The organism is Bifidobacterium primatium, from assembly GCF_002802875.1.
Classification (GTDB): Bacteria; Actinomycetota; Actinomycetes; order Actinomycetales; family Bifidobacteriaceae; genus Galliscardovia; species Galliscardovia primatium.
This window is the reverse complement of the sequence record NZ_PEBI01000002.1, coordinates 71,024-128,694: the sequence shown is the minus strand read 5'-3', so window position 1 is coordinate 128,694 and position 57,671 is coordinate 71,024. Positions and strand designations below refer to the sequence as shown.

44 protein-coding genes and 2 tRNA genes (2 of these 46 running past the window's edge) are annotated in these 57,671 nt (G+C 63.8%); 4 read left to right on the top strand and 42 right to left on the bottom strand.

The genetic code is table 11. The features are described from left to right. From CS006_RS04385 to CS006_RS04285, 21 genes are all read right to left on the bottom strand, one after another. Nucleotides 1-1,941 carry the 5' portion of an Rne/Rng family ribonuclease gene (locus CS006_RS04385; protein WP_423734828.1) on the bottom strand. Its footprint begins 1,080 nt before the window's first position, so only the first 1,941 of its 3,021 coding nucleotides appear in the window; the start codon lies at nucleotides 1,939-1,941; its stop codon lies off the left edge, out of view. Between the two features lie 431 nt (nucleotides 1,942-2,372). Beyond that, a complete protein-coding gene (gene dapE / locus CS006_RS04380; RefSeq protein WP_100510891.1) occupies nucleotides 2,373-3,578 on the bottom strand; it encodes a succinyl-diaminopimelate desuccinylase in 1,206 nt (401 codons plus the stop codon). Between the two features lie 157 nt (nucleotides 3,579-3,735). Further along, nucleotides 3,736-4,536 carry a ribonuclease HII gene (locus tag CS006_RS04375; RefSeq protein WP_100510583.1) on the bottom strand — a complete coding sequence of 267 codons (801 nt, stop codon included), beginning with the start codon at nucleotides 4,534-4,536 and terminating at the stop codon, nucleotides 3,736-3,738. Nucleotides 4,537-4,666: 130 nt separating this feature from the next. Continuing rightward, entirely contained in the window at nucleotides 4,667-5,365 is a 699-nt protein-coding gene (lepB, locus tag CS006_RS04370; RefSeq protein WP_100510582.1) for a signal peptidase I, read from the bottom strand. Between the two features lie 127 nt (nucleotides 5,366-5,492). Continuing rightward, complete coding sequence (gene rplS, locus CS006_RS04365) at nucleotides 5,493-5,864, bottom strand: 50S ribosomal protein L19 (RefSeq protein ID WP_100510581.1); 372 nt, start codon at nucleotides 5,862-5,864, stop codon at nucleotides 5,493-5,495. A gap of 717 nt (nucleotides 5,865-6,581) precedes the next feature. Continuing rightward, a complete protein-coding gene (locus CS006_RS04360) occupies nucleotides 6,582-8,171 on the bottom strand; it encodes an NAD(P)/FAD-dependent oxidoreductase (protein WP_100510580.1) in 1,590 nt (529 codons plus the stop codon). A gap of 322 nt (nucleotides 8,172-8,493) precedes the next feature. Then, nucleotides 8,494-8,805 carry a DUF2469 domain-containing protein gene (locus CS006_RS04355; RefSeq protein ID WP_100510579.1) on the bottom strand — a complete coding sequence of 104 codons (312 nt, stop codon included), beginning with the start codon at nucleotides 8,803-8,805 and terminating at the stop codon, nucleotides 8,494-8,496. Further along, nucleotides 8,802-9,809 carry a GNAT family N-acetyltransferase gene (locus CS006_RS04350; RefSeq protein WP_100510578.1) on the bottom strand — a complete coding sequence of 336 codons (1,008 nt, stop codon included), beginning with the start codon at nucleotides 9,807-9,809 and terminating at the stop codon, nucleotides 8,802-8,804. Before CS006_RS04350 ends, CS006_RS04355 begins: the two co-directional genes overlap by 4 nt. Before the next feature lie 144 nt (nucleotides 9,810-9,953). Continuing rightward, the gene (gene gatB / locus CS006_RS04345; protein WP_100510577.1) at nucleotides 9,954-11,453 is read right to left on the bottom strand and encodes an Asp-tRNA(Asn)/Glu-tRNA(Gln) amidotransferase subunit GatB; all 1,500 of its coding nucleotides are present in this window, start codon (nucleotides 11,451-11,453) and stop codon (nucleotides 9,954-9,956) included. Nucleotides 11,454-11,482: 29 nt separating this feature from the next. Continuing rightward, the gene (gene gatA / locus CS006_RS04340) at nucleotides 11,483-13,018 is read right to left on the bottom strand and encodes an Asp-tRNA(Asn)/Glu-tRNA(Gln) amidotransferase subunit GatA (protein WP_100510576.1); all 1,536 of its coding nucleotides are present in this window, start codon (nucleotides 13,016-13,018) and stop codon (nucleotides 11,483-11,485) included. A 19-nt stretch (nucleotides 13,019-13,037) separates the two neighbouring features. Beyond that, the gene (gene gatC / locus CS006_RS04335; protein ID WP_100510890.1) at nucleotides 13,038-13,328 is read right to left on the bottom strand and encodes an Asp-tRNA(Asn)/Glu-tRNA(Gln) amidotransferase subunit GatC; all 291 of its coding nucleotides are present in this window, start codon (nucleotides 13,326-13,328) and stop codon (nucleotides 13,038-13,040) included. 251 nt (nucleotides 13,329-13,579) lie between these two features. Beyond that, nucleotides 13,580-14,452: a hypothetical protein gene (locus CS006_RS04330; protein ID WP_100510575.1), complete on the bottom strand. Its 873-nt coding sequence runs from the start codon at nucleotides 14,450-14,452 to the stop codon at nucleotides 13,580-13,582. Between the two features lie 461 nt (nucleotides 14,453-14,913). Next, nucleotides 14,914-16,023 carry an ATP-binding cassette domain-containing protein gene (locus tag CS006_RS04325; RefSeq protein WP_100510574.1) on the bottom strand — a complete coding sequence of 370 codons (1,110 nt, stop codon included), beginning with the start codon at nucleotides 16,021-16,023 and terminating at the stop codon, nucleotides 14,914-14,916. A gap of 684 nt (nucleotides 16,024-16,707) precedes the next feature. Then, nucleotides 16,708-17,514 (bottom strand): TrmH family RNA methyltransferase, encoded by an 807-nt coding sequence (locus CS006_RS04320; protein ID WP_100510573.1) that lies wholly within the window; start codon nucleotides 17,512-17,514, stop codon nucleotides 16,708-16,710. After that, nucleotides 17,511-18,194, bottom strand: a complete 684-nt coding sequence (locus CS006_RS04315; RefSeq protein ID WP_100510572.1) for an orotate phosphoribosyltransferase — start codon at nucleotides 18,192-18,194, stop codon at nucleotides 17,511-17,513. Before CS006_RS04315 ends, CS006_RS04320 begins: the two co-directional genes overlap by 4 nt. A gap of 31 nt (nucleotides 18,195-18,225) precedes the next feature. Next, nucleotides 18,226-21,615 (bottom strand): SpaA isopeptide-forming pilin-related protein, encoded by a 3,390-nt coding sequence (locus tag CS006_RS04310; protein ID WP_133119529.1) that lies wholly within the window; start codon nucleotides 21,613-21,615, stop codon nucleotides 18,226-18,228. Between the two features lie 274 nt (nucleotides 21,616-21,889). Next, the gene (clpB, locus tag CS006_RS04305) at nucleotides 21,890-24,559 is read right to left on the bottom strand and encodes an ATP-dependent chaperone ClpB (RefSeq protein WP_100510570.1); all 2,670 of its coding nucleotides are present in this window, start codon (nucleotides 24,557-24,559) and stop codon (nucleotides 21,890-21,892) included. Nucleotides 24,560-24,672: 113 nt separating this feature from the next. Further along, a complete protein-coding gene (locus tag CS006_RS04300) occupies nucleotides 24,673-25,980 on the bottom strand; it encodes an ABC transporter permease (RefSeq protein WP_100510569.1) in 1,308 nt (435 codons plus the stop codon). Nucleotides 25,981-26,035: 55 nt separating this feature from the next. Next, the gene (locus CS006_RS04295) at nucleotides 26,036-26,950 is read right to left on the bottom strand and encodes an ATP-binding cassette domain-containing protein (RefSeq protein ID WP_100510568.1); all 915 of its coding nucleotides are present in this window, start codon (nucleotides 26,948-26,950) and stop codon (nucleotides 26,036-26,038) included. A gap of 66 nt (nucleotides 26,951-27,016) precedes the next feature. Next, entirely contained in the window at nucleotides 27,017-27,898 is an 882-nt protein-coding gene (locus CS006_RS04290; protein WP_100510567.1) for a hypothetical protein, read from the bottom strand. Further along, entirely contained in the window at nucleotides 27,870-28,499 is a 630-nt protein-coding gene (locus CS006_RS04285; RefSeq protein WP_100510566.1) for an RNA polymerase sigma factor, read from the bottom strand. Before CS006_RS04285 ends, CS006_RS04290 begins: the two co-directional genes overlap by 29 nt. Nucleotides 28,500-28,882: 383 nt before the next feature. Between CS006_RS04285 and CS006_RS04280 the strand changes: the two genes are divergently transcribed. Both CS006_RS04280 and CS006_RS04275 read left to right on the top strand, forming a co-directional pair. Continuing rightward, on the top strand, nucleotides 28,883-29,812 hold the full coding sequence (locus tag CS006_RS04280; RefSeq protein WP_100510565.1) for an AEC family transporter: 930 nt from the start codon (nucleotides 28,883-28,885) through the stop codon (nucleotides 29,810-29,812). A 101-nt stretch (nucleotides 29,813-29,913) separates the two neighbouring features. Beyond that, complete coding sequence (locus tag CS006_RS04275; protein ID WP_100510564.1) at nucleotides 29,914-30,780, top strand: hypothetical protein; 867 nt, start codon at nucleotides 29,914-29,916, stop codon at nucleotides 30,778-30,780. A gap of 282 nt (nucleotides 30,781-31,062) precedes the next feature. Here the strand turns inward: CS006_RS04275 and CS006_RS04270 are convergent, their stop codons facing one another. The 16 genes from CS006_RS04270 to leuC all read right to left on the bottom strand — a co-directional run bounded on the left by CS006_RS04270 (nucleotide 31,063) and on the right by leuC (nucleotide 50,819). Then, nucleotides 31,063-32,151 (bottom strand): ABC transporter substrate-binding protein, encoded by a 1,089-nt coding sequence (locus tag CS006_RS04270; RefSeq protein WP_165777242.1) that lies wholly within the window; start codon nucleotides 32,149-32,151, stop codon nucleotides 31,063-31,065. Between the two features lie 579 nt (nucleotides 32,152-32,730). Further along, nucleotides 32,731-33,546, bottom strand: a complete 816-nt coding sequence (locus CS006_RS04265; protein ID WP_100510563.1) for a fumarylacetoacetate hydrolase family protein — start codon at nucleotides 33,544-33,546, stop codon at nucleotides 32,731-32,733. 220 nt (nucleotides 33,547-33,766) lie between these two features. Next, a complete protein-coding gene (locus tag CS006_RS04260; protein ID WP_133119528.1) occupies nucleotides 33,767-34,384 on the bottom strand; it encodes a hypothetical protein in 618 nt (205 codons plus the stop codon). Between the two features lie 922 nt (nucleotides 34,385-35,306). After that, on the bottom strand, nucleotides 35,307-36,134 hold the full coding sequence (locus CS006_RS04255; RefSeq protein WP_100510561.1) for a YggS family pyridoxal phosphate-dependent enzyme: 828 nt from the start codon (nucleotides 36,132-36,134) through the stop codon (nucleotides 35,307-35,309). 87 nt (nucleotides 36,135-36,221) lie between these two features. After that, nucleotides 36,222-37,223, bottom strand: a complete 1,002-nt coding sequence (locus tag CS006_RS04250; RefSeq protein WP_243386734.1) for a class C sortase — start codon at nucleotides 37,221-37,223, stop codon at nucleotides 36,222-36,224. A 259-nt stretch (nucleotides 37,224-37,482) separates the two neighbouring features. Beyond that, nucleotides 37,483-38,586: a glutamyl-Q tRNA(Asp) synthetase gene (locus CS006_RS04245; protein WP_279324820.1), complete on the bottom strand. Its 1,104-nt coding sequence runs from the start codon at nucleotides 38,584-38,586 to the stop codon at nucleotides 37,483-37,485. A 70-nt stretch (nucleotides 38,587-38,656) separates the two neighbouring features. Beyond that, nucleotides 38,657-39,391 (bottom strand): MIP/aquaporin family protein, encoded by a 735-nt coding sequence (locus CS006_RS04240; protein WP_100510558.1) that lies wholly within the window; start codon nucleotides 39,389-39,391, stop codon nucleotides 38,657-38,659. A 219-nt stretch (nucleotides 39,392-39,610) separates the two neighbouring features. Beyond that, nucleotides 39,611-40,501, bottom strand: a complete 891-nt coding sequence (locus tag CS006_RS04235; protein WP_100510557.1) for a lysophospholipid acyltransferase family protein — start codon at nucleotides 40,499-40,501, stop codon at nucleotides 39,611-39,613. 143 nt (nucleotides 40,502-40,644) lie between these two features. Further along, complete coding sequence (murA, locus tag CS006_RS04230) at nucleotides 40,645-41,994, bottom strand: UDP-N-acetylglucosamine 1-carboxyvinyltransferase (protein WP_100510556.1); 1,350 nt, start codon at nucleotides 41,992-41,994, stop codon at nucleotides 40,645-40,647. 148 nt (nucleotides 41,995-42,142) lie between these two features. Continuing rightward, nucleotides 42,143-43,309, bottom strand: coding sequence for a beta/alpha barrel domain-containing protein (locus CS006_RS04225; RefSeq protein WP_100510555.1), 1,167 nt, complete (start codon nucleotides 43,307-43,309; stop codon nucleotides 42,143-42,145). Between the two features lie 186 nt (nucleotides 43,310-43,495). Further along, nucleotides 43,496-43,681: a hypothetical protein gene (locus CS006_RS04220; RefSeq protein WP_100510554.1), complete on the bottom strand. Its 186-nt coding sequence runs from the start codon at nucleotides 43,679-43,681 to the stop codon at nucleotides 43,496-43,498. Further along, on the bottom strand, nucleotides 43,678-44,643 hold the full coding sequence (locus CS006_RS04215) for a hypothetical protein (RefSeq protein WP_133119527.1): 966 nt from the start codon (nucleotides 44,641-44,643) through the stop codon (nucleotides 43,678-43,680). The genes CS006_RS04220 and CS006_RS04215 overlap by 4 nt, the downstream gene beginning before the upstream one ends. Nucleotides 44,644-44,902: 259 nt before the next feature. Continuing rightward, nucleotides 44,903-45,610: an Ig-like domain-containing protein gene (locus tag CS006_RS04210; protein WP_100510552.1), complete on the bottom strand. Its 708-nt coding sequence runs from the start codon at nucleotides 45,608-45,610 to the stop codon at nucleotides 44,903-44,905. 6 nt (nucleotides 45,611-45,616) lie between these two features. Further along, nucleotides 45,617-47,914 carry an Ig-like domain-containing protein gene (locus CS006_RS04205; protein ID WP_165777241.1) on the bottom strand — a complete coding sequence of 766 codons (2,298 nt, stop codon included), beginning with the start codon at nucleotides 47,912-47,914 and terminating at the stop codon, nucleotides 45,617-45,619. 797 nt (nucleotides 47,915-48,711) lie between these two features. After that, the gene (gene leuD / locus CS006_RS04200) at nucleotides 48,712-49,395 is read right to left on the bottom strand and encodes a 3-isopropylmalate dehydratase small subunit (RefSeq protein WP_100510550.1); all 684 of its coding nucleotides are present in this window, start codon (nucleotides 49,393-49,395) and stop codon (nucleotides 48,712-48,714) included. Between the two features lie 20 nt (nucleotides 49,396-49,415). Next, a complete protein-coding gene (gene leuC, locus CS006_RS04195; RefSeq protein ID WP_100510549.1) occupies nucleotides 49,416-50,819 on the bottom strand; it encodes a 3-isopropylmalate dehydratase large subunit in 1,404 nt (467 codons plus the stop codon). Nucleotides 50,820-51,074: 255 nt separating this feature from the next. Here leuC and CS006_RS04190 point away from each other — a divergent pair, with 255 nt between their 5' ends. Then, on the top strand, nucleotides 51,075-51,875 hold the full coding sequence (locus CS006_RS04190; RefSeq protein WP_423734827.1) for an IclR family transcriptional regulator: 801 nt from the start codon (nucleotides 51,075-51,077) through the stop codon (nucleotides 51,873-51,875). 71 nt (nucleotides 51,876-51,946) lie between these two features. Here CS006_RS04190 and CS006_RS04185 read toward each other — a convergent pair whose 3' ends face one another. The 4 genes from CS006_RS04185 to gltX form a co-directional block, all read right to left on the bottom strand. Then, complete coding sequence (locus CS006_RS04185) at nucleotides 51,947-53,320, bottom strand: metallophosphoesterase family protein (RefSeq protein WP_100510888.1); 1,374 nt, start codon at nucleotides 53,318-53,320, stop codon at nucleotides 51,947-51,949. A gap of 205 nt (nucleotides 53,321-53,525) precedes the next feature. Further along, nucleotides 53,526-53,597, bottom strand: a tRNA-Gln gene (locus CS006_RS04180). A 38-nt stretch (nucleotides 53,598-53,635) separates the two neighbouring features. Next, nucleotides 53,636-53,708: transfer RNA gene (locus CS006_RS04175), tRNA-Glu, on the bottom strand. 581 nt (nucleotides 53,709-54,289) lie between these two features. Beyond that, on the bottom strand, nucleotides 54,290-55,816 hold the full coding sequence (gltX, locus tag CS006_RS04170) for a glutamate--tRNA ligase (protein ID WP_100510547.1): 1,527 nt from the start codon (nucleotides 55,814-55,816) through the stop codon (nucleotides 54,290-54,292). Nucleotides 55,817-56,204: 388 nt separating this feature from the next. Here gltX and CS006_RS04165 point away from each other — a divergent pair, with 388 nt between their 5' ends. Then, the gene (locus tag CS006_RS04165; RefSeq protein ID WP_100510546.1) at nucleotides 56,205-56,990 is read left to right on the top strand and encodes an ABC transporter permease; all 786 of its coding nucleotides are present in this window, start codon (nucleotides 56,205-56,207) and stop codon (nucleotides 56,988-56,990) included. A gap of 323 nt (nucleotides 56,991-57,313) precedes the next feature. Here CS006_RS04165 and CS006_RS04160 read toward each other — a convergent pair whose 3' ends face one another. Beyond that, nucleotides 57,314-57,671, bottom strand: the 3' end of a protein-coding gene (locus CS006_RS04160) for an isopeptide-forming domain-containing protein (RefSeq protein WP_133119526.1). It continues 458 nt past the right edge of the window; only the last 358 of its 816 coding nucleotides appear in the window; its start codon lies beyond the right edge, outside the window; the stop codon is at nucleotides 57,314-57,316.

The window sequence follows — 57,671 nt, the reverse complement described above, 5'->3', positions numbered from 1 at the left end:
GGAGGGCACGAGCACGAGGAAGCGGCCGGCGAGCGTGACCTGCGAGGTCAGTCGCGCGCCCTTGTGGCCGATCGGGTCCTTCGTCACCTGCACGAGCACCGGGTCGCCGGAACGGAACGCGAGCTCGATGCGGCGCGGCTGGCCTTCGAGACGCGTGGTGTCCCAGTTGACCTCGCCGGCGTACAGCACGCCGTTGCGCGGCTGGCCGATGTCGACGAACGCGGCCTCCATGCTCGGCAGCACGTTCTGCACGCGGCCGAGGTAGATGTTGCCGACGGTCGAGACCTCCTGGATGTCGGAGACGTAGTGCTCCACGAGGATGGAGTCCTCGATCACGGAGATCTGCGTGTGCTTCTCCTTCTCGCGCACGACCATGAGACGGTTGACGTTCTCGCGGCGGGCGAGGAAGTCCTGCTCGAGCAGCGTGGACTGACGGCTGCGGTCGCGACGGTTGTCGCGGCGACGCTGCTTCTTGGCCTCCAGACGGGTGGAGCCCTCGATGTCGGTGATCTCGTCGATGTACTGCTGCTTGCGGCTGCGCCGAATCTGCGGCTCCTGCTGCTCCGTTTCGCCCTTCGAGCCGCGGCGACGGCGACGGCGACGGGTCACGGTGCCGTCGTCCTCGTCCTCCTCGCGGTCGCGATCGCGTTCACGCTCGCGTTCGCGGCGGGAACGCGGCGTCTCCGCGTCGTCGTCGTGGCTGCGGCGGCGACGGCGACGGGAACGGGTCTCGCCGGCCGATTCGTTGTCAGTCTCGTCGTTGTCGGTATCAATCGGGGAATAGTGGATGTCGTCGTATTCGAGGTCCTGCTCGATCTGCTCGACCTCGGCGGCGGCGCGACGCTCCTGCGCGTTCAGGCGACGGGAACGACGCGAACGACGGGACTCGTCATGCTCGCCGTCGCTCTCGCGGTCGGCGTCGCGACCGGTGCGGTCGCCGTCGCGGTCGGCATGCTTGTCGTCGCGGGCGTCACGATCGTCGGAACGGGAGGTCTGCTCGGCATCGTCGATGCGGGCGTGGTCGCGATCGCCGCCACGGCGACGGCGACGGCGACGGGACATGCCCTCGCTCGGATGATCGTCGTCATCGGATTCGTCGTCGCGGACGGGAGCGGCCGGGACGGGACGGGCGACCGGCAGGACCGGCTCCTGGAACAGCAGCGACGTCATCGGACGCACGCGGCCTGCCGGCTTGCTCTCCTCGGATTCGGGAGACGAGAACTCCAGCGGCACGTCGCCGGGGCGACGGCCGTGGGCGGACTTGGCCAGGCCGCGGACGGCGGCTTTCACGGATTCACGGGCCTCGTCGCGGGTCTCACGGACGCCACGGGCATCACGGGCGGTGTTGCCATGATCGTCATCCGCATCGTCGTCATGGGCGCGCGACGGACGTGCCGGACGCTCGAAACGAATGCCCTTGTCGGTGAACAGTTCGTCGGCGAGCGCCTTGATGCGCCTGCGGCGGGAGGCGTCGCCGTTCGCATTGTCGTCATCGGCCGTGTTCCCGGCATCGACGTCGTGCTTGGCGGCGGCGGACTTGGCGGCATGCCTGGCCGCGTGCTTCGGCTCGCGGCGTTCGACGGTGCCGTCGGCCGGCTTGGCATCGTTCCTGGCGTCGTTCCTGTCTGTGGCAGTCGCAGCGGACCGGTCGGCCGGATTCGCCGCATTGTCGTCGACGTTAGCCTCGACCACAGGGGCGGATTCCACCTTGACCGGCAGCTTGGCTCCGGCGGCGCCGGCCACGCGCACCACGCGGCGGCCGCCGCGACGGCGACGGGTCGAGGGGGCGGGCGAGCTGACCACGGAGGACGAAGCCGGTACGGACGCAGCGGCGGTTCCCGAGGATTCCGGGGATGCTGCGGCCTGGGCCTCAGCGCCATTAGGCATGACGGCGTTGTTGTCTGCGGCGGCTTCCACGCCGTCGTTGTTTTCGGTTATCACAAATGCTCCTTGAGGGCATGCTGCATCACGCCCTGGTTCTCTACCCTGATACAGCTTGTCAACACCGCACTCTCACTACGGCCGCGCTACACGCAACTGTTCAGGCACTACAACAAAGTCTTTGGTGACGGCGACGGATACCGGCGCTTCCGGCGCTTCTCACATGTTCAATGCGCCACGGAAGGGGATCAACGTCACCCGCACAATCGGCGGCATGCAGAACCGCCGTCTATAAGTATGACACACCGTCGGGATGAGGGTGTGCAACAACGCAATGACGCGTGGAAACTCCCCTTAGTCGGCTTCGCCGACGGCTCCCCTCATATTGAGAGGAGCCGATTGACGGAACCGGTCTCGCACCCGTCAAGCCCGACGGCGCGCTCGATGAATCGCGCGCCCTGAGCCTACAAACAGTCCACCGGACTGTTTGCTTAACGGCTCAGCCATTCTTCGAGGATGTCGGCGAGGTCGGTGAGCTGGGATTCGGGGATCTGCTCATCGGCCTTGTGGGCGAGCAGCGCGTCGCCGGCGCCGAGATTCACGGCCGGCACGCTGAGCTGGGAGAAGCGCGCCACATCGGTCCAGCCCATCTTCGCCTGCGGGTCGCGGCCGGTGCGGTCCTTCACAAGTGCGGCCAGCGACTGCGCGAGCGGCGTGTCCATGCCGGGGCGTGCGGCCGGCGACTCGTCCTTCATCTCGATGCCGAAGCCCTCGAACACGCCGCCGGTGGCCGCATGCTCGCCGTTGCCGAGCTCGGCGCCCGCGTCGGCGCCGATCATCAGGGCCTTCGCCTCGGCAAGCGTCTTGTCGGGGGCGAAACGGTAGTTCACATGGATGCGGCATTCGTCGGGGATGACGTTCGTTCCCTTGCCGCCGGAGATGAGCGTGGCGTTGAGGCCCTCGCGGTAGTCGAGGCCTTCGACGGTGATGGTCTGCGGCTCGTAAGCGTTGAGTCGGTTCAGTACTTCGGCGGCCTTGTGAATCGCGTTCTCGCCCATCCACGCGCGGGCCGAATGCGCGGCGACGCCGTGGCAGATGACGTCGAAACGGATGGTGCCGTTGCAGCCGCCCTCGATGCCGCAGCTGGTCGGCTCGCCGATGATGGCGAAATCGCCCTTCACCCAGTCGGGATGCGTCTCAACGACCTTGCGCAGACCGTTCTTGCTGGCCTCCACCTCCTCGTGGTCGTAGAAGATGTACGTCAGGTCGTAGTTCGTGCGGGACGCGTCGTCGAGCGTGGCCGCCAGGTAGAGCATCACGGCGTCGGACGGCTTCATGTCGGTGGCGCCGCGACCCCACAGCACGCGTTCGCCGGCGTTGTTCTCGGCGATTTCGGCGCGGATCAGCGGATCGCCGGGTTCAAGCCATTTCGGGGGGAAGTTGTCGATCACCGGCACGGTGTCGATATGGCCGGCGAGCAGCACGCGCCCGGGCTTGCCGAAGTCGGTGGACGCGACCACCGTGTCGCCGTGGCGGTGCACGGTCAGATGCGCGAAACCGTTCAGGAATCGCTCGACGGCGTCGGCGAGCGGTCCTTCGCTGTCGCTGACCGAATACTCGTTCATCAGCTGCATGAGCAGTGTGTTCAAAGCGTCGTTGCGCGTGGCGGCGCGGTCGAAAGTAATCTCAGTCGTCATGATTGCCATGGTACGGCGAGGGCACGAATCGGCGAATGCATCCATAGCCCCCGATTCGTGAACCACCATACGTCGCACGAATGAGCCGACGCCTCCCAATTCATGATTCGTGAACCGAATCGGGCCTGCATTCGTGAACCGAATCGCAACGCGAGCCTCAGAACAGGTGCCAGGTCTTGCGGTGGTATTCGGTCGCTCCGTTCGCGGCGATGGCGGCGCGATGCGGCACCGAGCCGTAGCCCTTGTTGCTCGCCCACGCGTATGCCTCGAATTCGGGGTGCGCGGCGGCCAGATCGGCCATCATGCGGTCTCGCGTGACCTTCGAGATCACGGCCGCAGCCGCGACGGACGCGCACTTGCGGTCGCCCTTGACGACGGTGGTCATGGCGATCGGTTCGAGCAGCGGCGGCGCGTCGAACGAGTTGACGACCGGCGTGATGTAGTCGTTCGGCCCGTCGAGGATGCCGGCGACGCGTAGGTTCGCATGGTTGATGCGCAGGTCGGGTTCCTCGCCGCCGAGGCCGGCGATGGTGCCGTGCCAGTCCGGCGCGAAATCCGTCGGCGCCTCGCCCAGTCCGAGGTCGGTGTGCCCGCCAGTCGTGACCAGCGTCTCGATTTCGTTGAGCGCGCGCACGGCGGCGACGCCCAGCGCATACGTGATGCCCCATTCGTCGACCTCTTGGGAGCTCACCGCGCCCACGGCCCAGACGGCCGACCAGGCCTTCAACGGCTCCAGCAGCGATTCGCGTCGCACTTCGGTGAGCATCTTCGAATCGGCGACGCCGTTCGGCACCGTCCATTCGTCGGCGTCGCGGGCGAGCAGCGCACAGGCGCCCACCATGGCCGGACCGGCCAGCGAACCGCGTCCGACCTCGTCGAATCCGACGACCAGCGAATATCCCTTGTTCGCCAACGCACGCTCATGGTCGAGCGTGGGCGCCTGCCGTGGAACCACCATGTCTCGCTCCTTCGCCATCATTTCGCCGTGTATGCCGCATATGCCACGTATGCCGTCATTGCGACGTCACGTATGCCACGTATGCCGTGTTTGCCGTTGTACATGTACGCATATCGTATTATCGCCGACGTTATTTCCCGCCGGAAACGCCCGATACGCCGTCGAACACGGCGTCGGGTCTGCCGAGTCCCGACCAGTGGCCGACCGGCCAGTATATGGCCGCCGCCACGCCCTCGACGTCGGAGATCGGGACCAGACCGTTGTCGCCGTCCTCCTGGTGCACGCGGGAGTCGGCGGAGTTCGAACGGTTGTCGCCCATCACGAACACATGCCCCTCGGTCACCTTCACGCTGAACGCGAAGTCGCTGGGGTTGACGCCCGGACGAATGAACGAGGAATCGTCGATGGCCTTGCCGTTGATGGTGATCGGCTGGCCGGGGCCCTTGCATGCCACGGTGTCGCCGGGCAGGCCGATCAGACGTTTGATGAGGAACTGGCTTTTCGCGCTCGGACCGAGCCAGTTCGCCGGATCCTTGAAGACAATGATGTCGCCGCGATGCAGTTCGAAGAACCGCGGCGCCAGACGGGATGTGACGACCTTGTCGCCGACCTGCAGCGTGTCGCGCATCGATTCGGAGGGGATCTCGTATACGCCGATGACGAACATGCGCAGGAACAGCACGATGACCAGCGGAATGCCGGCCCAGACGAGCAGGTCGCGCAGGGTCATGCGGTCGGGCTGCCGCCCGTCGGGGTCTGCGGTCCCGGAGGCTCCGGCCACGACGCCGGATGCGATGCGATCGTTGCCGTCCGTCTGGTGTTCAGTCATACGATGCGCTCCCCTGCTTGCCACTGCTTGAGATGTACGCGAATACTATACGCGGAAGCCCGGAATCCACGATGCGGAATTCCGGGCTTCCATGCCACCCACGTGTTGCGTGGGATGCGTGAAGGACTCAGTCGGCCTTCTGGCTGTTGTCGCGACGCTCGACGATACGAGCGGCCTTGCCGCGCAGGTTGCGCAGGTAGTACAGCTTGGCGCGACGCACCTTGCCCTTGCGGACGAGTTCGATGGAATCGATCACCGGGGAGTGCAGCGGGAAGCGACGCTCCACGCCCACGCCGAAGCTGATCTTACGAACGACGAACGTCTCGCGCACGCCGCCGCCCTGACGGGCGATCACCACGCCGGTGAAGGCCTGGATACGGGAGTTGTTGCCTTCCTTGATGTTGACGTTCACCTTGACGGTGTCGCCGGGACGGAAGGCCGGGATCTCCTCGGCGGGCTTCAGGTGCTTGGCGTCGAACGCTTCGATTGCATTCACCATAATGCTTGTTCCTCCATTGCCGCCGCATATCAGCGCAAGTCGGGGAAGACGACGGGCGTGATGCGCGCGATGTCTTCCAAAATTCGGTATCCCCTCGGGTCTGCCTTCGGGGAGCGTGCCGATCCGATCGATGATGGTCTGGACCTGTTGAGACGCGCATCTATGCGGCAATACGCGACTCGGCACAACTCTTCAAGTATACGCGGGAGGTGGACCAGTGCCCCGGTGTGCATCGCCCCTACCGTCGGTTATAACGCATGCGTTATAACCGACTTTAACGGTCTCTTAGCGGCGGGTCTTGCGCACTCGTGCGTTATAACCGACTCTGAGGCGTCGTTGGCGGCGGGTTTGACGCATACGTGCGTTATAACCGACGCTAGGAGGGCTCCAGAGGCGGTTTTGTCGCATACATACGAAAAACCCGCCGCGAACCATGGTTCCGCAGCGGGTTTCACATCACACGCCGAGCACCGAGGTAAGGGGCTTGACGCTCTCCGTCACCTAATCTCTCGGAAAAGGGATGAACGCCGTGTGTCAACGGCCGTCCGAAGGCGAAGGCGTACAAAGGTACGTCGAGACCTGAGGAAAGGACGCTGACACTCCGTTATTTACTTTTCTGCAAGAGGAATAATCGACGTGTGCGGCAAGCCCCGTCCGAGGCCGAAGGCGTATATCAATACGTCGAGCGCCGAGGAAAGGGGCTTGACGCTCCGTCGATTATTTCTCTTCGTGGTAGGACTTTTCGGTGTTGACAGACCACACGTTCTTCTTGCTGGTCCTGCCGGTCTTGATGTTGTTGACGGCTTCGATGGCGGTGGCCATGGAGTGGTCCTGGTTGTTGTAGCGGTGCTGGCCGTTGCGTCCGACGCAGTAGAGGTTGCCGAAGCCGTCGAGGTATTCGACGAGCTCGTCGATGTGCTGCCAGGTGTCGAAGTAGGCGGGGTAGGCCTTGGGAACGCGTTCGCGGTGGGCGTCGAGGACATCCTGCGGACCGTTGATGACGCGCATGCGGGTGAGTTCCTTGATGGCGAAGTCGCGGGCCTCGTCGTCGGTCATGTTCCAGAAGGCGTCGCCTTCCTCGCAGAAGTATTCGAGGCCGATCCAGACGGTGTCGTCGACGTTCTTGACGAGGTAGGGGCTCCAGTTGTTGAAGACCTGGATGCGGCCGACCTTGTAGCCGGGGTCCTGCACGTAGATCCAGCAGTCGGGGACGATGGGCGGGTTGCCGAGGGTGGGGATGTCGGTGGTGTTGCGGATGCGCAGCTTCTTGCACAGCAGGCCGACGGTGACGAAGTCGCGGTAGGGCAGGCCGGTGGCGATGGCGGTCATGTCCTTGGGGGCGGGCTTGTCGGAGGCGTCGACGGCGGTGATGAGGTCCTTGATGGGCATGGACGAGATGAACTCGTCGGCCTTGATCTCGGTGCGGTTGCCGTGCGAGTCCTCGTACACGACGGCGGCGATGCGGCCGGCGTCCTGGCGCACCTCGACGACCTTGGCATCGGTGATGACGTTGGCGCCGTGCTCGACGCAGTTCTCCTCGACGGTCTCCCACAGCTGGCCGGGGCCGAGCTTCGGGTACCAGAACTCCTCGATGAGGGAGGTCTCGACCTCCTTGTTGGAGCGCTTCTTGGGCAGCAGCTTGGAGAACGCGTTCTTGAGGACGCCGAGGATGCTCAGGCCCTTGACGCGCTGGGCGCCCCAGTCGGCGGAGATCTCGGAGGGGTGGCGGCCCCACAGCTTCTCCGTGTAGCCTTCGAAGAACATGGAGTAGAGCTTGCGGCCGAAACGGTTGATGTAGAAGTTCTCGAGGTTGGTTTCGGGAAGCTTGTGGAAGATGGACTTGAGGTAGCTGAAGCCGGCCACCATGGTGAGCTTGAAGCCCATGGCCTTGAGGGTGTTCGGGGTCAGCGAGATCGGGTAGTCGAAGAAGCGGTGGTTCCAGAAGATGCGGGAGACGCGATGGCGCTTGAGCATCACGTGGTCGGTCTTCTCGGGGTCGGGGCCGCCGGGTTCGAGGTCGTGGTGGCGTCCGAGCTTCTTGTCGTCGTAGGAGGGGGCGCCCTGCAGTGGCAGCGTCTCCTTCCACCAGTCCATGATGCGGTCGTCCTTGGAGAAGAAGCGATGACCGCCGATGTCCATACGGTTGCCGTTGTACTTGACGGTGCGCGAGATGCCACCGAATTCGCGGGTCGCCTCGAGCACGGTGACGTCGTAGTTCTCGGCGCCGCCGTCCTTCACCAGCTCCCATGCTGCGGTCAGGCCTGCGGGGCCGCCGCCGATGATAACGACCGACTTCTTTTCTGCCACGTCGTACTCCTCACAATGCAGATTGAACGAACATGCATAACGATGCATGGATGACGCAAACTAAATCGTGACCACTCTAGTACAGACCGTGGGAGCAAAGCGCACAGAGACGATGTGCATACACATTCTTTTCGCAGAATTCAGCGTCGCGTAGGGTGAGATGCCGCCTGTCTTCCGCTCGGTGGTCCCGTCTCCGAGGAGGCTGTCATGCGACGGCATGATCGACGGCGGCAACTCCCCTCAGTCGTCCTACGGCCGACAGCTCCCCTCATACTTGAGGGGAGCCAAAACCCCCGCCGTCATTCCGCACAACCCGGCGATGTCAGATGTTGTCGGGGATGTCGATGTCGGTCTTCTGGACCTCCTCGACGTTCACGTCCTTGAACGTGACGATGCGGACGTTGGTGACGAATCGGCTGGGACGATACACATCCCACACCCATGCGTCGGTCAGCTGCACGTCGAAGTAGACGTCCTGCCCGGCGGAACGCACGTTGAAGTCGACCTTGTTCGCCAGGTAGAAGCGCCGTTCCGTCTCGACGACGTAGGTGAACAGTTTGATGACGTCGCGATATTCTTTGTACAGCGCCAGTTCCGCATCGGTCTCGTAGTTGTCGAGATCCTCAGCGCTCATTCGTTTCCTCCTCGGGAGCGGTTGCCGAGGCTGCGCCACCACGCCCGCTTCGAGCGCTTGGCGTCCTCCTCGTTGCCGTTGTTGGAATTCGGCCAGTAATTGTATTCCTGCTGGCCACGGGTCTTGCCGGCCGGTTTGGCCTGACCGGAGTCGCCGCCGTTGATCAGGTCGGCGAGGTCGGATTCCAGTCGGTCGTTCTCGGCGTCGTTCCCCCTGCGTTTGACCTCGAGGGCCAGCGAATGCTCGCGCAGGGCCAGTGCCTCGCGCACGCCGGGATTGTCCTCGATCAGATGCATGCCGAATGCGTCGAGCGAACGGATCGGATCGTATTCGTCGACGAGCGTGCCGAGCACGATCTGGTCCTGGTACCGCTGGTTGGCGTCGTCCCACAGCGCATGGCGCGACGTGCCCTCCTTCATGAAGCCCAGCGACTGGTACACGGAAAGCGAACGCGTGTTCTTCTCGGGCACGGCCACCCAGATGCGGTGCAGGCCGAGTCCGGCGGGCTCGGGGGCGAAGCCGTACGTCATGACGCGCGGCATGGCGTCTCGCGAGTAGCCGCGGCCACGGTAATCGCGGCCGAGCATGACCTGGATGCGGGCGGACTTCGCCCAGCTGTCGATGTCGATGAGGAAGATCATGCCGATGACCTTGGTGCGGTCGTCATCGTCGGGGTTGGAGTCGGCGAGCACCGACCATGCGATGGTGCGGCGGGATTCGGGATCGCCCACGCCGGACTCCTCCGGAGACAGACCACGGCCCCATGCGACCGAACGGCCCACCCATGTATGGACCAGCGCGCGTTCGGACTGCGCATCCTTGCCGGTGATGGTGGAAGCATTGTAGAAGGCCTGCAGCTCGTCCATCAGCGGAAGGTCCTCAAGGGTGGCGGGACGCAGATGCACCATTTCGCCCTTGATCTCCGGAATGACGAGACTGCTCGGCAGCGTACGCGTTTCGTCTTGCGTCCGCTCCTCCACGCTGTTCACTTCATCTGCTGACATGGGTCACTTTCTATCGATCGGCTGTCTGTCGTACTGCTGTCGTCTGTCTACTATGACAGATTCCCCGCGTATAGGATACACGGGGAATCTGGTTCATGGTAGCGAGGCGCGCTGATTTCCCAGCGGATTCTCAGGATTGTGAGATCAGGACTTCACCTTGCTCATGACGATCTTGGTGACGGCCTTGGCATCGGCCTGACCGCGGGTCGCCTTCATCACGGCGCCGATGATCACACCCATCGGCTTCATGTTGCCGCTCTTGAGCTTTTCGGCCACGTCGGGGTTCGCGGCGAGCGCGTCGTCGACGGCCTTCTCGATGGCGCCGGTGTCCTCGACCACCTGGTAGCCGTGCTTCTTGACGACCTCGGCCGGGGTGCCCTCACCGGCGAGCACGCCGGCGACGGTCTGCTTGGCGAGCTTGTCGTTGAGCTTGCCGGCGGCGATGAGCTTCTCGACCTCGGCCACGTCGGCCGGGGTGATCGGCAGCTCCTCGAGGCTGACCTCCTTGGCGTTGGCGGCGCGGGAGATCTCGCCCAGCCACCACTTGCGGGCACCGGCGGCCTTGGCGCCGGCCTTCACCGTCTCCTCGATGAGGTCGAGGGCGTCGGCGTTGATGATGTCGCGCATCTGCAGGTCGGTCAGACCCCATTCGGCCTTGAGACGGTTGCGGCGCTCGCGCGGCATCTCCGGCATCTGGGCCTTCATCTCCTCGATGTGCTCCTTGGTGATGTGCAGCATCACCAGGTCGGGGTCGGGGAAGTAGCGGTAGTCGTCGGCGTCGGTCTTGACGCGGCCGCCGGCGGTGGTCTGCGTGGACTCGTCCCAGTGACGGGTCTCCTGCAGGATCTCCTTGCCTTCGTCGAGGCGGGCGGCCTGACGACGGATCTCGTACGTGATGGTCTTCTCGATGCCGCGGAACGAGTTCACGTTCTTGGTCTCGGAACGGGTGCCGTACGGGTCGGACGGGCTGGGGCGCAGCGAGACGTTGACGTCGGCGCGCATGTTGCCCTGCTCCATGCGGGCGTGGCTGATGTTCAGGGCACGCACGATGTCGCGCAGAGTGCGCATGTAGGCACCGGCGATCTCGGCGGCGCGGTCGCCCACGCCTTCGATCGGCTTGGTCACGATCTCGATGAGCGGCACGCCGGCGCGGTTGTAGTCCACGAGGGAGTGGTCGGCGCCCTCGATGCGGCCGTCGGCGCCACCGATGTGGGTGTTCTTGCCGGCGTCGTCCTCGATGTGGGCGCGCTCGATCGGCACGCGGAAGATGCTGCCGTCGTCGAGCTCGACGTCGAGGTAGCCGTTGCCGTTGGTCGGCTTGTCGTACTGGGAGATCTGGTAGTCGCGCGGCATGTCCGGGTAGAAGTAGTTCTTGCGGGCGAACTGGCTCCACTCGGCGATCTCGCAGTGCAGGGCGAGGCCCAGCTTGATGGCGTAGTCCACGGCGGTCTTGTTGATGACCGGCAGGCTGCCCGGCAGGCCGAGGCTCACCGGGGTGAGCTGGGTGTTCGGCTCGCCGCCGAACTCCACGTGCGCGGGGCAGAACAGCTTGGTGTTCGTGCTGAGCTCCACGTGGGTTTCGAGGCCGATGACGGGGTCGTACTTCTTGACGGCCTCGGAGAATTTCATGAGTTTATCTGCCATTGTCTGCTCCTAATACGTCCTGTACGCTCTCAGGCCTCATCCAGCCACGGGGTCTTGAGGCTGTTCCACACCGGGCCGCCCCACTTGCCTTCCAGGGCGGCTTCGAGGGCCGCGGCGGGCTTGTACATCTTCTCGTCCTGCATCTGCGGGGCGAAGAACTGGAAGCCGACGGGCAGGCCTTCCTCGCTCAGGCCGGCGGGGATGCTCATGGCCGGGACGCCGCCCATGTTGGCGGGGATGGTGGCCACGTCGCCGAGGTACATGGTGATCGGGTCGGCGGTCTTCTCGCCGAACTTGAACGCGGTGGTCGGGGCCGTCGGGGAGACGAGCACGTCCACCTGCTCGAAGGCCTTGGCGAAGTCCTCGATGATGAGCGTGCGCACCTTCTGGGCGCTGCCGTACCAGGCGTCGTAGTAGCCGGCGGACAGGGCGTAGGTGCCGAGGATGATGCGGCGCTTGACCTCGTCGCCGAAGCCGGCCTCACGGGTGTAGGCCATCATGTTGGCGGCGGTCTGCGGCACGCCGGCCGGCGGCATGACGCGCAGGCCGTAGCGCATGCCGTCGTAGCGGGCGAGGTTGGACGACACCTCGGACGGCATGATGATGTAGTAGGCGCCAAGGGCGGCCGGGAAGTGCGGGCAGGAGATCTCCACGACCTCGGCGCCCATGTCCTCGAGCAGCTTGACGGACTCGTTGAAGCGGGCCTCGACGTCGGGCTGGAAGCCTTCGCCGCCGAGCTCCTTGATGAGGCCGACCTTCACGCCCTTGAGGTCCATCTTCAGGCCTTCGCGGGCGGCCGCCACGACCGGCGGCACCTCGCGCGGGATGGAGGTGGAGTCGCGCTTGTCGTGGCCGCCGATGACCTCGTGCAGCAGCGCGGCGTCGAGCACGGTGCGGGAGACCGGGCCGATCTGGTCGAGCGAGGAGGCCATGGCAATGGCGCCGAAACGGCTCACACCGCCGTAGGTGGGCTTCACGCCGACGGTGCCGGTGAAGGCGCCGGGCTGGCGGATGGAGCCGCCGGTGTCGGTGCCGAGGGCGATCGGGGCCTCGAACGCGCCGACCGCGGAGGCGGAGCCGCCGCCGGAGCCGCCGGGCACATGCTCGGTGTTCCACGGGTTCTTGGTGGTCTTGTAGGCGGAATGCTCGGTGGAGGAGCCCTGGGCGAACTCGTCGAGGTTGGTCTTGCCGAGGATCGGCATGCCGGCGGCCTTGATCTTGGAGATCACGGTGGCGTCGTACGGCGGCACCCAGCCCTCGAGGATCTTCGAGGCGGCGGTGGTCTCGATGCCCTTGGTGACGATCATGTCCTTGATGGCGATCGGCACGCCGGCCAGCTCCGGCAGACCCTCGGTCTCGCCGGCGGCGTTCTTCTTGTCGAAGGCGTCGGCCTCGGCGAGCGCGGTTTCGGCGGACACCTTGAGGAAGGCGTCGATGCTCGGCTCGGCCTTCTCGATGACGTCCAGATGCGCCTCGGTCAGCTCGCGGCTGGAGACTTCCTTGTTCCTGATCTTCGCGGCCATCTCGGCGGCGGAGAGCTTCACCAGTTCGGTTGCGTCAGTCATTGGTGCACATTCCCCCTGATTATTCCTGGATACGCGGGGCGACGAACATGCCGGCCTCGGTCTTCGGGCCGCCGGCGAGCGCCTCGGCCTGGGTGAGCGGCGTCTCGGCCACGTCCGGACGCAGGTAGGCTTCCAGCGGAACCGGGTTGGCGGTCGGCTTGACGTCGTCGCCGGCGACCTTCTGCACTTCGTTGATGGAGTCTGCGATGACGTTCAGTTCGCCCTGGAGTCGGGTGATCTCTTCGTCAGTCAGGGCGATTCGGGCCAAATCGCCCAAATGCTCGATCTGTTCACGTGTGAATGTAGGCATAGTGCCCACTATAAAGCGCAAGTGTGACGAGCGGGAGTGCCTTTGCGGTCCTTTTCGTCGCATTATCACAACGAATTGGGAACGGAGCGATGTGAGCGGTTCCGGTTCGTTGAACGGCCATAACCAACAGGAGCCCAAGGAGCGGCACGGTTCCCATCCGTCAATATGCAATGCAACGAACGGGAACGCAACATCGCGCACGGTTCCCGTTCGTTGTCGGAACGCGGTCCGGCAGGCAGCCGGCGACGCCGCTACCGGATATCCGCGCGCTTGGCCGCCAGCGTGCCTGCGGCCTCGAGCACGATCCACCAGCCGACGAGGATCATGAGGCTCTGCCACCAGTTCGGCATGAAGTAGTCCACGTTCCCCGTGCCGGCGGCCAGCGTCGTCTCGACGCCGCCGCGCACGAATGTGCCGATGGCGGCGGACGGCAGGAACGCGCCAACGGTGTTCAGCCACTCATACCGGCTGGCCGCCAACGAAATGATGCCCAATATGCTCGGCGCAATCATCAGCAGTCCCACCAGCGCGAAGATGCCTCCCGGCGTCGCACGGCATATCGCGCCGATGCCGAGCGCCATCTTCGCGACCAACGTCGCGGCAAGCGCGGCGCCGAGCAGCGATATCCACGGCAGCCTCCACTGGTCGCCGGAAAGCGGCGTCACGTCCCATCCGTTCGACATGAACGACACCAATCCCCACGAGATCAGCAGTCCGATGAGCGCGGCCACGAACGACAGCACGCCCACGACGAATGATTTGGCCTCGATGATGTCCTCGCGACGGGGGTTGGCGACGAACGTGGCCTGAATCGATTTCGTCGAATATTCGGATGTGACGGCCATGACGCCGAAGATGCCGACGACGAGCGCCACGGTGGACGTCATGCCCGAGACCGATGCCCACAGATCGGCGGCGGCAACGGGACTGGGCGTCGCAAGCTGCTTGCCGGTCTCGTCGAAGCCCGACATGAGATGCGTGGTCCAGGCGGTGAGCGCGGCGCCGAGGGGGAAGAACACGACGGTCATGGCCAATAGCCAGTATGTGGAACGCAGGTTCAGAGTCTTGACGAATTCGGCGCGGATGGCGCCCCATATGCTCGCACGCCCATTGGGGACCTTCATCTTTCGAGGGGCGCGACGGCGACGGCTACGCGAGCTGGATGACGGGTCGGGCGGAGTCGGCGGGGTCAACGGTGCCGGCGGAGTCACTGACGAGGCGGATGCCACCGGTACGGCAGACGGCTGCGCCACGGCCTGCGGCGGCAAATCCGGTTGTACTGGTGTCTTTTGCCGGTATGGTTCCGGCCGCTCCTGTGCAAACGGATCGAACGCCATCGTCGCCTCGGAAGATGGTGTTGCCTCAGATGCCGGTGTCGGCTCGGCGGAAGGCGTCTGCTGCCGTTGCATCATCTGCCAGGCCGACGTCTGCGTCGTCTGCATGGAAATCAGTGGCTGCGCCGGCGATGCCGGCCTCGGTACCCGATGCTTGTCATCGGCCGCCTGATCGGCCTTCGGCTTCGTCGCCGGGTTCACCACCGGTGTCGTCCGCCCGGCGCTGTGACGTCCCCGTCGTCGTGCTGCACTCATCGTCGCGTCCCCCTTCGCTGCGCCCTTCTTCCTGTTCGATTCCGTATGCCCGACCGGCCATCGTCGGCCTGGCCATCGCCCGGTTGGACATCCGACAGGCCGCTGCCCGGTTGCCGACCTCCGCTCGGCTGCCGCACATCAGACTGCCGTCCTGGTTCGCCGCCCTCCCCCATCGGCGGTTTCGCACGGTATTCGGCCGAGGCGTGCGTCAGCTCCATGTAGGCGTCCTCCAATGAGGTCTGTTCCTGCGAGAACCGGTACATCACCACCTGGTTGTGGGCGAGTATCTGCGCGACCGGCTGCATGGGCACGCCGTCGACCATCACCGCATAGCCTTCCGCGGGATCGCCCGACTCGCGGGGAACATCCTGTACGCGGGCGCCGCCCAGTCCGGCGAGTGCCTCATGCACGCGGCGCGGATCTGGCGTCACGATGCGGATGCCATGCGAGGAGTGTTCATCGACGAATCTCGCCACGCTCACCTGCCGCAGGATCCTCCCCTGCCCGATGATGACGAGGTCGTCGGCGGTGAGCGCGACCTCGCTCATGAGATGCGAGCTGAGCAGCACGGCCCGTCCCTGCGCCGCATAGTATCGGCACAGCTCTCGCACCCATTTGACGCCTTCGGGGTCAAGTCCGTTGACAGGCTCGTCGAGCACGAGATTATGCGGGTCGCCGAGCAGCGCGGCGGCGATGGAGAGCCGCTGGCTCATGCCGAGCGAGAACGTTCCGGTGCGGCGGTTTTTCACGCTGGCGATGCCGGTCACGTCGATGACCTCGTCGACGCGTGATTTCGGTATGCCATTGGTCAGGGCGAGCGAGCGCAGATGCGCGTAGGCGGTCATGCCCTTGTGCGCGGAACGGGCGTCGAGCACGGCACCGACCGAGCGCATGGGCGAGCTGAGACGGGAGAACGGGCGGCCGTCGATGAGGGCTTCGCCGGAGTCGGGGCGGATAAGGCCGAGCAGGGCTTTCATCGTCGTGGATTTGCCGGCGCCGTTGGGGCCGAGAAAGCCGGTCACTCTGCCATTGAGCGCTTTGAACGAGACCTGGTCAACGGCCTTCTTTGTACCGAATGACTTGACGAGCCTCTCTATCTCTATCATGCTTCGACATTATCCGAACCGCTCTACACCCGCAATCGTCCACGGGGATGATTTCACGGGTTTTCAATGGCCGATGCTGGGGTGATGACGGGGTGATGACGGGCTTGTGGGTCCGGTGATTCACCCATACAGGTTTGTGGGCCCGGCCGTACGGATTTGTGGGCTCAACCATACGGTTTGGCGGGATTTGTGGGTCCAATGGTTCGTCATAACGGCAAAGTGGGTCTGACAGTTCAGCAGGAACCGATTTTCAGCCTCTCCACGTATGCAATAGACCCACAAACCCGTATTTGAACGAATTGACCCACGGTTAATGAATATCCCAAACCCACAAACCTCGGTCCAGACCCTGACCAGACCCGTCAGACCCACAAACTCAACGCGACAGAGCCACAACATCAATCCAGAGCCGGCGGACCCACAAAACCACATGGCAACCACATGGCATAAGACAGATGTTTAACGCATGTATACGAAAAAGCCGCCACGGAACCGCCCACAGCGGCGGTTATAACGGACCTATGAACAAAAACCGACGCTCAGACGCGGCCAGCGTCGGTTATAACGCACGCGTGCGGGAAAACCGACGCTCAGTGTCCTCATGCGGCGGGTTTTGCGCACGATTGCGTTATAACCGCCACTGAGCAGACCTAAGCGGCGGGTTTGTCGCATAGTACGGCCACGTCACGCGATTTCGGCGTGCTGAGCGATCCACGCATGCATGGAGACGGCGGCGGCCGCGCCCGCGTTGATGGACCGCACCGAGCCGAACTGCGAGATGTACACCACGTCGTCGGCGAGTTCCAGCGCCTTCTCGCTCAGTCCCGGTCCTTCGGCGCCGAACAGCAGCAGGCAGCGCCTGGGGAAACGGTACGTTTCCATGGGCACCGCGCCGGGCAGGATGTCCATGGCGATGACCTTCGCGCCGCGCAGTTCGTCGACCTCGGCCTGATGGCGTGCCGTGACGGCGAAATCATTACGTCGGGCCGCCGCTGCGGCGGCGTCCTCGGCGGAGGCGATCTCGGCGGCGATGCGACGATGCCAGTCGGCCACGAGATCGGCCACGGTGGGATGATGCACGATGTGCTGGTACAGCTCGGTCATGAGCGCACCCTTGCGATTCCATTTGTGCGGGCCGACGATGTGCACGCGGGCCGCGGCGAACGCGTTGGCCGTGCGCACCATCGAACCGATGTTGAAATCGTGCGTCCAGTTCTCGATGGCCACCTCGAACGGATGGCGTCCCCGCCGGTCGAGGTCGGCCTTGATGGCCGAGACCTTCCAATAGCGGTATTTGTCGAGCACGTTGCGACGGTCGCCGTTGTCGAGCAGACCACGGTCGTAGCGGGCGTCGAAGTTGGCGGGGTCGCCGAAGTCGTCGGGACGCGGACGGTCAGGATGCGTCTCGGCCCACGGCCCTACGCCCACTTCGCGGAAGGCCGGCTCGTCGGAGGCCAGGGCGGCCTTGGTGATCGGATTCGGCTCTCTCACGACTGGCCCTGACCTCGCAGCTCGGATTCCTTGAACACCTCGATGAACGGCAGTTCGTGGGCCTCGCCGTCGGCCGGATTGACGACCTTGACGACCGGCTCGGTCATGTCGACGCCGCCGATAAGCGACGCCACGGCGAGGATCTCGGCGCCCTCGTTCTTCACGACGCCGAAATCGAGGCTCAGTTCGTTGCCGTTGCGCAGGGTGACGAGCGACGACGTCTGCACGTAGGATTTCTCGCTCAGCCACGAGTCGAGCAGGATCACGCGCTTGCCTTTGATGCTCGGCCCCTTGATGCTCGGATAGACGAAATCCATGACGAATGCGTCAAGGTCCTGGCCGCGGGAGGCCGCGGCATGCACCATGGCGCAGGCGAGCGGCACGGCGGCGGCGGTGAGCGCGCCGACGGCGTCGAAGTCGTCGAGACCGTAGCCCTGCTCCTCGATGACGTCGAGCAGTGTGTGGCCGATGAGCGTGGCGCCCTGATGGTCGAAGGCCACGGCGGAGAGTTCGCTGAACGGCTTGTCGGCGACCTCCTTCACCAGCATGCGGCGCAGCAGGTCCTTGGCGTCGAAGAAATCGTCGGCAAGACCGCCGTCCGACGTGGCGGCGTCGTCGCGCACGTCGGACGGTCCGGTCTTGCGGAATCCCTCGGTTTTGGCATCGTTCTGAAGAGTCATGACATCACTGTACCGCCAGCCATTGAAGGGTCTATGCCAGGCCCTTGCGCTTGCGATATTCGTTGACGGCGGCCAACGCCAGCGCGGCCGCGGCCGTGAACAGACCGCCGAAGACGAGCCAGCCGCGTCCGTCCATGCCGCCGGTGAACGGCAGCATGGCGACCTTCTTCGCCTCGTTGGGCACCTTGTTGTCGTCCAGCTGCCTGCCGCCGGTCTCAAGACTCACGACGTGTTCGGTGGCATCGCGCTCGATGACGAACGTGTAGGTGTCGTCGCCGACGTTGTAGCCGTTCGGCGCCTGCGTCTCGACGAGTGTGTAGTAGCCGGGCTTGAGCCGCTGCACGGTGATCACGCCGGCGGCGGTGTTCGTGTCGTTGGTGCCGGAGCACGACGTGTTGGGGAAGCAGTCGGTCACGGCCAGCGTCTCCTTCAGCATGGAGTGCGAGGCGTCCGAGTAGCGCTTCAGCTCCCACTTGGAGGCCGATGCGGTGATGAGCGCACCGGTGTCCTTGTCGGTCTTGCGCCAGGTGACGGCGGCCGGCGTGTTTGCGATGACGTTGGACGCCTTGCCCCAGTCGGTGGAGACGGCCCCGTCGGAGACCTTCACTTCGAACTCGTGCACCTTCTCGCTGTCGCCGGGCTGCCAGAAGCCTTCCGGCGCCTGCGTCTCCACAAGCCGATACGTGCCGGCGGCGCCGATGCCCTCGACGGTGAACCAGCCGGCGCGCGAATCCTTGTCCGCGCCGGTGCATGCGGTGTCGACGCAGTCGGTGATGTCGGCCTTGCCGTCGGCACCGGTCAGATTGGTGACGGCGGTCCAGGTGCCGTCGTCGGTCTTGCGCTCGATCCTCCAGACGGAGCCGTCGATGGGGTTGGCGCCGTCGGTCTTCTCCCACGAGACCTTGCCGTTCGTGCGGTTGCCGATGAGCGCGTGCCCGTCCCTCGCCTTGGCGTACAGGCCCTTGTCGGCGTCGGGTCCGGATTCGAGGGTGATTTCGGTGTCCTTGGGCAGTTTGCCGGCTTCGGCGGCATACACCTTCATGGCGTACACGTTGCTCGACTTCTCATACCCCGGGGGCGCGGTCTCCTCGGTCAGCTTGTAGTCGCCGGCGGCGAGGTTGTCGACCTCCACGACGCCGGGCTCGGGGTTGTTGTCGCGGCCCGTGGCGCCGTTCGTGGTCTTGTCGGTCACGTACATCGTCCACGTCTTCTCGCCGTTGACGACGCTTGACGTCCAGCACTGGTAGGGATCGGGCTTCGCCACCTGGCAGTCGGCGGGGCGCAGGTCGCCGTCCTGGTACGGCGTCGAATCGGTCGAACGCGAAGCGGTGTCGAGGCTCGTCTGGGTGACGGTCAGCTTCCATACGGCACCGGCCAGCGGATTGTCGGCCGAGGGCTTGCCGTCGCCGCCCACGGCGGTCTTCTCCCATGTGGCGTTCGACGGGCTGGCGAAGATCACCACGCCGTTCGAGCCGAATGCGCCGCCGGAGAGTCGTGCGCCGTTGCCGGACATCGACAGCTGGGCGGAGCCCTTGGCCTCGTCGCGCGTCGCCTGGCGTTCGGCGTCGGTGGCGCCGTTGACCTGCGCCTTGAGGGCCACGCCGGTGGTGAAGTTCGTGTTGCCGTCGCCGGTCGGCACGGTCATGGTGCTGGCGGCGCCGTTCGCCGCATGCACGGTGCCGGGCACATACAGGTTGAGCGTGGTGGGGGTCGTCACCTTTTCGGTCGGATAGGCGGGATCGGCCTTGGCCTGCAGCGCGATGGCTCCGTGGCCGTACCAGCCGCCGGAATCCGGCAGCCAGGAGTCGAAGTAGCCGCTTGATTCCATGAGCGGGGTACCGTCCCGGTACCAGGTGACGGCGGGGTTCGAACGGTCGGTGAACCAGGTGTCGAGCAGATGGAACGAGTTCGACGTGAACTTGTTCGGATCGCCGTACCACTTGTGGTAGGGGTTCATGATCGCCAGGTCGTCGCCGGCGGTCACCGTGTTGCCGTCGGCCGCCGTATTGGCGGTGTTGCCGTCGAGCGTGGTGTTCACGTCGTTGTCGAAGAGGGCGATGTTGCCGCCCTGCGAGGCGGTGGCGTTGCCGGAGGGGCAGAACCACAGGCCGCCGCCGAAATGACCGGCGGCGTTGTCGAAGGCCACGGCCTTGCCGACGTAGGTGGTCGAGTCCTCTTCGGTGTAGACGGCGCCGCCGAGGTATCCGGAGACGTTGTTCGTGTACGAGCCGCCGGTGAGCCACGCCATCGAGGAGTCGCCGTTGAGGAAGATGGCGCCGCCCGCGCCGCCGCGCTGGATGTCGGTCCAGGTGCCGTCGGCCGCACGCTCGGGCTTGGCGACGGACGTGTAGTTGTTGACGAACTTCGGCTTGGTGCCGTCCGTCGCGTTCTTGACCCAGAGCTTGCCGGAGGCCCAGATGGCGCCGCCGCCGGCGCGCCAGCTCCATGACTTCGCATAGTTGCCGTCGAATGTCACGTTGCCTTGCACCAGCAGGCTGCCGGTGGAGTGGATGGCGCCGCCGCCGAGGTTGGACTGATGGCACTGTTCCACGGTGGCGTCGGTGGAGCAGTCGTCGGCCGGGCTCTGGCCGTTGCCGGTGAAGGTGCCGCCGGTCACGCTCACCGTGCCGGAGCTGGAGATCACGCCGCCGGAGACGGCCGACGTGTTGTTGCGGAAGGTGCCGCCGGTCACGTTCACCGTGCCGTCGTTCATGATCACGGCGCCTCGTTCCTTGGTGCCGATGCTCTGGTACGTGCCACCGGCGATGGTGAGCGAGCCGCCGGGATACACGTAGATGACGGAGCCCTTGCGGCCTCCGGACCGCGTGCCGTCGAGACCGGCGCCGTCGTCGGCCTTGAGCGTGATCTTGGCGCCGTTGTTGACGTACAGTACGTGGTTCTGGTCGAGGGGTGTGGATTCGGTGTCGGTCGTATCGGTCGGCACCTCGATCGATGCCGCCAGCGTGACCGTCGTCGCCGAGCCGTCCGTGGCGGCGCCGTCCACACAGGATTTCAGCACGTCCCAAGTGCGCACGGCGGCGCAGTCGCCGGCGGCCTTCGGCGCGGCGACCTTGGCTGCGGCCTTCTTCTGCGAATCCTTCTTCTGTGTCTTTGGGGTGGCGCCCTGCGCGGTCGGATTCTGCGACGAAGGAGCCGACGTCGCGCCGTCGTTCGACGCCGACGACGACTGCGACGGCGAGGCGGCGACGGTGGATTCGGTTTCGGCGCCGGCCGTTTCCACAGCGCCGGCGGCGGGTATGCCCACGGCGAGCATGGCCGCCGCGGCCGCCATGGCGGCGATGGCGTGCGCCCCTCGTCTGCGGCCCGTTGCCGCGGAGTCGCCGAGCGTATTCATGATTCGCGAGATTGCACTACGGCCGGAAATCCCCCATTTCCCCCGCAGACCGTCTTTGCTGTCCATCTCGCTCACTGTTGGTTCCCATCTTCATCTGCACTATTTGGCCCTATATATGATACCCCCTATGTGAACACTCTCATTTCAACATCCCCTATTGCCCCCATATGCCCCCTATAAATATGCGGTGCCGATACGGACCGAAACGACAAAAAGGCCTCCCGCCCGTGAGATACGGGTGGGAGGCCTTGATAGTCATCGACTACCGCGAATCACGGACGCGATTCGCGCCGTTCGGCCCGGACATTCAATCAGACCGAACGCTCAGTCGGCCGAACGCTCAGTCGGCCTGGACGTCGTCGATGGAGACGTCGGGGCTGTCGGGCGTGTGGTCGGCAAGCGGGTCCTCGGGCATGTCGGTGAGCTCGAGGTGTTCGCCGCCGGTCTGGTCGACGAGCACGGTGTCGCCATCGTGGATCCTGCCGCCGAGCAGCATGCGGGCCAGCTGGTCGCCGACCTCGGTCTGCACGAGGCGACGCAGCGGACGGGCGCCGTATGCCGGGTCGTAGCCGGTGTCGGCCAGCCATTCGCGTGCCGCATCGGTCACGTCGAGCGTGATCCGGCGGTCGCTCAGACGGGCGGCGACCTGCTTGACCTGGATGTTCACGATGCCGCCCAGCTCCTCGCGGGTGAGCGGATGGAACATGACGATCTCATCGAGTCGGTTGAGGAACTCCGGCTTGAAGTTCATGTGCACGGCGTCCATCACGGCCTTCTTCTTGGCGTCGGCGTCCATGTCCTCGTTGACGAGGAACTGGGAGCCGAGGTTGGAGGTCATGATGAGGATGGTGTTCTTGAAGTCGACCGTACGGCCCTGGCCGTCGGTCAGACGACCATCGTCAAGCACCTGCAGCAGCACGTCGAAGACCTCGGGGTTGGCTTTCTCGACCTCGTCGAACAGCACGACGGAGTACGGGCGACGACGCACGGCCTCGGTGAGCTGGCCGCCCTCCTCGTAGCCGACGTAGCCCGGGGCCGCGCCGATCAGACGCGAGACGCTGGCCTTCTCCATGTACTCGGACATGTCGATGCGGACCATGGCCTTCTCGTCGTCGAACAGGAAGTCGGCCAATGCCTTCGCAAGCTCGGTCTTGCCCACGCCGGTGGGGCCGAGGAACAGGAACGAGCCGGTCGGACGGTTCGGGTCGCTGATGCCGGCACGCGAACGGCGCACGGCGTCGGCCACGGCGGTGATGGCCTCCTTCTGGCCGATCACACGCTTGCCGAGGTAGTCCTCCATGTGCAGCAGCTTCTCGTTCTCGCCCTGCATGAGGCGGCCGACGGGGATGCCGGTCCAGTCGGCGACGATCTCGGCGACGGAGTCGGCGTCCACATGGTCGGGGACCATGGGCTCGCTGCCGTTCGTGCCGTTGCCGGACTTGGCCTCGGCGTCGGCGTTCTCGGCGGCGGCGAGCTCCTTCTGGATGGCGGGAATCTCGCCGTACAGGATCTTCGACGCCTTGGCGAGATCGCCTTCGCGGGTGGCCTTGTCGGCCTCGACGCGCAGGTCGTCGAGCTTGGCGCGCAGGTCGCCGACCTTGTTGTGGCCGGCCTTCTCGGCGTCCCAACGGGCCTTGAGTCCGCTGAGCTTCTCGCGCGAGTCGGCGAGTTCGGTCTGGATCTTCTCCAGACGCTCCTTGCTGGCCGGGTCCTCGGCCTTCTTCAGCTGCATCTCCTCCATTTCGAGACGCGTGACCTTGCGCTGCAGCTCGTCGATCTCCTCGGGCTGGGAGTCGAGCTCCATGCGCAGGTGCGCGGCCGCCTCGTCGACGAGGTCGATGGCCTTGTCGGGCAGCTGACGGCCGGAGATGTAGCGGTTGGAGAGCGTTGCGGCGGCAACGAGCGCGTCGTCGCCGATGGTCACCTTGTGGTGCGCCTCGTAACGCTGCTTGAGGCCACGCAGGATCGCGACGGTATCCTCAACGCTCGGCTCGCCGACGAACACCTGCTGGAAACGACGTTCGAGCGCCGGGTCCTTCTCGATGTTCTCGCGGTATTCGTCGAGCGTGGTCGCACCGATGAGGCGGAGCTCGCCGCGGGCCAGCATGGGCTTGAGCATGTTGCCGGCGTCCATGGAGCCTTCGGCCGCACCCGCGCCCACGATGGTGTGGATCTCGTCGATGAACGTGATGATCTGGCCGTCGGCGTTCTTGATCTCGTCGAGCACGCCCTTCAGGCGTTCCTCGAATTCGCCACGGTACTTGGAGCCGGCCACCATGGAACCCATGTCGAGGCTGATGAGCTTCTTGTTCTGCAGCGTGGTCGGCACATCGCCGGCGACGATACGCTGGGCGAGGCCTTCGACAACGGCGGTCTTGCCGACGCCGGGCTCGCCGATCAGCACCGGGTTGTTCTTGGTGCGGCGGGAGAGGATCTGAATCACACGACGGATCTCCTGATCGCGGCCGATGACCGGGTCGAGCTTGCCTTCCTTCGCACGGGCGGTGAGATCGGTGGAGTACTTCTCCAGCGCCTTGTAGCTGCCTTCGGCATCGGGGCTGTCGACCTTACGGCCGCCGCGGATGCCGGGAACGGCCTTGCGCAGCGCCTCGGGGGTCACGCCGGCCTGCTTGAGGATGTCGGCGGACTCGTTCGGGCCGACGGCGATGCCGATGAGCAGATGCTCGGTGGAGACGTATTCGTCGCCCATCTGCTTCATCTCCTTCTCGGCCTGCGCGAGCGCGGTGGTCAGCTGACGGCTGGCCTGCGGCTGCGACGTGCTCGAGCCGCTGGCGCTCGGCAGGGCGACCAGCGCGTTGCGAACGGCCGCGCCGACCTGCTTCGGGTCGCCGCCGGCCGCCTGGATGAGGCCGGGGACCACGCCGTTCTCCTGGCGCAGCAGCGCGTCGACCACATGCAGGGTCTCGACCTGCGCGTTGCCGGCCGCCGATGCGCTCTGGATGGCGTCCCCCAACGCTTCCTGGGTCATCCTCGTGAAGTTCTGTTCCATAATGTCCTCCAATGTCGGGTTACAACGTCTTACTGATACGGACAACCGACCTGTGGAGTATTTTATTCCCAAAACTTGAGTGATTATGACTCAAGTTTTGGGATGTGGAATCGTCACCTCGCCAGGTCGGCGCGACGGGCGCGACGCAGCGTCACTGCCCATACGGCCGCCACGACCGCGGCCATCGCAGCCGCCACGGCGATTTCGCAGCCGGGCAGTCCCGTATGCATCGACAGTGCGTTCGTCATGAGGAACGCCTCGCCCAGCACCGCGTAGATCGCGCAGAAGAGGAACAGGGCCGTCAGCGGCACGACGACGAGCAGCGCGCGGATCAGCCCGTCGAACCAATGCGTCACCCAGGCCACGCCAAGCGTGAACGTCACCGACATCACCATGCCGAGCAACGCGACCGCCGTCAGATAGCCGGCGAAATTCCAGCCGACGAACCACGGCAGCACGCTCGTGGAGAACACGGGAGTCGCCAGATACGGCCACACCTGCGGCAGCCAGACGCCGGCGAACACGGCCGCCATCACCACACAGACCGCCAGCGAGCTCAGTCCGATGGCCAGCAGCTGCACGCCGGTCATGCGGCGGCGACCGGTGCGCGACGACCACTGCAACTGCCGCATATTACGCTTGCGGTCGGTGATGAACAACGACGCCGTCAGCACGACCGACATCACCACCGAATAGACGAACATGAGGAACATCATGAGCATGGTCGTCTCATATGCGTCCGTGTATTTCTCCAGATATCCCGTGTTGTCGCGTTGCGCATAGAGACGCTCGACCTGCGCGGCGGCGGTCTTCGGCAGCGAAACCGACGCGAGGTCCGCAAGAGAACCGTCGTCAGGCAGACCGACCCGTTCGGCGAGCCCCAGGCCATTGACGACGCGCAGGGCAATGTTGCCCTTTGTCATGTTCCACTCGTAGTCGTCAATGATCTGCCGCCGGGCTTCGACGGCCCGGTACTCCGACATTGCGGTGAACTTCGAACAGTACCGATCCCATGCGTCATCGGCCTGGGCATCGGCGGAATCAGTGGCACTGGTGATGGTGTTGCCGTCGTCATCGAATCCGAACGCGTACCCGCGTTTGTCCGCCACTGTAACGAACGAATCGTAGTCGGTGATGCCGTATGTTTTCGAACGATTGTCGGCGGCGATCTTCTTGTTGAGCCGGGATTTGAGCTCGGGAAGGTCGTCTTTCATCGCGTCGACGGATTCGCGGTCGACGACCGGCCCGTATTCGTCGATAAGGCTTACGGTGTCGCCGTTGGTGATGTCGCCGGGCGCGTTGAGGTTGCCGTATTCGAGCTGGGTGTACGGCACGGCGTAGGCGATGGCCGCCACGATGAGCGCCACGACGACGCCGGGGCGCCAGATCTTGCGCAGTTCCTGAAGAAGCAGGGCGAACATGAGGGGGTCCTTTCTGGGGAAACGTGTGCGTATGGTGATGCCGATGCGGGCGGAGCTAGTCGCGGTAGGCGAGGAGGAAGGCGTCCTCGAGACTGGGAGGAACGGGGACAACGGCCCCTTCGCGCACGGACGCCGCCTCCGGCGACGCGGCAGCGGATTCGGATGCTTCGGGGAACGGATGCCGTCCCCCTATCGGATCCGGCGAGTAGATACGCTTGGCCGTCGCGCCGCCTCGCTGGATTTCGCTGAGCAGCAGCTGCCCGTCGTGCAGCACGAATCCTTCCGGCACCTCGTAGATGTGGCCTTCGAGACGTTCGCAGACTGCGGCCGGCTCGTCGTTGCACGTCACGGTGGCGCCGCCCAGCATGACGATGCGGCCGGCGATAGTCTCGAGGTCGGAGACGATATGCGTGGCGATGATCACGATATGGTCGTCGGCCAGATTATGGACGATGTTGCGGAAGCGGACGCGTTCCTTGGGATCGAGCCCGGAGGTCGGCTCGTCGAGGAGCAGGATGCGCGGCCGGTGGATGAGCGCCTGGACGATGCCGACGCGGCGGATCATGCCGCCGGAAAGCGTTCGCATCCTCTTGTCGGCCTGGTCTTCGAGGTGGACCATGGCCAGCAGCTCGTCGACGCGCGAGGCGATCTCGGCGCGGGGCACGCCCTGCAACGTGGCGATGTATTTGAGGAAGCGGCGCGGCGACTGGTTCGGATAGTAGCCGAAATCCTGCGGCAGGTAGCCGATGATGCCGCGATATCGCTCCCCCATGGCGGCGACGTCCTCGCCGTTCCAGCGAATGGTGCCGGCGTCCGGGGCGAGCAGCGTGGCGAGCAGTTTGATGAGGGTGGTCTTGCCGGCGCCGTTCGGGGCGAGCAGGCCGTAGACGCCCTGCGTGAACCCGAGGTTGATGTCGTGCAGGATGAGTTTGCCGGAAAGCTCCTTGCCGACGTGTTCCACGGTGAGCATGATGGGACCTTTCTTCTCTTCGATGGTCGGTTGGTGTTCGGCCAGACGATGACCGGGCGATGATGGCTAGGCGATTGGTGTGGCCACAGGCTTGCGGCAGTAGGTGTTCAACGATGCGAGGTAGGCGGCGGCCGAAGCGAGACCGATGGCGAGGCATACGGCCGGCGGCAGTTGGGCGAGCCAGGGGGCCGCGGTGGCGCGGGCGAGCCACAGCACCATGCCGAGCGCCAGCCATACGGTGGGCATCACCAGCGCCGAGGCGGGCCACGTGCAATGGCGCTCCACTGCCAGCTGCCCGAGCGCGAACACGAACAGCGAGGAGAACGATACGCCCAGCACGGTGACGGAGTCGAGCCTCAACCCCGCGACGCCGACGGCCACACCGAACGCCACGCACATCACGGTGGACATCGCGCCGAGCGCCAGCATGCGGACGGCGGCGATCTGGCGGAACGACCAGCGGCAGGTCCGCAGCAGGTCCAGCATGCGCACCTCGCGTTCGCGCAGCATCATGAGCAGCGCGATAGCCATGTGCAGCAGCGGCGAGACGAGGAACACCGCAACCAGCAGCACGCTGGCATGCTGCGCCACCCACAACGCATGCTCCTGCATCAACGGCATGCTCTGCGCGATCGCGCGGCCGGCCGTCGATTCGCCTTGGGCCCCTGCCCCCACCACAGCGGGAGCAAGCGCATGCCCCTGCGAGCGCATGGCCTGCGCCGCACCGAACAGAGTGGCGAACAGGGGCGCCCACGCCACGAAGGCCATCATGAGGCCGAGGAACACGCAGTCCCCCACGCCGAAGAACAGGTTGCGCATGCCCAGCGAGCGCACGACGTCAATCAGCGATGCCCACAGTCCGACGCGTCTCGGCACGCCCATGGCCACGATGTGCCGGATGCTGCGCTCGCGTTCGGCTTCAGTGGGATAGGGTATCCGCTCGTTCATCGCCGAACTCCTTTCGTATGGTCTTCATCAATCGGAACCACCGTGCCTTCACTGTCGATTCCGGGGTTCCGGTCACGGCCGCGATCTCGGTGAATGTCCGACCGGCGTACAGGTGCAGCCGATATATCTCCTGCACGGCGGGGTCGAAGTCTCGCACGCGGTTCTCGATGCGTTCCAGCAGGTCGCGGTGCGCGAGCAGGCTGACCGGGTCCGGCGCGTTGCCGTCGGCGATGTCGGGAGGGGCTCCACCCTCCCCCAAGACTCCGCCGACCGAGCCTTCGCCGCCGACCGTCGATCCAGCCGGCCCTTCAGGCAGCGGGACCGTGGCCACTCCCCGTCTTCGTCGCGCATCGATGACCTTGTATGCGGCGATCCGGTAGAGCCAGGTGGCGAACGACGCCTTTTCGGGGTCATAGGCGGCGAGCGCACCCAGCATGGCGATGAACGCCTCCTGCGTGAGATTCATGGCCTGCTGCCGGTCTCCGACCTGACGCCAGACGAATGCGAACACCGCGTCGTAATATGCGCGCACAAGCTCGTCGGCGGCCCGCCGCGAGTCACGCCGCACGATGCGTCGTATGAGCCGCATGTCGTCCGCCATCGAGCTTTCCGCCTTTCGTCTTGTCTCTTCCGGTCTCTCTCGAACGCCGCCGTCCGAGCCACCAGAGCCAGGCCGGTTTAACCGCGTTCACCCATATATTCGTATCCCCGCCCCAAAAAGTTGCAGAAACCACTTCCCGACACGCCGAAACCCCGAGTTGTGGGGGTCTGAACTGGAAGATAAAGGCCCCGGACGTTGAAAATTCGTTGCGACAACGACCTCGCAGCCAATCCAAACACCCACAACTCGGCCTTATGCGCTCAAACCGGTCCAGATTATGAAGCGCACGCCGGGAAAACGCGCTTGCCGCTCCTATACTCGCCTCTGGATTCGTCCAATGGCCGCAACCGGCCGAATATAATCCACTACGATCCGAGAGAAGCATGGTTTTCAAATCCGGCGCGCTGCTGCTGGTCATCATCGGCGCCTATCTGCTCAAGCATCTGCACATCTTCGGTGAGCGTGACTACAAGGTGGCGCAGGGGCTCGTGTTCAACATGACGTTGCCATGCGCCATCATCATGTCGTTCGCCACCAACAAGCACGACATGCGCATGCTGTGGATTGTGCTGTTCGGCTTCATCTGCTGCCTGGTGCCATTGTTCCTCGTATACTTCGGCTCGTTCCGCGACGAGAAACAGTACCGCGCATTCCAGATGCTCAACGCATCGGGCCTGAACCTCGGCGCGTTCTGCCTGCCGGTCATCCAGACGTTCATGGGGCCGTCCGCCGGACTGCCGGTCATCATGATGGATATCGGCAACGCGATGGTGGCCACAGCCGGCGCGCTGACCATCACGCGCACGCTGCTGCACATGGACGAGAACTTCAAGGCGCTGCCGCTGATTCTGCGGCTGCGCAACATCGCACGAGACTTCCTCGGCTCCATATCGTTCGACATCTACATGCTCATGCTGGTGTTCATGTTCGCGCACATCACCATTCCACAGCCGATCGTCACGCTCATCACGCCGTTCGCCAATGCGAACGCGTTCTGCACGATGGCGATGATCGGCCTGATGATGGAGGTTCCGAGCGTGCGCAAGGACCGCATCGAACTGCTGAAGGTCATCGCGTGGCGCGCGGTGTTCAGCGTGTTCATCGCGCTGGGTGCGTGGTATCTCATGCCGTTCCCGCTGCATATCCGCGAGATTCTCACGCTAGCCGCATTCTCGCCGATCACCATCTTCTCCACGAAGTTCACGGATTCGCTCACCGGCAACGCCAAGCTCGCCGGATTCTCGCTTACCGCAACTGCCGTGATCAGCCTCGTCGCCATGACCGCCCTGCACGCGGTGCTGCCGGCGGCATAGGACCCCGCACCCCTGCCTGGAATTGTGGATAGCCCTGAAGTTATCCACAATTTTCCGAGGGTGGTTGCCGTACCGGGCTACAGGCCGGTACGTTTGGCGGCATGACTCCATACAACGGCGAGGGAATCGCCTACACCGCGCTCGCCGCCACTGCCCAGGAAACGCTTGCCCTCTGCGAGGCCGCCGTCCGCACCTCACGGGTTCCGCTGACATTCAGCCATGTGACCGCGCTTCAGCTCCTCGGCATCGAGCCGCCGCTCCATTGCGGGCTTGACGACTCACTGCTGCACGTCGTGGTGCAGGACCAGCGGCAACGTCATTCCACAGCCGGAATCCAAAGACATTTATGGAGAAACGACTTCCATCTGCTGCACTTATCCGAGTCCGTGGAATGTGTGAATGCGCTTACGGCATGGGCGCAGATGTCTCCGTTCCTGAATCTGGGAGAGCTCATCGTGCTCGGTGATTCCCTACTGCGGCGCAATCCGCTGCTCAAGCAATGCGACATCGCCGACTTCGCCGGCTTTCTTCGTGCAACCAACGCATTCAGAGGCAAGGCGAAATGCCAAAAAGCCGTACGATTCATCCCCGAAGGCACCGACTCCTCATGGGAGACGCGCATTCGCCTGGTATTACGGCAATACGGCCTGCCAGAGGCAATACCGAACTTCGCAGTGTATGACAAAAACCTCGGCTGTTACCTGCACATTAATCTCGCCTATCCGGATTGCAAGGTGGGCATCGAGTTCCAAGGAGACCATCACCGTACTTCCAAAGGCCAATACGCTTTCGACCAGAAGAAGAAACGCCACCTTGAGCATCAGGGCTGGCGCATCATCCCCGTGGTGGCAGCCGACATCGCGACCGAATCCCTCCGGCTGGAGCTGGCTCGCATCATCGCCAAGGCCATTGGCCGTCAAATGCCCACGGCGGCTCTCCCTCGATACCGCGAGCTCTGCGAAATCTGACCCTTCTCAACCCCAAACCCCGAGTTGTGGGTGTTTGATTTGGGAAAAACGCTTCTGCGACAACGAAATTTCAATGTCCCAGACCCATGTCTCCCGAAACAAACACCCACAACTCACACTTTCCCCTTCCGATGGCATAGAAAAGCCGCCGCGCGGCGTGGAAACCGTGCGGCGGTGCATCCCCCAACCCAAATTCTGCGGTCCGGACCGTCCTCGGCCGAGCCGAAGCCGGAGCCGAACCGGGAACCCGGACGGGCCGAATCCGGAATCCGAGACCCGGCGCTACTTGGCGAGGAACTCGTTGGTGGCGACGTCCTTGGCCTTGGGCGCGGTGTTCACCGTGTTGCCCTTGGCGTCAGTGTAGGTGTGCGACTCGTTGAGGAAGTCGAAGTACTTCTGCGTCTCGACGAAGTCGTTGGTGCCGAGGACGAACGAGCCGTCCTTGATCTTCGCCGGGTCGCCCCAGTACTTGCCGTCGACGATCACGTGCATGCTCTTCTTGACGAAGTCCTCCTTGAGGTTGGCGTCGGGCGCCTCCTTCACGAGGATCTTCGCGGCGTCGTCGGGGTTGGAGTACGCGTACTCGTAGCCCTTCTGCGAGGCCTGCACGAACTTCTTCACCAGTTCGGGGTTGTTCTTGATGGTCTTGTCGCTGGTGATGATGCCGATGGAGTCGGCGTTGCCGGGCACACCGTAGTCGGGCTCGGTGAAGCAGTTGAGCTTCGGGCCGTACATGTCGGCCTGCACGCCCTCCCAGGTGGCGTAGAAGCCGCCGAAGTCGGCCTTACCGGAGCTGAGCGTCTGGAACGTGTTGGTGCCGGCGGTCACCTTGTCGAACTTGCCCTTGCCGCCGTCGAACTGAATCATGCGGCGCACCACGGCGTCGGATTCGTTGGAGCCGAACGTGGCGAAGGTCTTGCCGTCGAGGTCCTTCGGCGACTTGATGCTCTTGTTGCTGGCGAGTGCGCACCAGATGGCGCTCGGCTTCTGCTGCACCTGCATGACCTGCTTGATGGTGGCGCCCTTGAGGCTGTAGTCGGCGGTGTTGGTCATGTTGGAGAGGGCGAAGTCGGCGACGCCGTTGTTCACGGCCTGTTCGGCGCCGGCCTGCGCCACGGCGACGATGTCGACGTCGAGTCCGGCGTCCTTGAAGTAGCCCTTGTTCTTGGCGACGTAGACGCCGATGTGGTTGGTGTCGGGCGCCCAGGAGAGCATGAACGTGACCTTCTTGAGGCCGCTGGAGCTGCCGGAGTCGGAGGCGTCGTTCGTGGAGCCGCATGCGGCGAGCGAGAACGCCATGGCCGCGGCGCCGGCCACGGCTACGACCTTACGAAGATTCCTGCGGATTGCTGAAGCAAAACCATGAGTCATGATGATTCGATTTCCCTAGATCTTCTTCACTATCGTTCTCTGGGAATGCTCGATTTCAGCGGATTTGGGGCAGAAAACGATACGGAGGTCCCTGGGTCCGCCCGTCCAATGCCCCCGGAGGCGGTCGATTCCGGCCCGCGCTCTCGGTTTGCCACACATTGGCGTTCAAGCGCGTCAATTATATATAGGGTTCTTCGACAAGGCGCCCCAAAATCAAACCCGTCTCTTCACGAATTGCAAGATACCGATATATCCGACGATTCGCGACATCCACGAATCACAAGATGCACCGATATCCGACGATTCATCGCAGGTCGCCTAGTATACGAATCGTCCGATACCAGAATATTCCATAATTCGTGGACTCGAAGCCCGCGCACGAATCGCAAGATACGCCAGTATCCGACGATTCATCACCGTAATTTCGGTCATAATCAGCCATGAATACGCAAATACCGTCATATCCGACGATTCGTGGAAAAAACGAATCGTCGGATATGACGGTATTCATCGATTCGCGCACGGGAAATTCGGCGCACGCGCCTGCATAGTCGCGATGCCGAGCGTCCCGTATCGCCGTCAGCCGCGGACGACGACGTTGCGCAGGTCGCCGATGCCTTCGACGTGCACGACGGCCTCGTCGCCGGGGCGCAGCGTGCCGGAGGCGTTGGGCGTGCCGGTGAGGATGACGTCGCCGGGCAGCAGCGTGGAGAACGAGGAGATCGCGGCGATCTGGGCCGGGATCGAGTGGATCAGGCCGGCGGTGGTGCCGGACGCCTCGGGCACGACCTCGCCGTTGAGCGAGAATCCGATCTTGGTGTCGGACCAGTCGAGGTCGGTCTGGATCCACGGGCCGAGCGGGCAGGAGGTGTCGAAGCCCTTGGCGCGCGTCCACATCGGGTCGAGGCCCTGGATGTCTCGCAGCGTCACGTCGTTGACGCAGGTGTAGCCGAGCACGTAGTCCATGGCCTTCTCGACGGGCACGTTCTTGGCGATGCGGCCGATGACGACGGCCACTTCGGGCTCGAAGTTCATGTCGTCGGAGTACGACGGCAGCACGATCGGATCGTCGGGGCCGATGACCGACGTGGACGGCTTGGTGAAGATGACCATCTCCTCGGGCGCGACCTTGATGTCGGAAAGGCCCTTGTTGGCCATGAATTCGGTGTGGGCCTGGTAGTTCTTGGCAAGGCCGAACACCTTGGACGGGATGATGGGCGCGAGCAGGCGCAGTCCTTCGGTGTCGAGCGCGTAGCGTTCGCCGGTGGGGCGCACCTCGGTCGGACCGAGCGGGAAGCCGTCGAGCGCGACGAGGTAGTCCTTGCCGTCGTTCTCATCGGTCTGCACGAAGGCGTACTGCGGTTTGTCGTTGATGGAAAAGCGTGCGATTCTCATACGCCCAGTGTAGCCCAGCAGGGTGCGGCACGGACCGTCGTAAGCCGACCGCGTGGAACGCTTTGCGAACAAGCCATGCGGGTCCCTCACCGATGAATCACGGAACCGTTCGAGAGAAATCCCCGTATCGGAGGATTCATGCACACGGATTCATGCACGCGGGTAAGTCAGCATCGAGCCAACGGCGAATCACAACAGACCAACGGCGAATAACGGCGAATCATTCGGCCGGTTCCGCGGCAGGATTCCCCGCGGCGACGCCCCCGGCATCGGATTCCGCCGCAACATCCGACGATGCCGCCACGCCAGCGCCCTTCCCGATGCCATACCGCGCCATTCGTTCTCCGGCACGCTCGGCCTTGCGCATCTCCGCCTGGTTGCGCTTCTGTTCGCGCAGCAGCATGGCACGCACGTCCTTCAGTTCGCGTTCGAGCTCCTCGATGCGACGCAGCTGGGATTCGAGCAGCATTTCGCGCAACGCATTGGATTCGTCGATGTGTTCGGCGGCGATGCCGCTGGATTCCGCGATCTTCTGCTTGAGCACGTCCACCCTCGGCACCTGTGGCTTCTCCGGCACGGGTTCGCCGTTGATCTTCGGCAGTACGGTCTTGCGCCAGCGTGCGATGCAGCGTTCGATGCGCTTGTATCCGATCAGCGAGGAGTCGAGGCCGGCGTCGCGGAAGATCTGCACGGGCGAGTCGCCAGCGGCGTACCGTGTCATGCATTGCACTTTGAAGGCCTCGGAATAGGCGATTCGCTTGTCCACCACGTCGGTCACCGCAGGCAGCGAGCGTAGGTACGCGACTTCCTTGCGGGTAAAATCACCGTTGTTGGCCACTGTAGTACACCTTCTTCTATTCAGATCGCCTGTCCCCGCCGATGATCGGCGCGTCGGAATCGCTCGTCGGGGTCCGCTGGGGCAAGCCACCTGAGACCCGGCAGCAACGATACCGTCGGTGTCTAGGGATTGGTCGCAAGCTTCCTGACCGTTTGATGGGCGTCCGCCGCACGCGTCATATGCGCAATCCGGGAGGAATGCCCCTCTTCGGTAGCCGCGTCACGTACGACGTCGGCGCCGTCGGCCTTGTCAGCTCGCAGTTTCCCACACTCCGTCATCGTCATTGCCAATGTTTGCTTCGGGGGGGGGGGCTACGTGATTATATCATGGTGCCGCGGTGCGGCATTACCACCCTCCCGTCATAATCCACTCATAATACATGAGATTTTTGGGTGGACGGCCGGAAAATCATGGCGTCACAACTATAGGGAATCACGTCCCATATATTGGTCAGAACGCCATCCGACCGATGGCGCACATCACGAATTCCCCCGAGTGTCGTCCCTCATCCCCGACCATTCACCCGTTATACACCCTCCACATCGGTCGAATCAACTGACTATGGTCGCGTTTCACGAGGGGGCGGCGGCATCGGGCCGCCAACCGCGAACCAACGTCCGCCCTGAAGTGCGAACGCTTTTTCACGGTTGAACGCGGTAGCAAACCCTGTCATCATCGGCAATCAGCCGTATCGCATGATGGACACACGACACGCCGAGAGCGAACGGACGGGCGGCCGCGCACAGCCGGCATCAGGCACTCGACCGGTCTTGAACAACGAACGACCTCGAACAACGAACGACCTCGAACAACGGACGGTCTCAAACAGACGGACGACGACGAACAGACAGCGGCGAACAGCAGACAGGCGGCGACGAACGGACCACGACGGATGAATCGCGGCGAACGAGAAACTGGAGGGTCAGATGAACGCGCGTTCGCCGAAGATGGCCGTGCCCACGCGAACGATGGTGGAGCCTTCGTCGATGGCGATGGCCATGTCGTGCGTCATGCCCATCGACAGTTCGCGGCAATCGGCGAGCGCCGCGTCGCCGGAGGCGAGCAACGCGTCGCGGGTTTCGCGAAGGTGGGCGAAGCCGCCGCGGATGGTCGCTTCGTCGTGCACATGGGCGCCGATGGTCATCAGGCCTTCGAGACGAAGGCCGGGAAGTGCGGCGACGGCGGCCGCGAGGTCGGCGGCCGCGTCGGGCGCGCAGCCGGATTTCGATTCCTCGCCCGATTCGTTGACCTCGAGCAGCACGCCGACCGTTATCCCGCGCGCCTCGGCGCGGCGGGAGATCTTCTGCGCCAGCGACAGGCTATCGACGGATTCGATGGTCGTGACGTACGGCAGCACCTTGTTGATCTTGTTGGATTGCAGCTGGCCGATGAGATGGAACGGCAGCGGCGTCGCGGCGTCGCCCGTGCCGGCGTCGCCGTCGGCGGCCGTGCCCAGCGCGAAGCCGCGTTCGGCGCATCGCGCCGTCAGCCCCGCCACCTTGACGTCGACCTCCTGCGGACGGTTCTCGCCGATCATGCGCACGCCGGCGTCGATGGCCGCCATGATCTCGCCGACGTCGCGGGTCTTCGTGGCCGCCAGCAGACGCACCTCACCGGCCTTGCGTCCGGCCTTGGACTCGGCTTCGGCGATGCCGTCGAGCACGCGGTGCACGCCGTCGGCGATCTTGCGGGCGCGCGCCTCGTCGATCGTCTCGTTGGCAAGATTCTTGTGATCCATGTACGCGACCATATCCACCCCTCGTCTGGCATGCCGACGGCATGCGGTTACGTCGTCACATCTTCAATCGTATGGCTTCAATCGTATGGTAGTACGAATTCACCAGCGCTGCGGCCAGATCGCTCCGTGATGCATGACCCGCCATGGCATGCGGCGCAGACGACGCAGGGCGGAAACCAGCAGCCATCCGCCGAGCAGCGTTCCCACGCCGGTGATGATGGCGATGTTGCGCGCGTCATGCAGGTCGCCGGGATCCGGTGCCGGCAGGGGAATGGAGACGCGGTGGCCGGAGATGAGCAGACGATGCGTGTTGACGCCGTATGGCGTACATGTCATGAGCGTGACGCGGTCCTCGCCGGGCACGATGCGCAGCTTCGAGGTGTCGTCGGGCTTGATGACGCTGATCTTGTCGACCTTGTATCCCAGCGTTTCGCCCATGACCTCGATGTAGAAGAAGTCGCCGGGACGTATCTCGTCGAGTCGTGTGAACATGAGGGCCTCGACCAGACCGCGATGGCCGGTAATCACCGAATGCGTCGACTTGCCGCCCACCGGCAGCGACGATCCGTACAGATGGCCGGCGCCCGAGGCGAGCGCCTCCTCCGACGTACCGTGGTAGATGGGCAGGTCGATGGAGACCTTCGGCACCTTGATGGTGCCCATCACGCCGTTGCCGGCGTCGAGCAGCGACTGGTACTCCTTGTCCTTGGCGGCGGCGGAGTCCTCGCTTTTCGCCTTGCTGCCGCCGGCGGCCGCCGTGAACGGGTCGACGGCCTCGCCGAGCACCGGCTGTCCGGATTTCGCGAGCTTCTCGTTGTAGGCGCGGGCGGCGGCAAGCGACTCCTTGGCCTGCGGATACGGCCATCCGGCGACGTTCTGCGCGGCGCTGGACGATGTCTCGGCGAGACGCTGCGACGACTGGTACTGCAATACGATGGGGAATCCGGCCACGCAGATGGCGGCGAGCAGCAGCGCGATGGTCACGATGCGCATGGCGAGCAGGCGGCGTTTGAGGGAACGGCGTTCGGCGGCGAGGTCGGAGACGTCGATGACGTCGGCGAACGGCCGACGGGACTCCGACGATTGCGACCGCTGATGCATCCCCTCGTCCCGAGCCGCATCCGGCGTTGTCTTCAGCGTCGTCTCCGGCTCGGACGTTGACCGCGCATTCGCTGCATGCCTGTGGCGCGGCTTGCGAAAACGTCCGCCCGACATCGCATCCTCCCCTCTTGTGAAGCAACCTCTTGATTATTTCACGTTTTGGCAGGGGGCCCAACCCCCGTCCCCAATCCGGTCACATATCGGCGGTGCCACGAAGACCCGTCGTCGGCCCGAACGGCGGTCGACTGCATGAGGTCAGTTACGTGCGGTCAGTTACGTGCGGTCGGCGCGGGGTCAGCTGTGTAAGATCGCAGAGACGGTCGGCATGGTCGCGTTCGAGTCCCCGCCACGAGAACAACGGCAGCAGTTCCTGCGGCAGCACCGGCTGTGGTTCGGGGATGAGGCGCAGCAGCCATGCGCAATAGCCCACGATCGTTTCGGGCCGTACCCCTTCCTCCCGCAGGGCGCCGAGGTCGAGGGCGCGGTCGCGTTTGGCAAGGCGTTTACCGTGCGGATCGTCGATCAGCGGCAGGTGGGCGAAACGGATATCCCCAGAATTATGCGCGTCGTCCACATTCGCGGCCCCGCCTGCGTCCGCGCTCGCATCCGCGCCCATTTGTTCAGGCAGGATGCCGCCCGCTACGAGCCGGTCGCGAATCCACAGCTGCAGGGCGGTCGACCGCAGCAGGTCGCGCCCGCGCACCACGTCGTTCACGCCCATCATCAGGTCGTCCACGACCACGGCCAGCTGATACGAATACAGTCCATCCGACCGACGCAGCACGGTGTCGCCGATCTGCCGGGCGAGGTCGAAGCGCTGCCGGCCGTAGATTTCGTCATCAAATTCGATTGCGCGCTGCGACAGACGACAACGCCATGAATGCCGCCTGCCGGCGGCGAGGCGTCCCTCGCGCTCGGTCGGGTCGAGACGGGCACATGTGCCGGGATAGATCACGTAGCCGTCGCCCTCCTGCGGGGCCGATGCCGCACGGATCTCGGCGCGCGAGCAGAAGCAGGGGTAGAGCACGTCGTGGTCGCGCAATGCGGCGAGTGCCCGCTCGTACAGGTCGCCGCGGTCGGACTGGTAGACGGGCTCGCCGTCCCAGTCGAGACCAAGCCAAGTGAGGTCGTCCATGATCCAACGGTCGGCGTCGGGTTTGACGCGAGGCATATCGATGTCCTCGATGCGCAGCAGAAGGCGACCGGCGGCGGAATTTCCGTCATGACCGGCGCGGGCGCTGAGCCAGGCCGCCAGCGCCGCATACACGTTGCCGATATGCATGCGCCCGGTCGGCGAAGGCGCAAGCCTTCCCACGACCGGGCGATGAGCGGTATTGCCGTTGCGTTCGTTACGTTCCTTCACGCCTGTAGTCTACCGACGACGCTGCGACGAAGGTCGCATATCAGACGGCGAACGCGACACGGACGTCATATCAGACGGCGAACAGCACCTTGTAGAGGAACGCGCCGACGATGGCGCCGGCGATCGGGGCCACGACCGGGATCCAGACTTCGTTCCAGCGGGAGCCGCCCTTGTGGGCGATCGGCAGGATCTGGTGCAGGAGTCGCGGCATGAGGTCACGGGCCGGGTTCAGACCGGGGCCGGTCGGGCCGCCGAGCGAGGTGACCAGACCCCACACGATGAAGCCGACCACGATGGAGGCGGCGGCGAGGTCCTTGGCACCCCACGGCAGCAGCAAGCAGCACAGGGCGCCGAGCACGAGCACGAGCGTGCCGAAGAACTCGTTGAGGAAGTAGTTGAAGCGGGAGCCCTCGGCGTCGGTGGTGGAGAAGGTGGCGAAGATGGCCTCCGGGTCCTCGGTGTCGCGGTAGTGCGGGTAGTAGGTGGCGAAGACGACGAGCTGGCCGGCGACGGCGCCCAGCAGCTGGGCGACGATGTACGGGGCGACCTCGTTCCACGGGAACATGCCGTTGACGGCCTGGGCGATTGTCATGGCCGGGTTGATGTGCGCGCCGGAGACGCCGCCGAACATGAGCACGGGGAACATGACGCCGAAGCCGTAGCCCATGGCGATGTTCAGCCATCCGGCGTGGTAGCCCTTGGTGTTCTTGAGTTCGGTGTTGGCCACGGAACCGTTGCCGAAGATCATGAGGATGGCGGTGCCGACGAATTCGGCGGCCAGTTTGGTCATCAGTGAGTATTCCACAGTAAGTCCTTGAAAAAATCCCTGGATTTCGTTCTCTCTCAGCCTGCCGAGGCCGATGGCCGGATGGGCGCGGGCTTGCGGCAGTGTGCCAGATAGGCAAACAGGGGATATTTTAGCCAAGGGCTTGACTTCGCGGCACGGGTTGGAGGCGGGACCGGCGTCACGCGGGCCGGAGGCCGTCGCATGGGTCGGCCTCCGGCCCGCGTGCTGCGGATTGTGTCAGTCGAGCGGCACCCGCTTCATGGTGCGATAGTCCCAGTAGCCTTCCTTGGGGAATTTCTCGCCGCGAATCTCCTCAAGGAGTTCGTTGAGACGGGTGAACATGCGCCATTTGAGTGCTTCCACGGCTTCGGCCGGCGGCTCCTCGCCCCAGGAGTCCATGTCTTCGAGCAGGTCCGCGTAGTCGAGCCGATGATCGTAGCACATGACGACGTTCTTGCGAGGCCATGGCCACCAGTGGTTGATGGAGGCGGCGCCCCAGGTGGCGGCGCAGAACAGCGGCACCTGGCGGCCGAGGCGTCGGGAGGATTCGAGCGCGATGTAGGCCGCGCCCTCCTTGATGCTCATCACCCATTTCTGCGGGTCGCGGGTCACCGTGCCTTCCGGCCAGACGGTGAGCGGACGGCCGGAGGTGAGGATGTCGATGGACGTCTCCTCGATCTGCTTGGCCTTGCCGGAATGACGCTGGACTGGCTGCATGCCGACGATCTGGAACCATTTGCCGATGAGCGGCCATTTGGCCATTTCCGCCTTGGCCATGTAACGAGGGCGGCGGCCCATGTGGAATAGGCTGGCCATCGGCACGAACACATCGAACATGGTCACATGCGAGGCGGCGGTGATGAACGGACCAGTTTCGGGAATGTTGTCGAGTCCCCACGCGCGGGTGCGGCAGCTGGCGTTGAAGACGACGTCGACGCCTTTGAGCAGGCGTTTCGTGCCCTTGGGGTTCTGCGCGTTGATTTCCGGGATGTTGGCCTTGCGGTTCGGGCCGGTCGGGAAGTCATGCATCGGGTCGACGAGACGATGCTTCCTCGCGAGTTCGGCGACGCGCGCGTCGCTCAGGGGCTTGACCGCGGAACGCGGAGACGGTTTTCCTTTGGATGCCATGCCCTCTATTGTGCCGCAAGGCCGCCCCACAGCATAAAAAATCGGGAGACGCGTGTGGCTTCAAGGCGCCCGAGGGAAGGCGTACGAAGGTACGTCGACCGAGGAGCAACGCCGAAGACGCTCCGTCTCCCGATTTTTACCCTTTACTCGAAATCGGCGCCGAGGGCGGCCAGCTTCCCCCGGAAGTCCGCGTAGCCGCGGTCGATGAGGGAGATGCCGCGCACAGTGGAGGGGCCTTCGGCGGCGAGCGCCGCGATGAGGTGCGAGAAGCCGCCGCGCAGGTCGGGCACGTCGATGTCGCGTCCGGTGAGCGGCGTGGGTCCGAAGATGACGGCGGAATGCTTGTAGTTGCGCTGCTGGAAGCGGCAGGGCAGGGAGCCGAGGCATTCGCGGTAGAGCTGCACGGTGGCGCCCATCTGCACGAGCGGCTTGGTGAAGCCGAAGCGGTTCTCGTAGACGGTTTCGTGCACGATGGAGAGGCCCTTGGCCTGGGTGAGGGCCACGACGAGCGGCTGCTGCCAGTCGGTCATGAAGCCGGGGTGCACGTCGGTCTCGATGGCGACGGGCTTGAGGTCGCCGCCCGGATGCCAGAAGCGGATGCCCTTGTCGGTGACGTCGAATTCGCCGCCGATCTTGCGGAACACGTTGAGGAAGGTCATCATCTCGGGCTGGGTGGCGCCCTTGACGAAGATGTCGCCATGGGTGGCGAGCGCGGCCGAGGCCCAGGATGCTGCTTCGATGCGGTCGGTCAGCGAGGTGTGACGGTAGCCCTTGAGCTCCTTGACGCCTTCGATGCGGAAGGTGCGGTCGACGTCCACGGAGATGATGGCGCCCATCTTCTGCAGTACGGAGACGAGGTCCATGATCTCGGGCTCGATGGCGGCGCCGGAGAGTTCGGTCTTGCCTTCGGCGAGCACGGCGGCGAGCAGGGTCTGCTCGGTGGCGCCGACGGACGGGTACGGCAGATGGATCTTGGCGCCCTTGAGACCGTTGGGCGCGGTGATGTGGATGCCGTCCTTGTGCTCCTTGTCGACGTTGGCGCCGAGCTTGCGCAGGGTCTCGAGATGGAAGTCGATGGGGCGGCCGCCGATGTTGCATCCGCCGAGCGCGGGGATGAACGCCTCGCCGAGGCGGTGCAGCAGCGGGCCGGAGAACAGGATCGGGATGCGGGAGGAGCCGGAGAGCGTGTCGACGTCGGCCACGTTGGCGAGCTCCACGTGCGAGGCGTCGATGGTGACGACGCCCTCATCGCCGTCGACGTCCACATGCACGCCGTGCAGGCGCAGCAGGTCGGAGACCACATGCACGTCGCGGATTTCGGGGACGTTCTTCAGCACCGAGGTGCCGGGGGCGAGCAGGGCGGCGACCATCGCCTTGCTGACGAAGTTCTTGGCGCCACGCACCTTGATCTTGCCGTTGAGCGGTTTACCGCCGACGACGCGCAACACATCATTCTCAGAGTTCACGAACTTCTCCTTCAATTCGTTCGTCATGGATTGGTATCGCCGATGACGAAAAAGACTACATATAGTCTGCCATATTCGGTGTGGCGACTCGGTGAAATCGCCTGTGGCGGACGCGGGAATAAATCGGGGACGAACGAAAGACGTCGTTTCATCCCCGATGCCGATTACATCCTGCTCACGCCTGCTTGATGCGACGGGCGAGGTCGGGGTTCCACATGGCGCCGGTGGCGCTCATGACGGCGTCAGCGCCGGCGGAACGGTATTCGGCGTAGTCGGCGGGCGCGGTGACGCCGCCGACGCCGACGATGCCGAAGTCGAGGCCGAGCCGTTCGCGAAGGGCGGCGAGGCGGCGGACCATGTCGAGGCCGGAGGGCTTGATGGCGGCGCCGCAGACGCCGCTGCGGTCGCGGCCCGCGCCCGGCAGGGCCTGGTTGCCGCGAGCGTCGACGAGCTTGGCGGAGATGGTGTTGATGGTGGAGAATCCCTGCACGAGGCCGCGGCCGGCGGTCACACGCACCATGTATTCGAGGTCCTCGTCGGAAGGCAGGTACGCGAGCTTGATGATGAGCGGGGTGTCGCCGATCTCGTTCTTGACGGCTTCGGTGATGGTGGAGACCTGGTCGGGAGCATGGCACAGCAGGCGGTTGTGGCCTTCGTTGGGGCAGCTGGTGTTCATCTCCATCACCTTGGCACCGGTTTCCATGACCAGGTGGGCGGTGGTGACGTGGTCGGTCACGTATTCGGCGGCGGTCATGCCGTCACGGCGGGAGCCCTGGAAGCTGGGGACGAGCAGCTGGCCCCTGCCGGCGCGCTGCATGGCGCGCTGCATGTCGGGCTGCCAGACGTCCGGATCCTGCGAGGGCACGCCGAACGAGTTGGAGATGGAGATTGGCGTTTCGAACTCATGGTCGGCGAGCACGCCTTCGTCGCATTCGTCGCTGCCCGGGGTCAGGATGCCGTCGGCGGACTTGGGGTGCACGGCGAGCACGTTGGGGAACGGGTTGCATCCCCATGCGTGCGAGCGAACGGTCTTGTATACGGCGAGGTCGAAGCCCATGTGGAACGCGGCCGTGGTGTAGCGTTCGTTGAGCAGCGGGCCGGCGGGGATGCCGAACGGCAGGTCGACGGGGATGCCGAAGAACGATTCGGCTGGTTCGGTCGCGTTGCCGGCATTGGCGTCGGATGCGGCGGCGTCCTTCACCGCACGGGCCACCTGGTCGTCGGAGACGCCGTCTTTGGCGTCGCCGCCGAGCGCTTCGGCGAATGCGCCGAACGGTCCGAACGCATAATTGTCTTCATAAGTGCGGTCAACGTCGTAGAACGGCGTAATCTTCTCGCTCATGGTCGTATGTCTCTCCCGATGCTATCCGATACGGCAAATTCTCCAGCTCATTCGATTGTACGGCAGCGACCATATGGGACGACATATGAAAAGTCCGGCACACGGCCGGGCTGGACAAATCACCCACGTCGTTTCATCCTCTTTGAGGCATCGACGCGCGGCCACCGCATAGCGGCAATCGCGATATCATCCGTTCTGAGGAAGCCAACGCAGAAGATTGTTATGTGCACGACGCTTCTGCTCTAGGGTACGGGCGTCTTCCTGCTCCACGATTCTCAACGCCTCATCGTACGCCTTCTGCATGTCACGGTCTCGGAACTCAGGACCGCCGGACTTCCTCCGCGCCTTACTGACAGTCTTCACTTTCATCATTGGACATCCTCCTTTCGTGGGTTCCTATTGTAGTCTTCGACCTGTGTGAGGAACAATCCACACTTCTTCAGCTGTTCTCGGTAATTCGATTCTGCCTGAGGCGAGAGCGCCAATTTCTCCGATATTGCAAGAAGCCGAGCCAATGCTTTCACGGAGTAGCGTTCTCTATTGGTGAATGCATCGTTTTCCAAGGCGTTGACGGTTACCATGCCGAACGGCAAATCGCCGCATCTCACTGAAATCGTGATGAATGACCGATATTTCAGTTTATCCTTCTTCCCTTTATCGAAATCAGGAAGGAGCTCTTCTGCTTTGTCTACGTCGTTGACAAGTACATCGACGTCGAATCCCCATAGGCCGTCTTTGTCTTTATTCCGTTCGCCATTGGAATCGGCATTCCAAAAGAACTCACCGGAAAATTCATCTTCCCTTGATTTGCCTGCATGCGCGACATTCGTCATGACCAGCTTGTTCTTCGAGAGCTGCCCGTCATCGATTCGATAGTATGCCGCACGGGCATTGGGGATATGCACCAAATCGCATATTTTGTCCACCACCGACTGACGTATCTGCGCTATCTGCTGTTTTCTCTCGCGTATCGTACCGTTGACGAAACGCACGAGGTCATCGGAAATACCGAGAAACACTCCGTTGATTAATGTAAGGACCGCGACACGTTCAGCCTTGCGTTCCTCCTCCAGAGAATGCATCTCGTCATCATGTTCCTCATCGGACCATTTCTTCTGCTTAGCCGACAGAAATGCCGCAAGCGCCGAGACAACACCGAATACCAACTGCAGCCACCACAACCATATGGGAGGCTGACTCCATATATGGGAGACAAATGTTGATACCGCAGCAGCCACTGCGGCACAGCAAATCACCACGAGAACCGCGTTTCTGCCCCGCGAACTGGCTAACTCATGACGTATGGCATCACGCAACCTATTATTTTGCATCATGGGACCTGCCTTCTTACAGCTCCTCTTCCCCTGTTTGCAACAGAATATCAATTATCACCTTGCAACTCACGCGCAGGGCCTATGCTGCCACTAAGCAAACGGCAGAGTGTTTTGTAGGCACAATGCGAGCCGACAGGCAAGCCAAGATGACACCTTCCATTTACACCCTGCAATACGCGATCACACCCCGCAATATGCAGCGAGGGGAGAAACCCGGCTCATGCGGGCTTCTCCCCTCCCCTGCTCGGCTAATCGCCTATCAGTGCGTGCGCTTGGTCTTCAGGTAGAAGACGGCGCCGGCGATGGCGACGAGAATCACCACCACGGCCACGATTCCGCCGATGGCGGCGCCGGTGCGCGAGAGCTGGCTGCTCTGCTTGGAGGCGTTCGTGCCGGTGTTCGTGGCGACCTGCGTCTTGTTCGGCGACGGCGTCGGGTTCGGCTTGTTCTCGTTGCCGCCGGCCGATGCCTCGCGAACCGTGACGTTGGCCTTGAGCGCGTAGTCGGCGCCATTCACCGTGGCCTTGCCCTCGACGGAGAAGGAACCGGCCTTGGCGTAGGAGTCGGCGGGAACGGTGCTCCATGTGGCCGGCTCGTCGGTGATGTCGCCGTTGGACCAGTGCACCTTCACGGTCTTCGGCAGCTGCGGCGACTTGCCCACCGTGGTGGGGATGTCGACGCCGTCCTCCACGAGCTTCACCGTGGCCGCGTTCACCTTCACGGTGACGGAGACGGTCTGGCCGGCCGCCTTGCCGTTGACGGTGAACTCGCCGCCGTCACGGCTCTGCCACTTGTCGAAGGCGTCCCACGTGATGGCTTCGGTGCTGTCCTTGCCGCCGTCGCTCCACGTGACGGTCGCGTCCTTGGGCAGGTCGGGCTTCTTGCCGGAGTCGACGGTGATGGTCGTGTCGCCGACGACCTTGGCACCGGCGGCCTTGGCACTGCGGATGGTGACGTTGACGCTCACGCCGTCCTAGTATCCGGCGATCTCGCCCTTGACGGTGACGGTCTTGTCCTTGCCGGAGCGGTTGGAGAAGTCCACGCCGTCGGTCTTCCACGTCACGGAGACCTGGCCGTCGTTGCCGTTGGAAAGCTTGGCGGTCACGGTATCGGGCAGGCCCAGCTTATCGCCGGCGTCGATGGTCACATCCTTCGGCGCGGTGACGGATTCGATGGTCGCGGCGGTGACGGTGATCTTCACGGTCACCTTCTTATCCGGGTAACCCTTGATTGCGCCGTTCACCGTGACCGTGTCACCGGCCTTGTCAAGCAGGTCCTTGAAGTTCTCCGGCTCGTTCCAGACGACGGGCTCGCTGGAGGAATCGCCGTTGCTCCAAGTAACCTTTGCGCTCTCGGGCAGCGGGGGGACAACGCCCTCGGTGGTCGAGCGATCGGCCGGGTCCTCGACGGATTCGATGGTGGCGGCCTTGACCGTCACGTTGAACGGCACGTCCTCATCCCAGTCGGCGACGCGGCCGGTGGCGGTGACGATGTGTGATTCACGCTTCGTGTTCCAGCCGTCGGGCAGTGTCAGCTTGATGCCGGTGCGCGTTTCGGTCGTACCATCGTTCCACTTGACGATGGCCGAACCGGTCAGATTGTCCGGCGCGGTCTTGGCGGAGTCGATGGTGATGTCGGAAGTCGCCGTGACAGCGGTAATCGCGCGGGCTTTGACGTTCACCGTTACCTTCACGGTGAGCTGCTTGCCGTCCTTGTCGAGCAGCGGGTTGCCGGCGGCGCGCGCGTTCACGGTGGTGTCGAGCACGGTGCCGGTCGCGGTGAAAGTGCCTTCGTTCGCGTACTTGGAAGCGTCGATGGCATCCCACTTGACGGTGTTGATGGTGGTGGAGCCATCGGTGTACGTCACGGTGGCGTTGATGTCGTCCAGCTTCGGCTTGGTGCCGGCGATGGTGTCGACGGATGCGGGGGTCGCCTCGGCGCTCACGGCTTCGGTCTTGCCCACGGTGATGGTCAGCGAGACCTTGGCGGTCTGGCCGTCGTTGGAAGCGGTGCCGTTCAGGGTGAACATCTTGCCGGCGGTCTTGTACTGGTCGCCGATGTCGTCCCACTTCACGTCCGCAGTGCCGGTTTCGCCGTTGGACCAGGTGATGGCTGCGCTCTTGGGGAGCTTATCGGTCGGGTCAACACCGGCCGGGGTGCTCAGCGCGTTCGGGGTCACGATGGCTGAGGTGATGGTCGCGGCGGCCACGTTCAGCGTGAGCGTGACGCCCTTGCTCCAACTATCCACCTGGCCCTTGATGGTCACCTTGTGGGCGTCGCGGTCCTTGTTCCAATCATTCGGAACGGATTCCCACGTGACCGGCACCTGCGCAGTGGACTTGTCGTCGTACGTGGCGGTCACCTTGGCCGGCAGCGTCGGCTTGGTTGTACTCGAATCCACATCCAGCGTGACATCCTTCACACCAGTGATGGTCTTCTTCGGCGCATACTCCTTCAGCGCCTCCTCGACGCTCTGGGTCTTACCCTGGGCGGTCTTGCTATTGCCGATTTCCAGAACGGAGACCAACGCGCCATCCCACTGGCCGCCGCTGACCTTGGCCACGCCGAAACCGGCGATATCGGCCAGAGGGCTGACCTCCGTGAGGTAATGACCATATCCCTGACGTTCATACTGCAGAATCTGCGCATCGGTCATGTTCGCGTACTGCGGGTTGTCCTTACGCACCTGATCGAGATTGAATTCAACATTCAGCTCGCTGTACCACGAATTGACCGGTTCCATGCTGGAGTCGTAATCCGGGTATCCGATGGCCAATGCCTCGGGACCGAAAACGAAGGTGCCGGGCTGATATCCATTATTGCTGTTCGTCAGGTTGTTCGCACCCCAGCTTGGACGGCCATTGGTCATGTTGTCGTGGCTGAGAGGGTTGTTCGGGTTCGTCACCGCACGCTTGGCCAGCTCGTTGGCGCGGGTCTGCGCCCACGACATCATCTGATCGTTGACCTTCAGCGCACCTACGGGCTTGCCGTCACCGGTGTTCTCGGCGAACAGGGACGCCGAGACAGTGGTATTGTTATCCGCACTATACGCATTGGCAATCTGCTGAGGGGTCAGCGCCCTGCGGTCATCACGGGCGCGCAACGTATTCAGATCCTGCATGTATTCCAACGCCTGATAGATGTTCGCATTAGCGGTGGCATCGGCGCCGACCTCGTCCGCCGCGTTGGCGGTGACGGCGGTGAGGCCCATCGTAGCGACGGTGGCCACTGCGGCGAGCACGCCGACCACTTTCTTCTTCCAGCCGCTCATGCGCGGCTCTTTCCTTTCAGCCGTCAAGCCGTTCAAGCTCATGGCATTCCCTTCTGCTTCCGGACGCCGCGCACACTCCACCGGTCCGACGACGGCCCGGCGGCTCCTCATGAACGCAGACATCTCAATGAATCAGCCTGTATTCCACTACACCACAGTACTCCCTCGGGCCGATACGGGGGAATCCATCGAAATACCCTCCATACCCCTCTACTGCATGTCATACGGTTGCAGACCACGCGATTTGCAATGGATTCGATTGCAAAAAATCGGTATTGTCACGCAATCCATCAATACCGGTCGATATTCGATGGATTCGACCGCATTTTCCCAAAAATGCAGCGTAATCCATCGGCTTCGCGGAACACCCAAAACAAGAACCGCATGATTGCAACGATTCGCGGCGTCGACGTCGACTGCCGCGATGGACTGCGGCGATTTTTCCCGAAAATGCAACGTCGTCCATGGAAATCGACATGATTCCCATGGACGACGAAGGATTCGGGCTATTTTGACGAGCAATCCATTGGGACGGGTCAGAGCGCGAGACCAAGCCAGCCCCCTCAATCCGGTGTGGACGAACAGCTTCCCTCGGCCACGAGGGCAGCCCCACGGTTCGCCGACTCCGCTGCAAAATCAATCGCGGCAGACCGATTGAGGAATCGGCCAACGGACCCGGTCCGGCAATTATGGACGGGCTGACGCCCGCGGTTTTCTGGCTTCGCCGCGAGATATATCGCGGCTTCGCACGGGACCGGTGGGACAGTCCACTGGACTGTCCCACCGGCTGATCGAGACTACTTGTCTCGATCAGCCAAAGGTCCCGTCCAATCGTATTCCTGCTCGCGGGCGGATGTGATGGGCTCCTCGGGCAGATGGCGGGCCGGCAGCGTGGTCGGCTTGAACGGGAACTTCTCCGCGCGCATCTTCTCGTAGGCGATGATGTCGTCCTCGTGGTGCAGCGTCAGATCGATGTCGTCGTAGCCGTTCATCAGGCGCCAACGCACGTAGTCGCCCACCTCGAACGGCAGCGTCACGTCGCCGCAGGTCACGGTGCGTTCACCCAGGTCGACGGTCATCTCGCGGCCCGGCTCCTCCTCGAGCAGCTTCCACAGCAGCTCGATCGACTCCATCGGCATGATGGCGGCAAGCACGCCGTTCTTGGCGGTGTTGCCGTAGAAGATGTCGGCGAAGCGCGGTGCGATGACCACGCGGAAGCCGTAGTCATGCAGCGCCCATACGGCGTGCTCACGCGACGAGCCGATGCCGAAGTCGGGACCGGCCACAAGAATCTTGCCGTTGCGGTACGGCTCCTGGTTGAGCACGAACTCGGGGTCGCGGCGCCACGCGTAGAACAGCGCGTCATCGAAGCCGGACTTGGTCACGCGCTTCAGGAACACGGCGGGAATAATCTGGTCGGTGTCGACGTTGGAACGACGGAGCGGAACGCCCACACCGGTGACGACGGTAAGTTTTTCCATGATTGCTTGAGTCCTTCTCTTTACAGGTCGGCGGGGCTGGAGATGGTGCCGCGGATGGCGGTGGCGGCGGCGACGGCCGGCGACGCCAGATGCGTACGCGAGCCCTTGCCCTGTCGTCCTTCGAAGTTGCGGTTCGACGTGGAGATGGAGCGTTCGTCGGCGACCATCTTGTCGGGGTTCATGCCCAGGCACATCGAGCAGCCGGCGTTACGCCATTCGGCGCCGAAGTCCTTGAAGATCTTGTCAAGGCCTTCCTTCTCGGCCTCCAGACGCACGCGGGACGAGGCCGGCACGACGAGTACGCGATGCAGGCTCTTCGCCTTGTGATGGCCCTTCATGATGGCGGCGGCGGCACGAAGGTCCTCGATGCGACCGTTCGTGCAGGAGCCGATGAACACCGTGTCCACGGCGATGGACTTGATGGGCTGGCCGGGCTTGAGGCCCATGTACTTGATGGCGCTTTCGGCGGCCACGCGCTGCGTCTCGTCGGTGATGGTCTCCGGATCGGGCACGTTCGCGGTGATTGGCAGGCCCTGACCGGGGTTGGTGCCCCACGTCACGTACGGCTGCAGGTCCTCGGCGCGCAGCGTCACCTCCTTGTCGAAGACGGCGTCGTCGTCGGTTTTGAGCGTCTTCCAGTATTCGACGGCCTTGTCCCACATCTCGCCCTGCGGAGCGTGCGGACGGCCCTTGAGGTATTCGAACGTGATCTCGTCGGGGGCCACCATGCCGGCGCGGGCACCGGCCTCGATGGACATGTTGCAGATGGTCATGCGGGCTTCCATGCTGAGCTTGTGGATGGCCTCGCCACGGTATTCGATGACATGGCCCTGGCCGCCGCCGGTGCCGATCTTCGCGATGATGGCGAGGATGATGTCCTTGGCGGTCACGCCTTCGGGCAGTTCGCCCTCCACGTTCACGGCCATGGTCTTGAACGGCTTGAGGCTCAGGCACTGCGTGGCCATCACGTGCTCGACCTCGCTGGTGCCGATGCCGAACGCGAGCGCGCCGAACGCACCATGCGTGGAGGTGTGGGAGTCGCCGCACACCACGGTCATGCCCGGCTGGGTGAGGCCGAGCTGCGGGCCCACCTGGTGCACGATGCCCTGGTCGGCGTCGCCGAGCGGGTGCAGGCGCACGCCGAACTCCTTGCAGTTCTTCTCGAGCGTGCTCAGCTGCGTGGCCGACGTCTTGTCGGGGTTCGGCTGGTCGATGTTCACGGTCGGGGTGTTGTGGTCCTCGGTCGCGATGAGCAGGTCGGTGTGACGCGGCTTGCGGCCGGCCAGACGCAGTCCCTCGAACGCCTGCGGGCTGGTGACCTCGTGCATGAGCATGAGATCGATGTAGATGAGGTCCGGCTCGGCGTTCTCGCCCTTGCGGACGAGATGATCGGCCCAGACTTTCTCGGCCAATGTGGTTCCCATGGTTTTACCTCCTAGGGGCACAATCGCAACGTTTGCCGCAACGTTATCGCAACGTGTATCGACGTTGATTCCTCTTGTTTTTCCTCGGTGGCTACTCCTTTGAATAGCCCAGACACATCGAGTATGGTGCTTCGGTCAAATTCGAGACTTTTGCATTTCACATTATGAGATGGCATAATCCCAATCATGGCAATACAAAACGGCGATTCCTCAATGGGTGGAACATTGCAGACGAAAAAAGAAACAGTAAAAGTATTGACAAATCCGCGCAATGCGTCCAGTCAGAGCGACGAGGCGGCTTCGGCCAAGCCGGAATCCTCGCGCAAGGAGGTGCATTCGGGCGTCGGCGTGCTCGACAAGACCGCCAAGATCCTCGATACGCTGGAGGGCGGTCCGGCCACTCTGGCGCAACTGGTGAACGAGACCGGACTGGCGAGGCCCACGGCGCATCGTCTGGCCATCGCTTTGGAGAAGCACCGGTTCATCGTACGCGACCAGCATGGTCGTTTCGTGCTCGGATCGCGTTTCGCCGAACTGGCGGCAGCGGCCGGCGAGGACCGTCTGCTCACCGCATGCGGCCCGATTCTGCAGACGCTGCTCGACCGTACGGGCGAGTCGGCGCAGATCTACCGCCGTCAGGGCGACCAGCGCGTGTGCATCGCGGCCGTGGAGCGTTCGAGCGGTCTGCGTGATTCGATTCCCGTGGGTGCGATCCTGTCGATGGAGGCCGGTTCGGCCGCGCAGATTCTGCTGGCGTGGGAGGATCCAGAGCGTATGCATCAGGGACTGCGACGCGCCAAGTTCACCGTGGCGAAGCTGACGACCGTACGCAAGCGCGGCTGGGCGGAGTCGGTGAACGAACGCGAACCGGGCGTTGCCTCGGTTTCCGCTCCGATTCGCAACGCCTCCGGTCAGGTGATCGCGGCGATTTCCATCTCCGGCCCGACGAACCGTATGGGCACGACGCCCGGCCAGCATTTCGCGCCGCTGGTCATGGCCGCCGGCAAGTATCTTTCCGACGCCCTGATCCGCGCCCACGCGGTCTCGGGCATGTAATGGTCGAATGGCCTGTTTGAACGACAAAGGCTCCCTGCGGGGAGCCTTTGTCATATCCGGATATCCATTATCTACCGGCGCTTGCCGGTGAAGCCGAGCGACGCGATGGCGGCGGCGAATCCGGCGGCCAGCGTCGACACCAGTCCCGGCTTGCGCAGCAGGTTCCACGCGTCACCCGGATTCGTAGGCACATGGCTCATCGCGAACGTGTACGCCTTGCGCGTCGTGGGCTTGCCCACGATCTGCCCGAACTCCAGCAGCTGCGTGCGCGGCTCGTACGGATGACGGATGTCGAACTCGAACAGTCGTGCCGCGCGCTTGTCGGGCACCGGACCATACGAGCCGAATCCACAGGTGGGCGTCGCGCCGAGCATGATGCCCTCGGTCGTGCCGACGAATCCGTTGCGGTGGTCGTGGCCGGCGAACAGGCCGAAATAGCCGTCGGTGTCCTTCATGATCTGGAATTCGCCGCAGTCGATGTCGGGGCAGCTCACGCCCTCCCCCAGATAACTGCCCGGCAATGTCTTCGATTCGTCGAGAACGTAGCATGCGGCGTCGAAGCTGCGGTATCCCTGAATCGCATACGCGGTGGACGACGAGACCGGCTTCAGCACGTCGTAGAACTGCGGGATCGGAATGTGCTGGAACACGATGGACTTCGCGCCCAATGCGGTCGGCATGGCGTCGAGAAAATCGAGCGCACGCTGGCTCGGCGTATCGTAGCCGCCGGATTTCGCATAGTCGCCGGAATCCACCATCACGAGGCCGATGACGTTGCGCGTATGGTCCACATCGGAGACGGGCAGCGCGAACGTGCCGGGCTCGCATGCGTACACCTGCTGGTCGGCGAGACCGGAGTACGCGGCCGACTGCGCGGCTCCCGGCTGTTCGGCGGCCGCCATCGGGGGATTCAGGCAGCCGGGGAATTCGCGATAGATGTCGTTGAGTTCGGCGTTATCCAGTCCGCATTGGAAATCGTGATTGCCGAACGTGACGGCGAACGGCACATTGCGGTCGACGAGCGGCTGTACGAACTGCCGGATGGATTTGCGCACGAGTTCGCGCGTATGGTCGAAATCGCCCTTATCGGGCTTCACGCCGCCCTTGGGCATGTCCCAGCGACGCTTGCGCGACGTGCGCGCGTATGCGGAGTCGTATCCGGCGATCTGGTCGCCGGTGAACACCACGATGTCGGGACGGGCGGCGTCGCAGGCGGCGCCGATCAGACTGATGGTGTCCTTGGAGATCTTCGGACCGTCCTGGATATCGCTGAACTGAAGAATACGGAATTTGCCGGAATGATGGAATTGCAGCCGTCCGAGCTTCGCGGAGACGGAGACGGGACGTTCCTCTTCTACGGCGTCAAGCAACTGATGGGTGTGTTCGCTCACATGGGACAGCGCACGACCGGCGTTGGCCGCGCTTCGGTGAATTCGTTCACTCATACCCATAACCCTACTTCACCTACCCTGAGAATCAACTGTATTCATGGCCGTGTATCCGAGCCGCGCATTGTGCATACGCTCCCATGGCCCGCTCCTATGACACATCACGGCGGCACGGCCGATCGCCGTGATGACCGGGCCACATGGGAACCTTCCCGAGAAAACAAAAAACCTCGCCGAATCATTTGATTCGCGAGGCTATTCGCTGGGGTACCTGGACTCGAACCAAGAATGGATGAACCAGAATCACCTGTGTTGCCAATTACACCATACCCCAATTGGCAGCGGAGCAGCCTTGCGACTGCTCCGTAGTCGTACCCCCAACCGGATTTGAACCGGTGTTGGCGCCGTGAGAGGGCGTAGTACTAGACCGCTATACGATGGGGGCTTGAGTTATTCAGTCAGCTTCCTGACTTCGGAACCGAAGTCATTTCCTTGACTGGGCTGCGGTGTGAACCGCAACGAGTGATTAATATACGCGAACCCCATAGAGTGCGCAACTCTCGGCGTGTCGCGCTTTGCGTTATTGCCGCTTTTCGCTGCAATTTCAACGTTTTACGAGGTTTTTAGAGCCTGTGTGCATCACGGTGCTTTTCGGGGCTTTGCGCGGTGGTTTTTACGCATATTCGCATAAAAAACCTCCGCACAGCCGACCCGTACGGCGTGTTGCACGTACGCATGCACCAGCGCCGACCGGATGCTCCATGCGGGGGTTATAACGCAACCGTGCGCAAAACCCTACGCGAGACGCCACTACGAGGCGGGTTTCCCGCACACGTGCGTTATAACCGCCGCTGGGCATCGCTGCGAGGTGGTTATAACGGATGCGTGCGTTATAACCACCTCGGATAGCCTCGGATATGACAAAGCGGGCCGCCATCCACATACAGGATGACGACCCGCTTTCATGACGTAAGGTTCGGGCCGTATGGCTCATGGAACCGCAACGGCCACGAACCCCATTAGCGATTACAGGTTGGCGCGCAGGTTCTTCAGACGGGCGATGGAGACGGGCTTGCCCACGATCTCCATGGACTCGAACAGCGGCGGGGAGACGCGGCGGCCGGACATGGCCACGCGCACCGGGCCGAACGCCAGGCGCGGCTTGTAGCCGCCGTCCTCGATGAGCGCCTTGTTCAGCGTCTCGTGGAGGTTATCGGTCTTCCAATCGGCCTCGTCGACGGATTCGAGCGCGGCGACGGCCTTGTCGAGCACGTCGGCGGCGGAATCCTTGAGCTGCTTGCGGGCGTCGGCGTCGGGCTCGAGGTACTCCTCGGTGGAGAGCAGGGAGCCGACCATGCCGGCGACCTCGCCAAGCAGGCGCACACGGGACTGCACGAGCGGGGCGGCCGCAGTGAGCACGCTCTTCTCACGGTCGGTGAGGGCGTCCCAGTTGTCGGCGGAGACCACGCCGTCGCGATGCAGGTACGGCACGGAACGGTTGAGGAAGTCCTGCGGCTCGAGCATGCGCACGTGCTCGGCGTTCAGGGCGATGGCCTTGTCGATGTCGAAGTGGGCCGGGTTGGCCTTCACGTTGCGGATGTCGAACTTCTCGACCATCTCGTCCATGGAGAACACGTCGCGGTCGGCGCTGATCGACCAGCCCAGCAGAGCCAGGTAGTTGAGCAGGCCCTCGCGGATGAAGCCGTGGTCGCGGTGCAGGAACAGGTTGGACTCGGGGTCGCGCTTGGAGAGCTTCTTCTTGCCCTTGCCCATCACGTACGGCATGTGGCCGAACAGCGGCATCTCCTTGGCGATGCCGAGCTCGATGAGGTAGCGGTAGAGCACGATCTGACGCGGGGTGGAGCTCAGGAGGTCCTCGCCGCGAAGCACCACGTTGATGCGCATCATGGCGTCGTCCACCGGATTGGTGAGCGTGTACAGCGGGTCGCCGTTCGGACGCACGATCACGTAGTCCGGCACGGAACCGGCCTTGAACTCGATGCGGCCGCGGATGAGGTCGTCGAAGGCGATGTCCTCGTCGGGCATGCGCAGACGCAGCGCGGGCTTGCGGCCCTCGGCGCGGAACGCCTCCTTCTGCTCCTCGGTGAGGTTGCGGTCGTAGCCGTCGTAGCCGAAGGCCTTCGGACGGCCGGCGGCCACGTTGCGGGCCTCGATCTCCTCGGGGGTGGAGTAGGACTCGTAGGCGTAGCCGGCCTCAAGCAGCTTGGCGGCGACGTCCTTGTAGATGTCGGTTCGCTCGGACTGACGGTACGGGCCGTCGGGGCCGCCGACCTCCACGCCCTCGTCCCAGTCGAGGCCGAGCCACTTCAGGGCGTCGAGAATCTGGTTGTAGCTTTCCTCGGAATCACGCTGGGCATCGGTGTCCTCGATGCGGAACACGAAGGTGCCGTGCGTGTGACGGGCCTCGGCCCAGTTGAACAGGGCGGTGCGGACCATGCCCACGTGCGGGGTGCCGGTCGGGGACGGGCAGAAGCGCACGCGCACGTTCTCGGGCAGTTCGGGTTTGGTGTTTTCAGAATGCTCTTCAGTCATACGCTCTATTGTGCCGCGCCAACGGGACGGCGCGAAGGGTTTTCGGGCTTCGGGAAGCCGAAAATGCGAGTTGTGTGGCTTTGGTTCGGCGAAGACCCTCGGCGGCAAAACACACAACCGCGGAATTGCAACGTTTCCGAGGCCGGCCTTTCCCGCGATTACCCCACTTGGCGAAAGCAAAGCCTCACAACTCGGGATTTGCCGGTGAAGAGCGCCGGGAAGTGCCCCGCGGATGGCGTTCCGCGCACCTCTTATACTGTGTGGTTGGAAGTTTTGGATTGTATTTCGGTTTTCGACCCTCGGCCGTTCCGCGCGCAGGCTCCTCACCTTACTGCTCACCGCGACCGGCCGCCATGGCTGCGCATGCGCGCGAGGAGGCAAGGTGACTATGGCAGAAGCACTGCAGAAACTCAGGCATTACGTTCCCACCGTCATCGCGGTGGTCATATTGGTGGCGGCATGGGAGATATGGTGCCGCGTGGGGAACGTCTCCCCCACGATGATCTCGTCGCCGAGCGAGATCGTGGACGCGACCATCGACACGTGGCCCACGCTCTGGCCGGCTACGCTCGTCACCGCATACGAAGGATTCGTGGGATTCGCGCTCGCTGTGCTGTGCGGCATCATCATCGGCATCGTGTTCTACTGCTCGCGCGTGCTCAACGCCGCGCTGTTCCCGCTGCTTGCGGCCGCGCAGACGATGCCGCTCATCACCATCGCACCGTTGTTCATCATCTGGTTCGGTTTTGAAATCTCCGGCAAGATCGCTATCGTGGCCGTGTTCGGCCTGTTCCCCATCGCCGTGCAGACGATTCGTGGTCTTGAGGCCGTGCCGCAGTTCTATTCCGACGTGGCGCTCACCTGCGGGGCCACGAAGTTGTGGACGCTGTGGCATGTGAAGCTGCGCGTGGCCGCGAGGCAGATCTATGGCGGCATTCGTATTTCGGCCGCGTATATTTTCGCCACGGCCGCGACTGCGGAGTACCTGGGCGCACGCAAGGGCCTGGGCATCTGGCTGCAGGCCGCATACAACTCGTTCCGCACGCCGCTGATCTTCTCGGCCACGTTCGTGATCGTGGCGTTGACGGCCGTGCTGCTGATCGTCGTCAACGTGAGTGAACTGTTGCTCCTCGGCCCCGCTTCGGAGGACGAGGATCCCGACGCGCAGGAATAAGCGCCCATAAACAACGCGCGCAGGAATAAGCGCGTCTTTTCTTGGCTCCCGCCGGCGGGAGCTGTCAGCGCAACTACTGAGGTCGTCTTTTTCTTGGCTCCCCTCAAGATTGAGGGGAGCTGTCAGCGAAGCTGACTGAGGGGAGTTGAGCGAAGCCGGATTCTCAGCAGCGCTCCCCTCAGCCCGCCTACGGCGGACAGCTCCCCTCCGTCGGGAGGGGAGCCAGAGAGATGCAGAGCGCACACCCAAGCGGGAATCCCCTCAGTCGGACTTTGTCCGACAGCTCCCCTCCGTTAGGAGGGGAGCCAGTGGAATGACAGCCCTTACCGTTCTTCGCGGCGGAGGCGGAGCTGGGTGCGGATGAACATGATGGCGAAGGCCACGGCGCCGAGGATGACGACCGCCTCCACGTACCGCATGACGGCGGCACCGGTCTTGGCGATGGAGGAACCGCCGGGCGCGGTAGGCGTCGGTGCGGGAGTCGGGCTGGACGGCGTCGGCCCGGGCACGGAAATCTGCTCGAACTTGGGCGAGGCCGTCACCCGGTAGTCCCAGTCGTCGGTGTTCGTGCTGCCGTTCGTTTCGGGGATCGTCACGAAGAACGGATCGCACTTATACGCCTTGTTCGCATCAGCCACGCCCACGCGCTTGACGAGATAGAGGCCGTAGTCAAGGCTGGGA

What these genes read in the sequence shown, in the direction of transcription:
- CS006_RS04220 (WP_100510554.1), bottom strand. Translation starts at nt 43,681, where the DNA reads ATGATGAAAGTGAAGACTGTCAGTAAGGCGCGGAGGAAGTCCGGCGGT.
- CS006_RS04185 (WP_100510888.1), bottom strand. Translation starts at nt 53,320, where the DNA reads ATGAGTGAACGAATTCACCGAAGCGCGGCCAACGCCGGTCGTGCGCTG.
- CS006_RS04275 (WP_100510564.1), top strand. Translation starts at nt 29,914, where the DNA reads ATGACTCCATACAACGGCGAGGGAATCGCCTACACCGCGCTCGCCGCC.
- leuC (WP_100510549.1), bottom strand. Translation starts at nt 50,819, where the DNA reads ATGGGAACCACATTGGCCGAGAAAGTCTGGGCCGATCATCTCGTCCGC.
- CS006_RS04205 (WP_165777241.1), bottom strand. Translation starts at nt 47,914, where the DNA reads ATGAGCGGCTGGAAGAAGAAAGTGGTCGGCGTGCTCGCCGCAGTGGCC.
- CS006_RS04225 (WP_100510555.1), bottom strand. Translation starts at nt 43,309, where the DNA reads ATGAGCGAGAAGATTACGCCGTTCTACGACGTTGACCGCACTTATGAA.
- CS006_RS04250 (WP_243386734.1), bottom strand. Translation starts at nt 37,223, where the DNA reads ATGCATCAGCGGTCGCAATCGTCGGAGTCCCGTCGGCCGTTCGCCGAC.
- rplS (WP_100510581.1), bottom strand. Translation starts at nt 5,864, where the DNA reads ATGGTGAATGCAATCGAAGCGTTCGACGCCAAGCACCTGAAGCCCGCC.
- lepB (WP_100510582.1), bottom strand. Translation starts at nt 5,365, where the DNA reads ATGACTGAACACCAGACGGACGGCAACGATCGCATCGCATCCGGCGTC.
- CS006_RS04355 (WP_100510579.1), bottom strand. Translation starts at nt 8,805, where the DNA reads ATGAGCGCTGAGGATCTCGACAACTACGAGACCGATGCGGAACTGGCG.
- clpB (WP_100510570.1), bottom strand. Translation starts at nt 24,559, where the DNA reads ATGGAACAGAACTTCACGAGGATGACCCAGGAAGCGTTGGGGGACGCC.
- CS006_RS04315 (WP_100510572.1), bottom strand. Translation starts at nt 18,194, where the DNA reads ATGACTCTTCAGAACGATGCCAAAACCGAGGGATTCCGCAAGACCGGA.
- CS006_RS04310 (WP_133119529.1), bottom strand. Translation starts at nt 21,615, where the DNA reads ATGGACAGCAAAGACGGTCTGCGGGGGAAATGGGGGATTTCCGGCCGT.
- leuD (WP_100510550.1), bottom strand. Translation starts at nt 49,395, where the DNA reads ATGGAAAAACTTACCGTCGTCACCGGTGTGGGCGTTCCGCTCCGTCGT.
- CS006_RS04255 (WP_100510561.1), bottom strand. Translation starts at nt 36,134, where the DNA reads ATGGTCGCGTACATGGATCACAAGAATCTTGCCAACGAGACGATCGAC.
- gltX (WP_100510547.1), bottom strand. Translation starts at nt 55,816, where the DNA reads ATGACTGAAGAGCATTCTGAAAACACCAAACCCGAACTGCCCGAGAAC.
- CS006_RS04350 (WP_100510578.1), bottom strand. Translation starts at nt 9,809, where the DNA reads ATGTCAGCAGATGAAGTGAACAGCGTGGAGGAGCGGACGCAAGACGAA.
- CS006_RS04265 (WP_100510563.1), bottom strand. Translation starts at nt 33,546, where the DNA reads ATGAGAATCGCACGCTTTTCCATCAACGACAAACCGCAGTACGCCTTC.
- CS006_RS04215 (WP_133119527.1), bottom strand. Translation starts at nt 44,643, where the DNA reads ATGATGCAAAATAATAGGTTGCGTGATGCCATACGTCATGAGTTAGCC.
- gatA (WP_100510576.1), bottom strand. Translation starts at nt 13,018, where the DNA reads ATGACTGACGCAACCGAACTGGTGAAGCTCTCCGCCGCCGAGATGGCC.
- gatB (WP_100510577.1), bottom strand. Translation starts at nt 11,453, where the DNA reads ATGGCAGATAAACTCATGAAATTCTCCGAGGCCGTCAAGAAGTACGAC.
- CS006_RS04300 (WP_100510569.1), bottom strand. Translation starts at nt 25,980, where the DNA reads ATGTTCGCCCTGCTTCTTCAGGAACTGCGCAAGATCTGGCGCCCCGGC.
- CS006_RS04375 (WP_100510583.1), bottom strand. Translation starts at nt 4,536, where the DNA reads ATGGTGGTTCCACGGCAGGCGCCCACGCTCGACCATGAGCGTGCGTTG.
- CS006_RS04325 (WP_100510574.1), bottom strand. Translation starts at nt 16,023, where the DNA reads ATGATAGAGATAGAGAGGCTCGTCAAGTCATTCGGTACAAAGAAGGCC.
- gatC (WP_100510890.1), bottom strand. Translation starts at nt 13,328, where the DNA reads ATGCCTACATTCACACGTGAACAGATCGAGCATTTGGGCGATTTGGCC.
- CS006_RS04280 (WP_100510565.1), top strand. Translation starts at nt 28,883, where the DNA reads ATGGTTTTCAAATCCGGCGCGCTGCTGCTGGTCATCATCGGCGCCTAT.
- CS006_RS04290 (WP_100510567.1), bottom strand. Translation starts at nt 27,898, where the DNA reads ATGAACGAGCGGATACCCTATCCCACTGAAGCCGAACGCGAGCGCAGC.
- CS006_RS04165 (WP_100510546.1), top strand. Translation starts at nt 56,205, where the DNA reads ATGGCAGAAGCACTGCAGAAACTCAGGCATTACGTTCCCACCGTCATC.
- dapE (WP_100510891.1), bottom strand. Translation starts at nt 3,578, where the DNA reads ATGACGACTGAGATTACTTTCGACCGCGCCGCCACGCGCAACGACGCT.
- CS006_RS04330 (WP_100510575.1), bottom strand. Translation starts at nt 14,452, where the DNA reads ATGAAGGTCCCCAATGGGCGTGCGAGCATATGGGGCGCCATCCGCGCC.
- murA (WP_100510556.1), bottom strand. Translation starts at nt 41,994, where the DNA reads ATGACGAACGAATTGAAGGAGAAGTTCGTGAACTCTGAGAATGATGTG.
- CS006_RS04285 (WP_100510566.1), bottom strand. Translation starts at nt 28,499, where the DNA reads ATGGCGGACGACATGCGGCTCATACGACGCATCGTGCGGCGTGACTCG.
- CS006_RS04295 (WP_100510568.1), bottom strand. Translation starts at nt 26,950, where the DNA reads ATGCTCACCGTGGAACACGTCGGCAAGGAGCTTTCCGGCAAACTCATC.
- CS006_RS04235 (WP_100510557.1), bottom strand. Translation starts at nt 40,501, where the DNA reads ATGGCATCCAAAGGAAAACCGTCTCCGCGTTCCGCGGTCAAGCCCCTG.
- CS006_RS04270 (WP_165777242.1), bottom strand. Translation starts at nt 32,151, where the DNA reads ATGACTCATGGTTTTGCTTCAGCAATCCGCAGGAATCTTCGTAAGGTC.